The sequence below is a fragment of the Pseudonocardia zijingensis genome, assembly GCF_042657305.1.
GTDB lineage: Bacteria > Actinomycetota > Actinomycetes > Mycobacteriales > Pseudonocardiaceae > Pseudonocardia > Pseudonocardia zijingensis.
Genome location: NZ_JBHSKO010000014.1, coordinates 109,752 through 165,976, shown reverse-complemented (window position 1 = coordinate 165,976; position 56,225 = coordinate 109,752). Strand labels below are relative to the sequence as shown.

Sequence of the window (56,225 nt, the reverse complement as noted above, 5' to 3'; positions counted from 1 at the left end):
GCCCCCGCGAGCACCTCGCCGACCGTCACCGCCGTGGTCAGCGCGCCCGCCGTGAGCGAGGCGGATCCGCCGCTGAGGGCGCCCGCCAGCTCGTCCTGCAACGCGCGCAGCTGCTCGGCCGACAGCCCGAGCGGGCCGGTGGTCAACCAGCTCACGATCGCGTCGACGGTGGCCGCGAGCTGCGTGGTCAGTTCCGGGAGGCCTGCGACGATCGCCTGGACGGCGAACGTCAGGATCCCCCCGACGAGCGCGAGGCCGCCCAGGATCGCCACCGCGATCGCCGCGGTGCGCGGCACGCGCGCGGCCGTCAGCGTCCGCACCAGCGGCGCCAGCAGCGCAGACAGCAGCAGCGCCACCGCGACCGGCACCACGACGGGCCCGAGGTAGCTCAGGACGGCCAGCACCACGGCGACGGCACCGGCCACCACCAGGGCCCGCCAGCCGACCGCCGCGGCGACCTGCAGCCAGAACGGCACCACGTCCCGCGGGTCCCGCGCGTCGCGTCGCACCATGTCCCACCCCTGCCCACCGATCTCGCCACGGCCGGTATGCCCGCCGGACGGCGGGGTACCCGCATCACCATGAACGGAGTCCTGAAGGCCGCCTACAAGCCGCTCGGAATCGTGGTCGGGGTCCTCGGCGGGGTGGCCGCGAACCTCGTCTTCGGCCAGATCTGGAAGCGGATCTCCAACGAGCCGACCCCGCCCAACGCCACCGACGAGGACTACGGAACGCGCGAGGTGCTGCTCGCCGCGGTTCTGCAGGGCGCCGTGTTCGGGCTCGTCAAAACTGCAGTGGACCGCGCCGGAATGCGCGGTTTCCAACGACTCATCGGGGATCGCCGAGGGCGTTGAGAGAATTCTCGGGAACGACCGCCGGCCGGGCCGGGACGGGCACCTTGCTCCCCGTCCCGACCCGGCCGCTCGCTACCGGACTTCTAGAACCAGACTTTTCGACCGCCGACCGGTCGCCCGACGTTACCCAGGATGAAGAAGACGACTCCGACGATGAGCACGATAGCTCCCACCGTGTAGAGCAGGCTGATCCCGGTCAGCCAGCCTGCCAGCAGGAGGAGTACTCCAAGAATGATCACAGCGCGGTTCTCCCTTCGACGCAGCTTCACGTGCCGCTGATGGCGGCGGGAACCGGACCACCGATCGCGGTGATCCAGTCCCCGGCGCCACTGAGTTCCCGACCCCGCCGAGATCGAAACCCTTTCTCCGCCTGCTCCGGCGAACTTTTATGAAGCGCCCGCGGGCGCGTCGACCCGGTCACGCAAACCTGCGCCCTCTCCCTCCGAGTTCGCGCAGTGGGCACAACAGAAGAACCGGCCTGCGGCCTGCACACCGTGCCCCACGATCCGGCACCCGCAGTGTTCGCACACGGGTGCCATGGCGTGGATCGCGCACTCGAAGCTGTCGAAGACGTGCACAGCGCCCTGTGCCCGCACCTCGAACGCCATGTCGTACTCGTTCCCGCACACCTCACATGCAGCCATGCCACCCGGGTACCCACCGCGTGCCACCCGTCACATCCGCGGCCCGCGCTCCCGATCGGGTGCTCCTGCCACCAAGCGGACCAGGGTGTTTGCGCGCGACCCCGCCGCGCCGAAACCTGGACGCATGTCCTTGATCCGTCCCACCACGGCCGCCAGGGCCGCGGCCGTGGCCCTCGCCGCGGTGGCCGCGCTCGCGGGATGCCAGTCGGCACCCACCGCACCGGCCGCGCAGCCGCCCGCCGCGGCCCTGACGGCACCCGCGCCCGCGGACGACCCCGCGCAGGCGCCGCGCTGCACGCTCGACCAGCTGACCCCGTCCCTGGGACGCACCACCGGCGAGGCCGGGCAGCGCCACACCACGGTCGTGTGGACCAACACCTCGACGACCGCCTGCCTGATGCACGGCTTCGGCGGCGTCGACCTCGAGGGCCCCGACGACCCGATGGGCCCCACCTACTCCCTGCGCCGCACGTCCGCCTCGCCGGAGTCGTTCTCCGTCGAGCCCGGGCAGGCGGCCCACTTCGTGATCACCTGGCTGCCGCCGCAGGACGGCCCGGGGTGGACGCCCACCGGCATGCTCGTGACCCCGCCCGACGAGACCCGCTCGGCCCACCTCGACTGGCCCGGCGGCGCGGTCCTGCGCCAGGACGGGGCGACCCACCCGGGCACCTACTTCGGCCCCGTCGCCCCGGGGGCCGAGGGCTGACGGCCTCCCGGGTTCCGCGGATCCCACGGGCGCGCGCGCCGCGGCCATGATCGCCGGTCTGGCGCATTTCCCGCCCGGTCACGTCGGGTTTTGCGCCGGAGCAACGATCATGCCCTCGTTCCTGGGCCTCCTGGCGGCACCGCGCATCGTGCGGGGAGGCCCCTACGGCAGGCTTCGCGGGCAGGCCAGGGGCCTGCCTGACCTGGCGCGCGGCGCCACCAGGAGGCGGTCTCCCTAGGAGGGGCGAAGCCGAAGGTTTCACCGCGATCAAGGCAAATGGTCGCTCCCAGAGATCATCTAGCGACCATTTCCCCTTGATCGACGACCTCGGAGCGCAAATTCGGCCCATGATCCGAGAGTTGGCGCATTCCCGTGTCGATTTCGCCCGGGAACGCGCCAAACCCCTGATCATGCCCGCGGGACCGGCCGGAGGTGGCACCGCGCGCCAAGAGGGCAGGCCCCGGCCTGCCCAAGTGATGCCCCGCACGATGCGCGGCGCCCACCGGAGGCCCCTTGACACGCAGGTATCGGTTGCCCATTGCTGCCGCTGCAGCAACAGACAACCGATACCCGGGGGGCGGGGCCGGTCTAGAGGACGATGACGACCTTCCCCGTGGCATGCCCGTCCTCGACCAACGCGAGGGCGGCCGCGGCCTCGGAGAGCGGGCGGACCTCCGTGACGTGCGGGTCGAGCTCGCCCGCCTGCACCAGCCGCGCGAGCTCGGTGAGCACGGCGGTGCTGCGGTCGCGCTCGAGCGAGAAGCCCCCCAGCTCGGCGGCGGTGGACCGGTCGGCGATCGACGTCAGCTTCGACCGGTCGGGAAGGAGCTCCGCGACGGTGCGCAGGGCGTCGCCGCCGACCATGTCGAGGATGGCGTGCACGCCGTCCGGGGCGGCCGCCCGCACCCGGTCCAGGACGCCGTCGCCGTAGGCGACCGGCACCCCGCCGAACCCGGACACCAGGTCGTGCTTGGCGGGGCTCGCCACGCCGATCACCCGCAGCCCGCGGGCGACGCCCAGCTGCACGGCGGGCACCCCCACTCCCCCGCCTGCGCCGTTGACCAGCACCGTTGCCCCGGCGGGCAGGTCGAACGCGTTGAGGGCGTCGAAGGCGGTACCGGCCGCGACGGGCAGTGCCGCGGCGTCCTCGGGGCTCACGCCGTCGGGCCGGTGGGCCGCGAACGATGCGGTGACGATCGCCTGCTCGGCCCACCCGCCGACCATGCCCGGGCAGCCGCCGAAGACCTCGTCGCCGACGGCGAACCCGGACACCCCGGGGCCGAGCGCGACGACCGTGCCCGCCACCTCCCGGCCCAACACCGCCGGTCCGCTGGTGCCGTAGGAGCCGTCGCGCACCCGCCAGTCGCCCGGGTTCACCCCGGAGGCCCGCACCCGCACGAGCAGCTCGTCGGGACCCGGCTCCGGAACCGGGACGTCGAGGAACGCCTGCTTCTCCGGACCGCCTACCTCGGTGAACCCGTACGCGCGCATCCCTCTGCCTACCACGCCGGGGCCGGGGTGATCACCCGAGGGCGAGCAGCACGCCAGCCGTGCCGAGCCGGGGCAGGTCGACCACGGCCGTGTCGCCGTCCACGGTCAGCTCGCCGGTGCGGTCGCCCAGGTACGTCGCCGCCCATGCCGCCGCCACCGGCACACCGATGCGCACCCGAGCCGCCACCGGCTCCTCGGCGTAGGACTGCAGCCGCAGCAGCACCCCGTCCGGCGCGCCGGTCACGGCGACGAGCCGCACGCGGTCGTCGGAGAGCTCGATCAGCGAACGCTCCGGCGCGGGCTCGACCGAGGAAGGACCCGCCGCGAGCACCCCGTGCACCGGAAGCGTCAGGTCGGCGGCCGTGCGGACGCCGAGCCCGGACGGCGACAGCCGCTCCCCGGCCCGCCGCACGCCCACCGCGTAGTGCACGGACGCGGTGAAGCCCTGCTGGGACGGGAAGTTGGTGTCCCAGATGTTGTTGTGCACCCACGAGTAGACGGTGGCGGGCTCGCGCGGGGTGGTGGAGTCCGGGAACGGGGCGTACGGCAGCGCGATCGTCTCCGGGTGCACGAGCGGCGCCTCGTCGGTGGCCCACGCCACCGCGTGGTCCCCGTCGGCGATGCTCACCCAGTTCCGCACGGCGCGCATGTGCTGCGGGGCGCCGGGCACGTGGTCGAGGCCGTCGCCGGTGAGCGCGCCGGTGATCTCGTAGCGGACGGTCGGGTCGTCGGCCGCGAACGGGAACGCGAAGAACGCGCTCTCCTTCGTCATCGTCAGCGGCTTCGACAGGCGGTTCTCGATGTCGAGGCGGGCCTGGTCGCGGCCCAGGCGCAGCGTGGTGCGGGCCCAGCGCACGCCGTCGGCGGCGTACTCGTAGACGAGCCGCTGCTCCACGCCGGTGTCGACGCGCTCGATGAACGCGGCCGGCCGGGCGAGGGTGCGGCTGCCGAGCAGCTCCAGCTCCGGCGACACGGCGGTCTTGTTCGACTGGTGGTTGTAGCCGCCTGCCGTGGTGTAGGTGTCGTAGACGTAGGCGTTGAAGCCGACCACGGCGTCGGCGTTCACCAGCTCGCGGCCGGTGGCGAGCTCCACGATCGACGCGATGCACGCCCGGGACAGGTCGACGCGCACCCGCAGGTGCTCGTTCTGGATGACGAGCGGGTCGGGGTGCTCGGCCGCCACCGGGGCGGACGCCTCCGCCTCCCCTTCCGGCGTGACCACATCGAGCCGCACGTGGCCCAGCGGCGGCACGTCCGGCACGTGCACGGTGACGATCCGGCCGGCGTCGCGGTGCTTCGGGTTCTGCTGCCCGGCCACGGTGATCGGCAGCGGTTTGCCGGTGCGCCCGTCGCGCACCTCGATCGTGCGGTCCAGCGGCACCCGGCTCTCGCGCACGAACAGCCGCACGGTGGCGGTGCGCGCCAGGGCGGTGGTGTTGGTGGCGTAGTAGGTGACCACGGCGTCGGTGCTCTGCGGGAGCACCTCGCCGAGCCGGGCCGCGGCGTGGTCGGTGAACGTGGCGGCGTCGTCCTGGGCGTGCACGCCGTGGGCGTACTTCCAGTGCCACTGCTGTTCCCCGGAGTGCATGCCCTCGTCGCCGTCGGTCCAGGGGTTGGACGCACCCCAGGTGTGCTCGTTGAACAGCGAGATCGAGCGGTAGACGCGGTCGGAGTGCTCGGCCTCGTCGGCCAGCGACGACCCGCCGAGCAGGGCGGACATGCCGCTCATCGTCTGCGCCCCGGTGACGGCGGCCTGCGCCTTGCGGGTCATCGCGAGCGGGCGGGCGCCGGAGCCGACGCCCTCGACCCACCAGTCGCCCCAGTCGCCCTCGAACTCCTGGATCTGACCGTCGAGGCGCTCCTCGGCGTCGCGGAAGAAGTCCTCGTTGCGCGACAGGCGCAGCCGCGGGTACAGCCACGTCTCGTTCCAGCGGGCCACCGTGTCGGCCATGATCAGCCGCGGCGGCGCGTTGTCGCCGAACATGCCCTGCACGCGCAGGTGCAGCACGTCCCACGGGTAGGGCTCGCGGTCGTGCACGGCGTCGCCGTGCCAGCCGAACATCCCCGGCGGGAACGGGTAGGGCCTCGTGGCCAGCGCGGTGAGGTAGGCCGGCAGCAGGCCGTCCACCTCCTCGTAGGAGGTGTCGAAGCCGAGCACCGAGCCTTCCATGTAGGCGAGGCCGTGGGGGCTGTCGGTCATCCAGGTCAGCACCGAGTTGCCGGCGGGCGAGCGCCAGCGGAACAGCCGCGGCAGGTGCTGCCCCCCGTTGAGATGGGGCACCGAGCGGCCGGCCCAGTTGTGGGCCACCGACAGGTAGCGCACGCCGATCTGGGCGAGCGCATCCGGCAGGCCCGCGACGGTGCCGGGCACGTCGGTCTGCATGGCGGAGGTGAACTCCACGCCGTAGCGCCCGCGCACGATGCGCGCGAGGCGCAGCAGTTCGTGCAGCTCGTCGGTGGAGCAGGTGTCGGTGTGCAGGTTGTAGGGCAGCGCGGTGAGCTCGATCTGGCCCGCGCGGACGTAGTCGACGAACTCCCGCACGCGTTCCGGGGAGCGCGCGGCCGCCCACTGCTCGAACGACCACAGCGACTCGACCGCCCACCGGAACTTCGCGTCGTCGGGCCGGTCGGCGGTGGCCCGGACGAGGTCGAGGCAGGAGTCGAGGAACGCGACGTGCTCGGCGAGCACGGTGCCCTGCGGGTCGGTGTAGCCGATGTCGAGGTGGCTGTGGTGGACGAGGTGGATCGTCCACTCCCGCACGGGCGCGAGCGCCACGTCCACCGCGGCGGCGGCGTCGGCGTCGAGCGACGGGATCGCGAGCCGCAGCGCCGTGGGCGCGTCGACCGCGGGCACCAGCAGGCGCAGCGACCCGGGCGGGCCGTCGACGCCCTCGACCGGCACGGCGGAGCCGCCCCCGGTGCGCAGCTGGACGTCGTCCGCCCGCAGGTCGGCGAGCCCGTCGACCTCCACCCGGATCGCCTGGCGCCGGGGCCCGCCGCGCAGCAGCTGCTCGGTGACGACGCGGACGGTGCGGCCGCCGAGCGAGCCGCGGCCCGCGGTGGCGAAATCGACCATCCCCGCCTTCGCCTTGTCGGCGGACCAGGGGGTGGCGGCGATGAGTGCCTTGGTCGTCATGGGTCCTTCCGGGATCAGGAGGTGAGCTTCAGGCTTCGCGTGAAGAAGCGCTGGAAGGCGAAGAACAGGATCACCGTGGGCAGCGAGGCCACGAGCGCCCCGGCGAGCACCACGGGCGGCCCGACGTTGGAGTAGTTGCTGGTGAGGTCGGCGAGCGAGGCCATGGCGGGCCGCACGTTAGGGCTGGTCGAGAGCGTGATCCCGAACAGCAGGTCGTTCCAGATCCAGGTGAACTGGAACAGGAACGCCGCCAGCATCGCGCTGCGCACCAGCGGCAGATGGATCGAGACGAACATGCGCAGCCAGCTCGCGCCGTCGAGCGCGGCCGCCTCGCGCATCTCGCGCGGCACGGTGGTCATGTAGTTGCGCACCACGAAGAACGCGAACGGCACGGCCAGCGCGGCGTAGATCAGCAGCATCCCGTACTGCGTGTCGTACAGCGCGGTGGTGGCGTACCCGCCGAACAGGGGCGCCAGGAACATCTGCAGCGGCAGGATCGTGCCGACGTAGATCACCCAGAACCACAGCGCCGGCCGCTTGACCGGCATCACCACCACCGCGAACGACGCGAGCGCGGCCACCACCACCGCGATGAGAGCCCCGAGCACGGCGTAGACGAGGCTGTTGAGCATCCCGTAGCCGACGTTGGCCTTGGCGAACGCCACCCCGACGTTGTCGAGGAACCCCCACGACTGGGGCCACCACGCCGGTGTGCCGGTGTAGTCGGCGGCCGCGGTGAACGAGTTGACCACCAGCAACCAGGTCGGCACCAGCCACAGCAGCGCGGTGGCCACCAGCACGACGGCCTTGATCGCACGTCCCATCCCGGTCTCCTCAGTTCGCCTGCAGCTGGCGGCGCAGGTACAGCCAGGACACCGCGACGACCACCACCGTCAGCACCACCGCGACGGCGGCGCCCGCGCCGTAGCGGGCGAGGGTGAACGTCTCGCGGTACATGGTCAGGGCGAGCGTCTCGGATGCGGTGCCCGGGCCGCCCTTGCTGAGCAGCCACACGATGTCGAAGGTCTTGAGGCTGTTCACCACGGAGATGCCGACGACCACCACCGTGATCGGCCGCAGCTGCGGCAGCGTGATGTGCCAGAACAGCCGGAACCCGCTCGCGCCGTCGAGCTTCGCGGCCTCGATCGTGGAGGGCGGGATCGCCTGCAGCCCGATCAGGAACAGGATCACGGCCACCCCGGTGCCCTGCCACGTGCTCGCCACGATCATCACGACGGTGTTGAGCGGCCACTCCAGGAGCCAGCCCTGCTCCAGGTGGGCGAGACCGAGCGCGGCGAGGGCGGCGTTGAGCGCGCCGTCGTCGCGCAGCACGAACGTCCACACGACGGCGGTGGCCGCACCGGACAGGGCGTAGGGCAGCACCAGGCTGAACCGGGCGAGCGCGCCCCAGCGCAGCTCGTGGGTGCCGACCGCGATCAACAGCCCGATCAGCACCGGCAGGGCGAGCGTGCCGACCACCCACATCAGCGTGTTCACCAGCGTCTGCCCGAAGCCGGAGCTGGTGAGGAGCGTGACGTAGTTGTCGAGGCCGACGAAGGTGCGGCTCAGGCCGTTGTCGTTGAAGAAGCTGCGGTAGGCCGTGTCCAGGAACGGGACGATCATCAGCACGCCGACGAGCGCCACCGCGGGCGCCAGGAACAGCGCGACCGCCAGCACGGAACGCGGGCCGCGCCGGGCCGGGCCGGCCGCGGGCGTGCTCGCCGGGCGCTCGACCTCGGCGGCGGGGGTCAGGACCGTCATGCCCTCCAGGCCTTCCACTCGGCGTCGGCGCGGTCCTGCATGTTCCGCAGCACGGCGATCCCGTTGTCGACGGTGGGGGTGACCATGAACGCGCTCAGGTCCTGCACGTTGCCCTCCACCAGCACCGGCGGCGAGGCCTCCCAGTAGCGGGTGACCTCCCGCGGCCGCACCCGTTCGACGTCGCGGGCGAGGTCGGTCACGAGGCTCCCGGTCGGTAGGGCGGCCGGGTTGGCCGAGGCGTCGCCGAGCCGGTCCACCCACGCCTGCTGCACGTCGGTGGCGAGCCACGCGTCGGCCACCGCCATGGCCTGGTCGTGCTTGTGCGCGTTGGCCGAGACGCACAGGGCGGCGCTCTCCACCACGACCGCCTGCTCCGCGCCCGGATCGACCGGCGGCAGCAGGAACATCCCGACGTCCGCGGGGCCCAGACCGGCTTCGGTGTAGCTGTTGACGTTGAAGGTGCCCGCGAGCGCCATGCCGAGCGTGCCCTCGGCGAACCGTCCGGGGAAGTCGGAGGCGTCGACGTCGGGTTCGGAGAAGAAGCCGTCGGCGTACATCCGCGACCACAGCTCCATCGCGGCCGTCGCGGTGTCGTCGAGGTAGCTCGCGCGGCCCGCGGTGACGTCCTCGTAGAAGTCCGGGCTGTGGCCGATCAGCAGCTGGGTGAACCAGATGATCGACTCCCAGGTGGTGGCGCCGGGCGCCCCGATGGGCGTGACGCCCGCGTCGCGCAGGGTTGCGGCCACGTCCACGAACTCGGCGAACGTCGTGGGGACGGCCACGCCCGCATCGGCGAACGTGCGGCGGCTGAAGAACACCGGGTAGTAGGTCTTGTAGAGCGGCAGCGCCCAGGCGCGGCCGTCGAAGCTGAAGGACCCCCGCATCGACGGGTTCACCCAGCCCTCGGCCTCGGCCTGGTCCCAGACCGCCGAGAGGTCGGTGACGATGCCACCGCGGGCGATGTCCTGGAGCCGGTAGCCGTTCCACCACTTGAACAGGTCGGTGGTGGCGTCGGTCTGCGCCGACATCCGGACGATCTGCTGGTAGGTGCTCTGGTTGGGCACCGCACGCACGGCGAGCCGGGAGCCGGTACGCCGTTCGAGCACCGCGGACGCGGCGTCGTAGGCCTCGGACCAGGTGGCGACGTCGTTGTTGAGCGTGAGCACGTTGCCGGGCGCGGGGCGGGTGTAGCTCCCGCGCGCGCAGCCGGTGGCCGCGGCCAGCGCGCCGGCGCCGACGAGGCCGAGCAGTGTGCGGCGGGCGAGCCCGCGGGGCGGGCAAGGCGGCCGATCGATCATCGGGCCTCCGGTCGTCGGTGAGCGGGTTGGACGCAAGGTATCGGTAACATCCCAGTTGAGCAAGAGTCCTGCAGCAACCTAAGGTATCCGTATCTCGACCTGCTGTGAGGAGTACGGATGACCGGTCCCGGTTACGAGCCCAGCCCGCGCTACCCCGCCGTCGGCGGCGCGGTGAGCACCGGATGGGACGGGCCGGTCGCCGAGCTCCCGGCGGCGCCGCTCACCCTGGCCGTCGACGGCCCGGCCACGCAGGACTGGGCGCGGCTGGCCGCCGACGTCGCCGCGAGCCTGCGCACCCGGTTCGCCCGCGTCGAGGCGCTCGACACGGCCACGCTCCTCGCCCCCTGGGAGGCCGTGGTGGAGCGCACCACCTCGGCCGAGCTGCCCGACGACCCCGACTTCGCCCGTCTCGCCGAGGGCACGCTCGCCGACCTGTTCGACGTCCGCGACCACGACGGGCCACCCGCCGACGGTGTGCTGCTCGTCCACGGGCCGGGCGCCGCGCTGCTGCCCCACGACGTGCTCTGGTACGCCGACCGCCCCAAGCGGTACGCGGAAGCCGAGATCACCGGCGGCACCGGGCGCAACCTCGGCCAGCGCACCGGCGCAGGCACCACCCGCAGGCTGTTCTACGTGGACTGGCCGCTGCTCGACCGCCACCGCGACGCGCTGCTCGCCGACGTCGACCGCTGGTTCGACGTGCAGGACCCCGCGCGGCCCACGTCCGTCGACGGCGCCACCCTGCGCCGCACCGCCGCCGACCTCGCCGGGCGCCCGTTCCGCACGCGGCCCTGGTTCAACTCCACGTCCTGGGGCGGGCACTGGGCCCAGCAGGAGCTCGGCGTCCACACCGACGCCCCCAGCACCGCGCTGGGCTACGAGCTGATCGCCCCGGAGAGCGGCGTGCTGCTCGGCGACGAACCCGGCGCGCAGGTGGAGATCCCGTTCGCCGCCGTCGTGGCGCTGCACCCGGCCGAGGTGCTCGGCGCCGACGTGCACGCCCGGTTCGGCACATCGTTCCCGGTGCGCTTCGACTACCTCGACACCGTGGGCGGCGGCAGCCTCTCGGTGCACTGCCACCCGCAGCCGGACTACATGGCGAGCGTGTTCGGCTGGCCCTACACCCAGCACGAGACCTACTACGTGATGGAGACGGCGGGCGGCCGCTCGATCTACCTCGGCCTGCACGAGGACGTCGACGTCGAGGCGTTCCACGCGCAGGCGCACGCCGCCGACCACGACGGCGCGCCGTTCGACATCACCGACCACGTGCAGGAGCACCCGGCCACCGCCCACCAGCTCTACCTGGTGCCCGCGGGCACCCCGCACGGCAGCGGCGAGGGCAACGTGGTGCTGGAGATCAGCGCCACGCCCTACCTGTACTCGCTGCGGTTCTACGACTGGCTGCGCCGCGACGCCGCGGGCAGGCAGCGGCCGGTGCACGTCGAGCACGCCTTCCGCAACCTCGACACCGCCCGCCAGGGCAAGGCCGTGCACGAGCAGCTCATCCAGGACGCCCGCGAGCTGCGCGGCGGCGACGCGTGGAGCGAGGAGCTGCTCGGCGCCCTGCCGGAGATGTTCTTCGAGGTGCGCAGGCTCGTCCTCGACGCGGGTGGCACGGCCCCGCTGCGGACGGGCGGGAGCTTCCACGTGTGGACCGTGGTGGAGGGCGCGGGCGCCGTGTTCACCGCGGGAGCCCACACCCACCGGCTCGCCTACGCCGAGACGCTCGTGGTGCCCGCCTCCGTCGGCGACTACGCGGTGGCGGCCGCCGACGGGCGCACCCGCCTGGTGCAGGCTCTCGTGCCATGACCGGCACCCCCGCGCTGGAGATCGGCGGCACCCACGTCTCCGCCGCCGTGATCGGGCCGCCGCCGTGGACCGTGGCGGACGCGCAGGTGCACCGCTCGCCGGTGCGCGCCGACGGCACGGCCACCGAGATCGTCGACGACCTGCTGCGCGGCGCGGCGGCGCTCGGTCCCCGGCCGGGCGCGCGCTGGGGCGTCGCGATCCCCGGACCGTTCGACTACGCGGCCGGGATCGGGCGGTTCACCGGTGTCGGGAAGTTCGACGCGCTGCGCGACGTACCGCTCGGCGAGATCCTCGCGAAGGAGCTCGACGCGGCCGAGGTGGCGTTCCTCAACGACGCCCACGCGTTCGGCATCGGCGAGTGGCGGGCGGGCACGGCGCGCGGGCACGACAGGGTGCTGGTGCTGACGCTCGGCACCGGCGTCGGCAGCTGCTTCCTCGACCGCGGCACCCCGGTCGACACCGGCCCCGACGTGCCGCCCGAGGGCCGGGCCGACCTGCTCGCGATCGACGGCGCGCCGCTCGAGGAGACCGTCTCGCGGCGGGCGCTCCTGGCCCGGGCCGGCGCCGCCCCCGGCGTCGACGTGCGGGATCTCGCCGACCGCGCCCGCGCGGGCGACCCGGCCGCCGCGGCACTGTTCGGCGACACCTTCGGCGCCCTCGGCCGGGCCATGGCGCCGTGGGTGCGGCGGTTCGGCGCATCCCTCGTGGTCATCGGCGGGGCGATCGCGGCATCATGGGACCTGGTGGCCGCCCCGTTGCACGCGGGTCTGGCCGGCGACCGGGCCGAGGTCCCGGTGGTCCCGGCGTCCACTGCGCACGCCGGGCTCGTCGGCGCTGCCTGGTGGGCCCACCGGATCTGAGGGGGGACGGCGTGTCGTCGACGGTGCCCGGACGCACCCCGACCATGCGGGACGTCGCCGCGCACGCCGCGGTGAGCCCGATGACGGTCTCGCGCACGCTGCGCGGCGACCCCCGGGTCTCGCCCGAGATGCGGGAGCGGGTGCTCGCCGCCGTCGAGGCGCTGCGCTACCGCCGCAACGACCTGGCGCGCGGCCTGCGCACCGGCCGCTCCAGCGGCCTGCTGGGTCTCGTGATCACCAACCTGTCCAACCCGTTCTACTCGGAGCTCGCGCTCGGCGTGGAGAGCATCGCCTCCGCCGCCGGGATGCGCGTGGTGATCGGCAACACCGGCGGCGACCTGGAGCGGGAACGCCTGCTCGTCGACGACATGGCCTCCCGGCGCGTCGACGGCATCATCGTGGTGCCCGCCGGGCACGACCACTCCCACCTCGACCCCGACGCCCTGCACGGGCTGCCCGTGGTGCTGGCCACCCGCCCGCCGAGCGGGCTGGACGTCGACTGCGTCGTGGTCGACGACTTCGGCGGCAGCCGCCGGGCCACCGCGGCGCTCGTCGCGCAGGGCCATCGGCGCATCGGCTTCCTCGGCCTCGGCCGGTCCGTGTGGACCGGTGCCGAGCGGCTGCGCGGCCACTGCGCCGCGCTCGAGGAGGCCGGACTCCCCGTCGACGACGCGCTGCTGCGCAGCGTGCCCGCCGACCCGGGCGCCGCCGAGGCCGTCGCGCTGGAGCTGCTCTCCCGCGACGACCCGCCCACCGCCCTGTTCGCCGCGAACAACCGCAACACCGTCGGCGCGTACCGCGCGATCGCCGAGACCGGATCGGCCGCCGCCCTCGCGGGCTTCGACGACGTCCCGCTGGCCGACCTGTTCGCCGCGCCGATCGACGTGGTCACCTACGACACCGGCGAGGTGGGCAGGCGCGCGGCCGAACTGCTGCTCGAGCGCATCGAGGGCGAGGAGCCACCCGCACACCCCCGCCTCGTGACGATCGGCACCACGCTCAAGCGCTACCGGCCGCTGGGCGCGCCGCACCCGTCCGGCGGCTGACCCACCCGTTCGGAGGGATCACCCACGCAGGGCAGGGCGGCAACGGGCCGCGGACCGTACCGTCGGCCCATGTCACCGGCCCGTGACATGAGACGAGGCCCGCCGGCCGGTCACGACCTGCGGATCTCGCTCACCGTCGAGCAGGACCACGATGGCGTGCTCGTCGCACGCCTCGTCGTGGACGAGCCCGACGGCCTGCGGGTCGAGGTCGAGCTCACCGGTGACGAGCTCGCGCTGCTGCTCGCGGGCGAGACCCAGGAGGTACCAGGGCAGGTCAGCGAGCCCGTGCTCGAACCCGAACCGCCGCCCGAACCGCCGCCCGAACCGGAGGACGTCGCGCCCGCGGCACCGTCACCGGCTCCCCCGCTCGCGTCGCACGGCACCGACCTCGACGATCCGCCCCCGGGCACGGAACCGATCGCCCGCAGCACCGACGTCGCGCTGGGTGAAGCCGTGCTCGCCTTCATCCGCGGGCGGTGGCGCGACGCCGTGGTGGTGCGGCGCGACATCGGCAGCCTGCTCGTCACGTACTCGCGCCCGGGTTCGTTCGGGCGGGTGCAGCAACGGCTCGCCACCAGCCGGGTCCGCAGGAGGACGTGACGGTCGTACCCCCTTGACCATGCCGCAACGGCACGGTGTCGACTGGTGCCCGGACGCGAACGGAGGGGGCATTCGTGGCGTGGAGCACCCGGGAGATCGCCGAACTCGCCGACACCACGGTGCGGGCGGTTCGGCACTACCACGACGTGGGGCTGCTCGAGGAACCCGAACGCCGCGCCAACGGCTACAAGCAGTACGGCGTGACGCACCTGATCCGCGTGCTCCGCATCAAGCGCCTCACCGACCTCGGCTTCTCCCTGTCCCAGATCGCGGCCATGGGCGACGCCGACGAGCACCCGGCGGACGCCCTGCGCACCCTCGACGCCGAACTCGCGGCCACCATCGACCGGCTGCAGCGGATCCGCCTGGAGCTCGGCATGATCCTGCGCCAAGCCGCGCCGACCGACCTGCCGCCCGAGTTCGCCCCCGCGGTCAACGCGGCGGAGCTCTCCGACGCCGACCGCTCGTTCCTCGTCGTCATGAGCCGGGTGCTCGGCCCCCGCGGCCTCCAGGCGTTCAGCGAGCTGCTGCGGGACTCACCGACCGACCCGACCGACCGCGAGTTCGACGACCTGCCCGCCGACGCCGACGAAGAGACCCGCCAGGCGCTGGCGGAGCGGCTGGCCGCGCACCTGCGCCGCATCCTCGCCGGCCACCCCGGGATCCGGGACGTCAGCGCGGACGCGCCGGGCGGGTCGCGCTTCGCGGACCGGACGGCCGCCCAGGCGCTGCGGGAGCTCTACAACCCGGCGCAGCTCGACGTGATGGTGCGGGCCGACCGCCTGGTCCGGGAGGCGGAGGACCGCGAACGCGGCTGAGCTCCCTTATAGTGCCGTGCTGTGCGAGCACAGTTGCAGGCAGCAGTTCTGGGGATCGTCGTGCTGGTGCTCGCGGCGTGCGGGTCATCGTCTGCGGCAGGGCCGTCCGTCGAACGCTCGCTGATCCTCGCCACCACCACGAGCACCCAGGACTCCGGCCTGCTCGACGAGCTCCTCCCCGCCTTCACCGAAGCCACCGGATGGACCGTCAAGCCGGTGGCGGTGGGCAGCGGGCAGGCCATCGAGATGGGTCGCCGCGGTGAGGCCGACGTGCTGCTGGTGCACTCGCCCGCCGCCGAGGAGGAGTACGTCGCGGAGGGCACCGCCGGCCGGCGCCTGCTCGTCATGCACAACGACTTCGTACTGCTCGGGCCGGCGGACGACCCGGCAGGCATCCGCGGCGCCTCCGCCGCCGACGCCATGCAGCGGATCGCCGCGGCCGGGGCACTGTTCGTGTCCCGCGGCGACGACTCGGGCACCCACGCCCGGGAACGGTCGCTGTGGGAGAAGGCGGGCGTCGCACCGGGCGCCCCCTGGTACCAGGAAACCGGCCAGGGCATGGGGGCCACGCTGCGGGTGGCCGCGGAGAAGGCCGGCTACACCCTGTCCGACCGCGCGACCTACCTCTCCCAGTCCGGCGGGCTCGCGCTGCTCGTCGAGGGTGATCCGGGGCTGCTCAACGTCTACCACGTCATCGAGGTGACGCAGCGCGCAGGCGAGCGGGTGCAACCGGAGGCCGCCGCCGCATTCGCCGACTGGATCACCGGCCCGGACGCGCAGCAGCGCATCGGCGAGTTCGGCATCGCCGAGTACGGGCAACCGCTGTTCGTGCCGGACGCGGGCAAACCCGACCCCACCGCCACCTGACCCGATGGACGTCCTGCTCGACGGCGTGGTGGGGGCGCTGGCGCTGCTGTTCTCCGGCGACGAGGAGACCTGGGCGATCACCCTGCTCACCCTGCGCGTCTCGCTCGGTGCCACGCTCGTCGCGGCGCTGATCGGGGTGCCGCTCGGCGCGACGATCGCGCTCGGCGCGTTCCCCGGCCGCCGCCTGCTGCTCGCCGCCGCCAACACGGGCATGGGGCTCCCGCCGGTGGTCGTCGGGCTCGTCGTCACCGTGCTGCTGTGGCGCAGCGGCCCGCTCGGCGAGCTGGGCCTGCTCTACACGCCCACCGCGATGGTGGTGGCGCAGGCCGTGATCGCCACGCCGGTGGTCGTCGCGCTGGTGGCGGCCGCGCTGCAGCAGGTCGACCCCGAGTTCCTCGTGCAGATGCAGGGGCTCGGCGCGAGCCGGCTGCGCGCGCTCGCCGCGCTCGGCGCCGAGGCGCGGCTGCCGCTGCTCGCCGCGGGCATGGCCGCCTTCGGGGCCGTGGTCAGCGAGGTCGGGGCCGCGCAGATGGTGGGCGGCAACATCGCGGGCCAGACGCGCGTGCTCACCACGGCGGCGGTGCTCGCCACCAGCCGCGGCCAGTTCGGGCTCGCGATCGCGTTCGGGCTGGTCCTGCTGCTGCTGGCGTTCGCCGTGAACCTCGTCGTCACGCTGGCCGGGCAGCGTGGGCCGTGACCGCCCGGATCGGCTGCCGCGACCTGCGGGTGAGCGCGCGCGGGAACGAACTCCTGCACGTCCCCGCCCTCGACGTCGCCGCGGGAGAGGTGCTCGCCGTGCTCGGGCCGAACGGCGCCGGGAAGTCGACGCTGCTGCGCGCCCTCGGTCACCTCGGCGGCCTGCACCGCACCGGCGACGTGCTCCTCGACGGCCGTCCCGCCGGCTCCCGCGAGCTGCGCGCCGCCGTCGCCGCGGTGCTGCAGCGGCCGATCCTGCGCCGCGGCACGGTGGCGGCCAACGCGGCGGCCGCGCTGCGGTTGCGCGGCGTCGGGCGCGCCGAGGCGCGGCGCCGGTCCGCCCCGTGGCTGGACGCGCTCGGGGTCGGGCACCTCGCCCCGCGCTCGGCACGCACGCTGTCGGGGGGCGAGGCGCAGCGGGTGGCGATCGCCCGCGCGCTCGCCGTCGAGCCGCGCGTGCTGCTGCTCGACGAGCCGTTCAGCGGCCTCGACGCCACCACCCGCGCCGACCTGCTCGCCGACCTGCGGGCCGTGCTCGACGGGCTGGACACCGCCACCGTGCTGGTCACCCACGACCGGGACGAGGCCGTGGCGCTCGCCGGGCGCACCGCCCTGCTCGTCGCAGGGCGGATCCGGCAACTCGGGCCCACCGGGCAGGTGCTCGACCAGCCGGTCGACGTCGACTGCGCCCGCCTCGTCGGGTTCACCAACGTGCTGCCGCCCGCCGTCACCGGCCACCCCGACCTGTACGTCGTGCGCCCCGAACACTGCTCCGCGGTGAACGGACAGCCCGCCGACCTGCGGATCCCCGGCACCGTGCGGCGCGTCGTCCCGCTCGGCGGCGTCACCCGGGTGGACGTGGACACGGCCGCAGGCACCCTGGCCTGCCTCGCCCCCGGCTCCGACGCCCTGCCACCCGGCGGCGCCGCGGTGGTGGCCGTGGCCGAGCAGCACCTGCGCCGCGTGCGCACGCGGGAGGACGCGCCGGAGCCAACGCCCGCGACCCGCACCCCCGCGTCGGGTCAGGTGCGCTGAGTCGCCACACGATCAACAGAACTCCAAGGTCCGTCCACCCGCACTGGCGTACGGCTCACGCCGCCGACAGCCCCCCACCTAGATCACCAGCACACCACGGTCGAGCAACCACGCTGACGTACTGCTCGCGCAGGCCACACCGCCACCACCAAAGGTCACCAGCACGACGAGGCCATCCGACCGCGCTGACGTACTGCTTGCGCCGACCGGCCGGACGTCACAGGGCCTCGAGCAGCACATTGCGGGCAGCTCATGCCTCGCCCGGATCACAGCCCCACTGCGACGATCAACAGCACCTCACGGTCGGACCGACCACCCTGACGTACTGCCCGACGACGAACTCAGCGCCCCCACCAAGATCATCAGCACACCACGGTCCCGCACCCACGCTGACGTACTGCTCGCCCTGACCACACAGCTCTCGCCAGAGATCACCAGCACACCACGGTCGAGCAACCACGCTGGCGTACTGCTCGCGCATGCCACACCGCCACCATCAGAGGTCAACAGCACGTCAGGGTCGCCCGACCGCACTGACGTACTGCTCGCGTTGACCACCTCACCGCAGACCGGGATCAGCCGTACATCAGGGTCGGACCGGCCGCGTTGGTGTACTGCTCGTGTTGATCGCGCCGCCGCCAGGTGTCCGCCGCACATCAGGTCAGACCGGCAGCGCTGGTGTGCTTCTCGCGTGGGGGACAAAGGGCCGCCAGGGTCAACAGCACATCAGGGCCGGGCCCACCGCGCTGGTGTGCTGCTCGCCCCCTTCACAAGTCCGCCGGCCGGGGTCAGCAGAACGTCAGGGTTTGGCGGACAGCGTTGGTGTGCGACTCGACCGCACGGCCGCCGGACTAGCATCGGGACGTGGTCGGGCTCTCGGACGCCGCGGGCGTCGTGCTTGCCGGGGGCCGTTCGTCCCGGATGGGCCGCCCCAAGGCGGCGCTCGAGTGGCACGGCTCCACGCTGCTGCACCGCACCACCGCACTGCTCGCCCGCACCGTGGGCGGGCCGGTGGTGGTCGTCGCCGCGCCCGGCCAGGAGCTGCCGGAGCTCCCCCAGGGGGTCGAGGTGGTGGCCGACCCCGTCGAAGGGTTGGGGCCGATGCGCGGGCTGGCCACGGGGCTGGGTGCGCTGGCCGGGCAGGCACCCGCGGCGTTCGTGTGCTCCACGGACCTGCCGTTCCTGCACCCGGCACTGGTGCGGCGGGTGTTGCGCGGGTTCGACCCGGACGTCGACGTCGTGCTCCCGGTGGCCCGGGGGTATCGGCAGCCGCTGGCCGCCGGGTACCGCACGGCGCTCGCCGGGTTGGTCGAGGAGCTGCTGGCCGAGGGTGACCTGCGACCGGGGATGTTGTTCCGGCACTGCCGGGTCACGCAGCTCGACGACGACGCCCTGCTGGCGGACGCCGAACTGGCGAAGGTCGACCCGGACCTGGACTCGCTGGTCAACGTCAACGAGCCGGCCGACTACGCCGACGCGCTGGCCCGGCCGGCGCCGGAGGTGGTGGTGGAGCGGTTCGGGGCGCTCGCGAGCGGCGGGCAGCGCGGGCCGCGCACGGTGCGCGCCGCGTCGCTGGGTGCGGCGGCCGCGGCGGTCGGGATCGCGCTGGACCGGCACGTCGTCGCGGCCGTCAACGGCGACCAGATGACCCGCGACGCCCGGCTGCCGCTCGTCCCGGGCGACAGCGTGGCCTTCCTGTCGGCGGACGCGGGCGGCTGAGCGGCCTACGCTCGGTGGTGTGACGGCCGGCGGGTATTTCGGGCGGGCCCTGGTGGTGGACATCGGGGACCGCGGGGCGACGAGCGCTGCTCTCGAGCTCGACGACGCCGTGCTGCGCGCCTATCTGGGTGGCGTGGGCCTGGGCACGTGGCTGATGCACCGGCTGGCGCCGCCGCGGGTCGACCCGCTGGCCCCGGAGGCGCCGCTGGCGTTCGTGTTCTCGCCGCTGGTCGGCACGCCCCTCACGACGAGCGCGAAGTTCGCCGTGGTGGCGAAGTCCCCGCTCACGGGCCTGCTCACCGACGCGCTGGCGTCCAGCCGGTTCGCGATCGCGGGCAAGCTCACCGGCCACGACGCGATCGTGGTGCGCGGGCGGGCGGCGCAGCTGTCGGTGCTGCTGGTCGACGGCGACGGCGCGCGGCTCGAGCCCGCACCGGAGCTGGCCGGTGTGTCCGCGGCGCAGGCCGAGTCGGCCGTGCGGGGGCGGTTCGGGCGCGGCTGGCAGACCGCGGCGATCGGGCCGGCCGGGGAGCGGCAGGTCCGCTACGCGACGGTGAGCCACGACGGGCGCCACGCGGGCCGCGGCGGGCTGGGCGCGGTGCTGGGGGCGAAGAACGTCAAGGCCGTGCTGGTGCGCTCGGCCACCCGGGTGGACATCGCCGACCAGGCGGCGGTGCTGGCCGCGGCGAAGGACCTGCGGGCTCGCAGCTTCGGGCCGGCCACGGCGAAGTACCGGGAGCTGGGCACGCTCGCGAACCTGCTCGCGTTCAACGCCGTCTCCACGCTCCCCACCCGCAACTTCACCGCGGCGACGTTCGACGGCGCGCCCCGGCTGGCCGCGGAGGAGCTGCACGAGCTGCGCGGCGTGGCCCGCAACTCGTGCGCGTCGTGCTCGATCGGCTGCGAGCACATCTACTCCCGCAAGGGCGGCGGCACGCAGCGCATGGAGTACGAGAACGTGTTCGCGCTCGGCCCGCTGTGCGGGGTGTCCGACCCGGACGACGTGTTCGCCGCCAGCGCCCGCTGCGACGAGCTGGGGCTGGACACGATCTCGGCGGGCGGCACGATCGCCTGGGCGATGGAGTGCGCCGAGCGCGGACTGATCGACGCCCCGTGGCTGCGGTTCGGCGACGGCGCCGCGCTGCTGCGCGCGCTCGACCTGATCGGCGCCCGGGAGGGCCTGGGCGAGCTGCTGGCGCAGGGGTCGCGCCGGGCGGCCGAGGTGGTCGGCCATGACTCCATCGCGTTCGCGCCGCAGGTCAAGGGCCTCGAGCTGCCGGGGTACGAGCCGCGCACGCTGCAGGCGATGGCCCTGGGGCTCGCCGTCAACGCCCGCGGCGCCGACCACAACCGGTCCGGCGCGTACGAGGCCGACCTGTCCGGCGAGCACGACCGGCTCAACGGCGGGGCCGCCCAGGTGGCGGCCGCGGTGGGCACGGAGGACCGGGCCGCCGTGATGGACTCGATGATCCTCTGCAAGTTCCTGCGCGGTGTCTTCGAGGACCCGTTCACGGAGTGGGCCGCGCTGCTGCGCTCCGTCACCGGCTGGGACGTCGACGCGGCGGAGCTGCGGGCCGTCGCACAGCGGATCGTGCTGGCCAAGCGGGTGTTCAACCAGCGCGAGGGCGCCACCGCCGCCGACGACACGCTGCCGGCCCGGATGCTGGAGACACCGCTGCAACTCGGGTCGGGCCGGGTGGCCGCGCTCACCGCCGACCGGTTGCGTGCGATGGTGGCGGGCTACTACGCCGCCCGTGGTCTGGACGACGAAGGTCGACCTGGTCAAGAGGCGGAAGCCGCATTGCTGCTGGGCGGCTGACGAACGAAAATCGCCGGATCGGCCGCGGAGCGACTATGTTGTATGCGGTATGCACTACCGGTTGGGAGCTGAGATGACAGCCGTGCACGATCCGTCCACCGCCGTGCGGACGGTCACCGCCGAGATCGACGGGCGCTCCGTCACCGTGCCCGAGGGCACCACCATCTACGACGCGGCGAAGCAGGCGGGCATCGACATCCCCGTGCTGTGCCACGACGAGCGTTACGACCCGGTCGGCGTCTGCCGGATGTGCGTGGTCGACACCGGCGGGCGCGTGTTCGCCGCGGCGTGCGTGCGTCCGTGCGAGGACGGCATGCAGGTCAAGACCGCCACCGAGGAACTGGAGCGCAACCGCGCCACCCTGACCGAACTGCTGGTATCCGATCAGCCGCCGCGCGCCGAGGATCCGAAGGACACCAAGACCCGCGACAACCTGCTGCTCGAGCTGGCCGACGACTTCGGGGTGGCCCGCGAGACCACCGAGCTGCCCTGCGGTTCGGGCCGCGGCACGGACTCGTCCAACCCGGTCATCGACGTCAACCACGACGCCTGCATCCTGTGCGACCGCTGCGTGCGGGCCTGCGACGACATCCAGGGCAACGACGTCATCGGCCGCTCCGGCAAGGGCTACTCCACCCGGATCGCGTTCGACCTGAACGACCCGATGGGTGCCAGCTCGTGCGTCACCTGCGGCGAGTGCGTGCAGGCCTGCCCCACGGGTGCGCTCACCAACAAGCCGATCCGCGGCATCCCGATCCGGCCGCGCGAGGAGCTGGACGCCGTCGACAGCGTCTGCCCGTACTGCGGCGTGGGCTGCGCGCTCACCTACTACGTCGACCGCGAGCGCGGCGCGATCTCGTTCGCCGAGGGCCGTGACCAGCCGGGCTCGCAGAGCAGGCTGTGCGTCAAGGGCCGTTACGGCTGGGACTACTCGGCTTCCCCTCAGCGGCTCACCACTCCCCTGATCCGCATCGACTCGGCGTACCCGAAGGGCCCGCTGTCCGCCGACGTCCGCGGCGACAGCGACAACGACCGCGGCCGGGTCAACGGCGGCGAGCGCGGCGGCGGGGGCCGCAAGCCGGGCGACAAGCGCGGCGGCAAGCGCAAGCCCGGCGGGCTGGTCGACTACGACGAGGTGTTGCCGTACTTCCGGGAGGCCACCTGGGAGGAGGCGCTCGACCTCGTCGCCCGTCGCCTGAAGGAGATCCACGCGACGGGCGGGCCGGGCGCGATCGCCGGGTTCGGCTCGGCGAAGTGCTCGAACGAGGAAGCCTACCTCTTCCAGAAGCTCATCCGCACCGGCTTCGGCACCAACAACGTCGACCACTGCACCCGGCTCTGCCACGCCTCCTCGGTGGCCGCGCTGTTCGAGGGCGTCGGGTCGGGCGCGGTGTCCACCACCTACGGCGACGTCGCCAACGCCGACTGCGTGATCATCACCGGCTCCAACCCCACCGCCAACCACCCGGTGGCCAGCTCGTTCTTCAAGCAGGCCCGCCGCCGCGGCACCAAGGTGATCTACGTGGACCCGCGCGCGTCCACGGTGGCCGAGCACGCCGACGTCTTCGTGCAGCTCAAGCCGGGCACCGACGTGGCGTTCTACAACGCGGTGATGCACGAGATCATCCGGCTCGGGCTGATCGACCGCGAGTTCATCGCCAACCGCACGTCGAACTACGACGAGCTGGCCCGCACGGTGGCCGAGTACCCGCCGGAGCGCGCGGCGCAGATCACCGGCGTCGACGCCGACACCATCCGCGAGGTGGCCCGCACCTGGGGCGAGGCCCGGGCCGCGGTCGTCTACTGGGGGATGGGGATCTCCCAGCACACCACCGGCACCGACAACGCGCGCTGCCTGATCGCGCTCTGCTCGATCACCGGCAACGTCGGGCGGCCGGGCACCGGCCTGCACCCGCTGCGCGGGCAGAACAACGTGCAGGGCGCCTCGGACGCCGGGCTGATCCCGATGTTCTACCCCGACTACCAGGGCGTGGACGCCGAGGCCACCCGGCAGCGGTTCGAGCAGGCGTGGGGCACGAGTCTGGACCCGAACCGGGGCCTCACCGTCACCGAGATCATCAAGTCCGTGCTGCAGCCCGACGGGGTGCGCGGCATGTACATGCTCGGCGAGAACCCGTTCCTGTCCGACCCGAACATCAACAAGGTGCGCAAGGCGCTGGCCGCGCTCGACTTCCTCGTGGTGCAGGACATCTTCCTCACCGAGACCGCCGAGTTCGCCGACGTGATCCTCCCGGCCACCTCCTACCTGGAGAAGGACGGCACCTACACCAACACCGACCGGCGGGTGCAGCTCGGCCGCAAGGTGATGGACCCGCCCGGGCAGGCCCGCCCGGACTGGGAGATCGTGCAGGACATCGCGCGCCGGATCGGGCTCGACTGGAACTACGGCTCGCCGAGCGAGGTGTTCGACGAGATGGTCGAGCTGATGCCGTCGTACAAGAACCTCCGCTACGACAACCTCGGGCTCACGGGCAAGCTCTACCCGAACCCCGACCCCGAGCACACCGACGGCACGATCGTCATGTTCGACGAGCGGTTCAACACCGACGACGGGCTCGCCCACCTGGTACCGGCGCAGTGGTTGCCGCCCAAGGAGCTGCCGGATGCGGAGTACCCGCTGGTGCTCAACACCGGCCGCCTCCTCGAGCACTGGCACACCGGTTCGATGACCCGACGCTCCTTCGCGCTGGACGCCATCTCCCCGGTCGCCGAGGTGTACATGCACCCGAAGGACGCCGCCGACCGCGGGCTGTCCCACGGCGAGACCGTCCGGGTGCGGTCGCGGCGCGGTTCCATCGAACTGCTGGTGCGCATCTCGCACCGCGAGCAGCTGGGCAACTGCTTCATCCCGTTCCACTTCCGGGAGGCGGCGGCGAACCTGCTGACCATCGACGAGATCGACCCGTACGGCAAGATCCCGGAATTCAAGTTCTGCGCCGTGCAGGTCGAGCCGCTGGGGGTGCGGGCATGACGGAGGTCACCGACCGGGCTGCCGAGATCCGGGCACGCCGGGTGCCGGGGGTCGAGGCGCGGGCCGGGAAGTTCCCCGGGCCGTCGCTGATCCCGGCGCTCAACGCGATCCAGGCCCGCCTGGGCTGGCTGCCGCGCGAGGAACTCGAGGAGCTCGCCCGCGACACCCGCCGCCCGCTGTACGAGATCGAGGGCCTGATCTCGTTCTACCCGCACTTCCGCACCGAGCCGCCGGCCAAGGTCGCGCTGCACGTCTGCCACGACCTGCCGTGCTTCCTGCGCGACGGCGAGGCCCGGCTGGCCGAGCTGCGCGAACGCTACGGCGAGGACGCCGAGGTGGAGCTGGTCGAGGTCTCGTGCCTGGGCCGTTGCGACACCGCGCCCGCGGTGGCGGTCAACGAGCGGCCCGCGCCGGTCGAGCAGGCCGACGAGCTGGTGGCCGGTGCCCGCGCGGGCGACGTCGGCGCCACGCCGGCGAGCCTGCGCACCGAGCCGTGGCCGAACGACCCGTACCCCGCTGGGTCCGGCGTCGCCGAGCGCTACACCACGCTGCGCGCGCTGCTGGCGGGCGAGCTGGACCCGGACACCGTCGTGCAGACGCTGAAGGACTCCGGGCTGCGCGGGATGGGCGGTGCCGGGTTCCCCACCGGGCAGAAGTGGGGCCTGGTCCGGGGCACCACGGATCCGGTCAAGTACGCGATCTGCAACGCCGACGAGTCCGAGCCGGGCACGTTCAAGGACCGTCAGATCCTGGCCACCCAGCCGCACCTCGTGCTGGAAGGGCTGCTGCTGGGCATGGCTGTGGTCGGCGCCGAGGAAGGCTGGGTGTTCATCCGCCACGAGTACGGTCCCGAGGAACACGTGCTGCGCGAGGAGCTCCAGGCTCTGCGCGCGGCCGGCGTGATCGGGCCGGACGCCTGCGGCAGCGGGCGGCGGCTGGACGTGGAGGTGTTCGTCTCCCCCGGCGGCTACATCCTCGGCGAGGAGACCGCGCTGCTGGAGTGCATGGAGGGCCACCGCGGGGAGCCGCGCAACAAGCCGCCGTTCCCCGGCAACTACGGCCTGCACGGGCGGCCCACCCTCATGAACTCGGTGGAGACGTTCGCCGACGTGCCGGTGATCCTGCAGCGCGGCGCGCAGTGGTGGGCCGACCAGGGCGCGGGCGACTCGGTGGGCTGGAAGTTCTTCGCCGTGTCCGGGCACGTCGAACGGCCGGACGTGTACTGCGTGCCGATGGGCACCACCGTGCGCGAGCTGATCGAGCTGGCGGGCGGCGTGAGCGGGGGCCGGGAGGTCGGCGCCGTGCAGCCGGGCGGCGCGTCGTCCAACTTCATCGGCCCCGACAAGCTGGACATGCCGCTGGACTTCGGCACCGCGGTGGAGCACGGCACGATGCTCGGCTCGGGCGCGATGGTGGTGCTCGCCGAGGGCACCGACCTGCTCGCCGCGTCCACCAACGTGCTGCGGTTCTTCCGCAACGAGTCGTGCGGCAAGTGCGTGCCGTGCCGCGTGGGCTCCACCAAGGCGCACGCGATCCTGCGTGACGTCGTGGAGGAGGGCTCCGAGCTCGACGACGACCGGAAGGCGCACATCCTGCGGCTGGAGGAGGCCATGCGCAAGACCTCCATCTGCGGGCTGGGCCAGGTGGCGCTGGGCCCGGTGGTGAGCGTGCTCGGCCTGCCCAAAGGTGGCGCGGCGGCCCGCCCCCAGCCACGTCCGGGAGGTAGGGAGGGCCAACCGAGCCGGTGAGCCGAGAGTTCTTCACCGCGCGAACGGTGGGTGAGGCGCTGGCCGGGTTCCGCCCGGCCCGGCGCACCGCTGTGGAGGAGGTCGGGCTCGCCGCGGCGCTGCACCGGGTGCCCGCGGCCGACATCCGCGCACCCACGGCGATGCCGGGGTTCGCCCGCTCCACCGTGGACGGTTACGCGGTGCGCGCCGCCGACACCTACGGCGCCTCCGAGGGCCTGCCCTCCTACCTCGACCTGGCCGGTGCCGTGCGGATGGGCGCGGCGCCCACCGTCGCCGTCGCCGTGGGCACGTGCGTGGCGATCCCCACCGGCGCGGTGCTGCCGGACGGTGCCGACGCCGTGGTGATGGTCGAGCACACGGCCGAGACCATGCCCGGCACCATCGAGGTCACCCGGCCGGTCGCGCCCGGGTCCGGGCTGGTGCGGGCCGACGAGGACGCGGCGGCGGGCGACGTGCTGGTGGGCGCGGGCCGTCAGCTGCGGGCCCCGCAGCTGGGCTTCCTCGCCGCGGCCGGCGTCACGTCCGTGGCGGTGCACGCCCGCCCGCGGGTGGCGATCGTGTCCACGGGCGACGAGGTGGTGCCGCCGGAGACCCCGCGGCTCGCGGCCGGCCAGGTCCGCGACGCCACGGCCTCAGCGTTGGCCGGGCTGGTGCGCGACGCGGGCGGCGAGCCGGTCTCGGCCGGGATCGTGCGGGACGACCGCGACGCCCTCGAGTCCACGCTGCGAGCCGCCCTCGGCCACGCCGACCTGGTGGTCGTCTCCGCCGGGTCGTCCGTGGGCGCCCGCGACGAGACCGCCGGGGCCGTGGCCGCGCTGGGCGAGATCTGGTGCCACGGCCTGGCCGTCAAACCGGGCAAGCCGACGCTGCTGGCCGACTGCGGGGGCGTCCCGCTGGTCGGGCTGCCCGGCAACCCGCTGTCGGCGCTCGTGGTGTTCCGGCTCGTCGGGGTGCCGCTGGTGTGGCGGCTCGCGGGAGCGGAGCGGCCGCCGCCGGAACCCACCGTGCGTGCCCGGCTGAGCCGCGACCTGGCCTCGGCCGCGGGGCGCCTGGACGTCGTGCAGGTCGCCCTGTGCGACGGCGTGGCGGAGCCGCTGTTCGGGCCGTCGGCCCTGTTGTCGGTGCTGGCGCGGGCCGACGGGTACCTCGTGGTGCCGGAACCGGCCACCGGGCTCGACGGCGGCACCGAGGTGGAGGTCATCCTGTACCGATGACGAGCCCGTTCGTGTCCGACATCCCCGCCGAGGACGCCCGGCGGGTGTGGCGGGAGGCCTGTGCGGCCGCGGGCTGCCCGCCCCGCGTCGACGCGGTTACGCTGCCGGTCGGGGAGGCGGTGGGCCGGGTCACCGCCGAGTCGGTGTGGGCCCAGCGGTCCTCCCCCGCGTTCGACTCGGCGGCGATGGACGGCATCGCGGTGCGCTCCGCCGACACGGTGGGCGCCGCCGAGACCACCCCGGTGCTGCTCGACGACTTCGAGGTGGTCGACACCGGCGACCCGCTCCCACCCGGATATGACGCCGTGGTCATGCGCGAGCACGTGCACCACACCCCCGACGGGCGCGCCGAGGTGCGCGCGGCCGTGCCGCCCTACCAGCACGTCCGCTCGATCGGCGAGGACATCAGCGCCACCGAGCTGCTGCTGCCCGAGGGCCACCGGCTGCGGCCAGTCGACGTCGCCGCCTGCGCCGCCGCCGGCGTCGTCGAACTGCTGGTGCGCCGCAGGCCGCGCGTGGTGATCATCCCGACCGGCGACGAGATCCGCCCCGTCGGCACCGACCTCGCCCCCGGTGAGATCGCCGACACGAACTCGATGATGCTCGCCGGGCAGGCCACCGAGGTGGGCTGCGCGGCCCGCACCACCGGCATCGTGCCCGACGACCCCGACCTGATCGCGGCCGCCGTCCGGGAGGCCGCCACCGACGCGGACCTGGTGATCCTGATCGCGGGTTCGAGCGCCGGGCGCGACGACTACACCGCCCGGGTGGTCGCGACCGCCGGCGCCCTGGCCGTCCACGGCGTGGCGGTGCGCCCCGGCCATCCGGTGGTCCTCGGCACCGTGGCGGGCGACCCGGCCACCCCGATCCTCGGCGCCCCCGGCTACCCCGTGTCGGCCGCGCTGACCTTCGACATCTTCGCCGCGCCGATGCTCGCCGCGCTCGAGGGCGCCGCGCCGCGGGAACGCCCGTCGACCACCGCCCGGCTCGCCCGCAAGCTGGCCTCGGCGATCGGCTCCGACGACTGGGTGCGCGTCCGGCTCGGCCGCGTCGGCGGCGACGTCGTGGCCACCCCGCTCCCCCGGGCGGCCGGGGTGCTCACCTCGCTGGTGCGCGCCGACGGCCTGCTCGTCGTGCCGGCCGGGGTGGAGGGCCACCACGCGGGCGAGCAGGTCCGCGTGGAACTGCTGCGCGGGCTCGCCGACGTCGAGCGCACGATCGTCGCGATCGGCTCGCACGACCTGGTCCTCGACGTGGCCGCCTCCGCGCTGCGCGCCGCCGACCCGCTGATCACGCTCGCCTCGTCGAACGTCGGGTCGCTCGGCGGGCTGGTCGCCCTGCGCGACGGGCTGTGCCACGTGGCCGGTTCGCACCTGCTCGACCCCGCCACGGGCGAGTACACGCTCCCCTACCTGGACCGGATCTTCGGCCCCGACGCCGACCTCGCCGTCGTCCGGCTCGTGCACCGCGACCAGGGCCTCCTCGTGGCCCCCGGCAACCCGCTGGGGCTGGCCGGCATCGCCGACCTCACCCGCCCCGGCCTGCGCTACGTCAACCGCCAGCGCGGCGCGGGCACCCGGGTGCTGCTCGACCACGAGCTCGGCAAACGCGGCATCGACCCGGCCACGATCAGCGGCTACTCCCGCGAGGAGCACACCCACCTCGGCGTCGCCGCCGCGGTGGCCGCCGGCCGCGCCGACGCCGGCCTGGGCATCCAGGCGGCCGCCCGCGCGTTCGGCCTGGACTTCGTGCCGGTCGCCCGCGAGCCGTACGACCTCGTCCTCCGCGCCGCCGGGCTGGACGACGAGGTCCTCGCCCCCCTCTGGACGCTGCTCGACCACCCCGACTTCCGCAACCAGGTGGAGAAGCTCGGCGGCTACTCCTGTGCCGAGACGGGCCGGCGGGTCCGGTAGCGCGAGCCGCACCCCACGGTCCCACCGACCGCGCTGACGTACTGCTCGCGCAGGAGCGCGCCGGCCTGCGGCCCAATATCAGCGCGAGCCGCACACCAAGGTTTGGCGAGGACCCTGGCGTACTGCTCACGACGATCATCGCGAACCAGAAGCACCAGACGGTCCTGCCAACCACGCTGACGTACTGCTCGCGCGGGCGACCCATGATCAGCGCGAGGCGCACATGAGGGCCCGCCGGCCGCGCTGATGTACTGCTCGACGTGGGATCGCCTCCGCCGGGGCGCCTCCCGGACGCATGATCGGCGGACCGGCGCGTTTCCCGACGCCACGTGTCGGCTTTCGCTCCCAGCCGGTGATCATGGAGCTCCGGGGGGAGGCCTCAGGCGTCCGGGGTCGTGGCTCGCACCCCGGCGAGCACGACGTCGACGATGCGTTCGGCGTCGGCGCGGGTGAAGGGGCGCAGGCCGCGGTTCACGATGAGGTGGACCGGGCCGGAGATCATCTCGCCGAACAGGGCGTAGTCGATGGGCGGGAGTTCGCAGCGGGCCGTCGCCAGGTCCACCCGGCGCCGGAGGGCGGCGGAGCGCTCCTGGAGGATCCGGGTGACCGCGCGCCGGACGGCAGGGCTCTCGTGGATGGCGTGGGTGGCCTGTTCGAGCGCCCGGACGGTCGGTTTGGCCAGGCCCTCGGCGATGACCATGAGGAAGTCGACCAGGTCCCGGCGGAGGTCGCCGGTGTCGGCGACGGTGCCGAGGTCGTCGACGTACTGCAGCAGGGCCTCGACCACGAGCTCCTCGCGGTCGGGCCAGTTGCGGTACACGCTGGTCTTGTGGACGCCCGCGCGGTCGGCGACCTCCTCGTAGCGGAAGCCCGCGATGCCGTCGCGCGCGACGAGCTCGACGGTGGCGGCGAGGATCTGCGCGCGCACGCGGGCGGTGCGGCCACCGGGACGCCGCGCGGTGCCGGTCACCGGTGGCTCACCCGCTCGGCGATACGTTCGATCGTGGCGGTGGCCGCCAGGTCGTACCCGGGCATGGCGGTGATCGTCTCGCGGACGGCGGGCTCGCTGAGCGCGGCCACCAGCGGCCCGGCGGCGCCGAGCGCGGACTCGGGCAGGACGACGTCGTAGCTCTCCCAGGTGAGCGGGACGAAGTCGAGTTCGAGATCGGCGGCGGCCGCGCGCACGCCCAGGCCGACGTCGGCGGCGCCGGCCGCGACGGCCAGCGCGATCTCGAAGTGGGATCCGTAGTCGGCGGACAGCGGGCCGGGGGTGGCGCCGGCCTCGTGCACGAGCTGGTCGAGCAGCACCCGGGTGCCCGAGCCGGGTTCGCGACGGGCGACGCGGCGCCCGTGCAGGTCGGAGGGGGTGGTGATGGCCAGCGGGTTCCCCGGCGGGACGATCAGGCCCTGCTCGCGGCGCCACAGGTGCAACAGGTGCGGATCGCGGCCGCGCAGCAGCGCGCGGGCGAACGGGGTGTTGTAGTCGCCGCAGCGGTGGCGCAGGTGGATCGCCGCGCCGTCGGCCTCACCACGGACCAGGGCGCGCAGGGCGGGGAAGCTCCCCCGGGCGCCGACGACCCGCACCGACGCGTCGAGCCCGTCGAGCACGACCTGCAGCGCCGGGTCGTCGCTGCCGGCCAGGCGGAACACCCGGCCCTCGTCGAGGAGCTGCCGCGCGGCGAGCGGCCCGCCCGCGGCCACCCGGGCGCGGCGGCGGTCGGCCTGGGTGATCACACCGTGGTCGGCGAGGTGCCGGTAGGCCCGCGCGACCGTGGACGGTGTGGTGCCCGCCTCCTCGGCGGCCACCCGCACCGCCGGGAGCTCGGCGCCGGGCCCGAGCTCGCCGTCGCGGACGCGCGCGGCGATCCCGGCGGCGAGGTCGAGGTACTGGGTCACGACCGGAACGATAGAGCTCACCACCAACGGCCGGGATCAGCGGCGACCGGCGTCCGCTCCCGCCACGGTGCCGCGCGAGCCCTCCGGGATGTCCGCGTCGGGTGCGGGCCGGGGGGAAGGGATCGACACCTCCGGCACGGGCTCGGCGGGTGGCTCCTGACGCGCGCCGCCCGCCGCCCGCACCGTGGACCGCAGCAGCAGCGCCCCGAACATCGCGAGCACCGAGATGCTCGCCGTGACCAGGAAGACGTCCTGCAGCGCCACGACGTACACCTGCAGGTCGACCCGCTGGTACCAGGCGTAGAGCCCGAGCAGCGGGGAGACGCCCGGCGGGCCGGCGTCGGGCACGGCGGCGGCGTCGGTGAGGAGCGCGGCCCGGCCGGCCATGGTCTGCGCCTGGTGGCTGGTGAGCATCGCGGTGAGCACGGCGACGCCGAGCGCCGACGCGGTGCGCTGCACGACGTTGTTGAACGCCCCGGCGCGGCTCACCAGGTGCGGCGGCACCGCCGCCAGCCCGCCGGTCATGATCGGCATCATCGCGAGGCCCATCCCCGCACCCTGGAGCACGAGCAGCCACGTGATGTGCTGGCGCGGGGTGTCGACCACGATGCCGGACAGCTGGTAGGCGGCCAGCGCCACCAGGAACAGGCCCACGACGGCGGGCCACCTCGCCCCGAGCCGGTCGTAGAGCCGCCCGGAGATGGGCATCACCACCGCGGTGGCCAGGGCCTGCGGCAGCATCACGAGGCCTGCCTCGAATGCACCGAGGCCCTGCACCTGCTGCAGCAGCAGCGAGACGTAGAACAGCCCCGAGAACAGCGCCACCGACATCAGGCCGATGAGCACCAGCGAGTTGGTGAACTGCCAGTGGCGGAAGATCCGCACGTCCAGCAGGGGTTCCGCGACGGCTAGTTCGATCACCACGAACAACGCGAGGCTCAGCGCGCCGTAGAGGAGCAGGATGACCACGCGGTAGCTCGTCCACCCCCAGGACTCGCCCTCGGACAGCGCGAGCAGCAGCGCGAACAGGCCGCTCGCCACCGCGACGAAGCCCAGGGTGTCGAAGCGGCCCGCCCGGCCCGGCGCGAAGGCGGGCAGCGCCAGCACGGCGGCGATCGCGCCCAGCACGCCGATCGGCACGTTGATGAAGAAGATCAGCCGCCAGTCGACGTACTCGACCAGGTAGCCGCCCAGCGTGGGGCCGACGGCGGGCGCGAACACCACGCCCAGCCCGTACATGCCCATCGCCGTGCCGATCTTCTCCTTCGGCACGATCCGGTAGACCATCGCCAGCGTGATCACCGGGATGATCCCGCCGGGGATCGCCTGCACGATGCGGAACACCACGAGGCTGGTGAGGTCCCACGCGAGGCCGCACAGCGCGGAGCCGAACGCGAACCCGAGCACCGACATGACGTAGACCCGGGTGTAGCCGAACCGGTCGCCCAGCCAGCCGCTGAGCGGCACCACCACGCCGAGCGCCAGCGTGTAGGCGTTGGCGATCCACTGCACGTCCTCGACGGTGGTGCCGAAGTCGTTCTGGATCGTCGGGATGGCGACGTTGACGATCGTCACGTCCAAGATCGACATGAACATGCCCGCAACGAGCACCGCCAGTGGCACTCCCCAGCGCACCTGACGGTCAGCAGCGGTGCTGAGGCCCGCAGGGACCCCCGTCATGGTCAACGAGTGTAGATCGGCGATCTCGCCGGCGCGAGCCCTCGGCCTGCGGTCGCCCGGGGCGCGCTACCGCCGTCAGCTCGTGGCGCGGGCGATCCCCAGCGCCGCCGTGCGCACGGCGGGGGCGAGCCGGTCGACCGCGGCCCGGGAGTGCGCCACGATGCCGAGCGCGGCGCGGACCCGTCCGTCCAGCGTGAGGATCGGGGCGGCCACCGACACGGCGCCCAGCGTCATCTCCTCGTAGGAGTACGCCACGCCGGTCCGGCGCACCTCGGCCAGCGCGGCGGCGAGCCTCCCCGGCTCGGTGATCGTGTGCGGGGTCATCCGGGCGAGGCCGACCTCGACCACGGAGCCGAGCAGCTCCTTGCCCGAGAACGCGAGGATGGCCTTCCCGACCCCGGTGGCGTGCAGCGGCAGCCGGCCGCCGACGTGGGTCAGGGTGGGCACGGCCCTGGCGCTGGAGATCTTCTCGATGCAGAGCGCATCGACGCCGTCGGGCACCGTGAGCTGGATGTTCTCCTGGGTGGCCTGGAACAGGTCGTGCATGGCGGGGACGGCCGCTTCGCGCAGGCCCCGCTGCTGCGGCGCGAGCGCGCCGATCGTCCAGAGCCGGATCCCGATGCGGTAGCGGCCGTCGGAGAGGCGTTCGAGCCCGCCCCAGGCCCGGAGCTCGTTGATGAGCCTGCGCGCGGTGGAGACGGGCAGCCCGCTGCGGCGGGCCACCTCGGTGAGCGTCAGGGCCGGGTGCGCCACGTCGAAGCAGTCGAGCACCGCGAGCAACCGCCGGGAGACGGTCTGCCCCGGTGTGCCGATCCGCCCGGCCATGACCCACCTCCCGATCCCGTCGACGGCCGGCAGCCTAGCGGATCGTTGCCACTGGGTGGCAACGAAATCTGGCCGGGGGTGCGGCCGGACCTCAGGATCGTCGGCGGCGCAGGGAACGCCCCGAGCCGCACCGTCGCAGGAACGAGGAGGTTCTGGTGCTGAGGAACGACGAGGACGATCCACCGCGGGTCGCACCACCGGCCGATCAGGCTGCCACTGGACGGCCGATCTCCGGCCACCTCGCCCGCCACGGGATCGTGCCGAACCTGCGCTGGGGCTTCGTCGCGCTGACCCTCTTCATGATCGGTGACGGGGTCGAGGCCGGGTTCCTTTCGCCGTACCTCGACGCGCAGGGCTTCGGGCCGGGCCAGGTCTCGCTGCTCTGGGGCGTTTACGGGTTCGTGGTCGCCGCCGGGGCCTGGCTGTCGGGCGCGCTCGCCGAGGCCTTCGGCCCGCGCCGCGTGATGCTCGTCGGGTTCGCGATCTGGGTCGTGCTCGAGATCGCATTCCTCACCGCGCTGGCCCAGGGCGACTTCACGTTCATGCTGATCGCCTTCGGCGTGCGCGGTCTGGGCTACCCGCTGTTCGCCTACGGGTTCCTCGTGTGGGTGGCCACCGACACCCCGGAACCGGTGCTGGGCAAGGCCGTGGGCTGGTACTGGTTCTTCTCGATCCTCGGCCTCGGCGTGATCGGCTCCTACTACGCCGGGATCATGATCCCGCTCGTCGGCGAGTTCGCGACGCTCGCGTCGTCGCTCGTGTTCATCGGCCTGGGCGGGGGCCTGCTGCTGTTCCTGGTGCAGGCCCGCCGCCGGGAGCCCACGGACCTCGCCTCCCACGTCGGCGCGCTGGTCGGCGCGGTGACGATCGTGGTCGAACGGCCGCGCGTCGGCATCGGCGGGATCGTCCGGGTGATCAACACCCTGGGCTTCTACGCGTTCGTGGTGTTCCTGACCACCCACATGGTGCGCGACGTCGGGCTGTCCACACCGCAGTGGCAGACGGTGTGGGGCACGATGCTGCTCGCCAACATCCTCGCCAACGTGCTGTTCGGGTACGTGGGCGACCGCATCGGCCGCGTCCGCACCGTGGCCTGGTTCGGCGGCTTCCTCTGCGCCGTGACCGTCCCGGCCTTCTACTACGTGCCGCAGCTGCTCGGCCCGAACTTCTGGGCCATCCTCGTGGTCGCGATCCTCCACGGCGCCGCGCTCTCCGGGTTCGTCCCGCTGTCGGCGATCCTGCCCTCGCTCGCCCCGCACCGCGTCGGCGGCGCGGTCGCGATCCTGAACCTCGGCGCGGGCGTCAGCCAGTTCATGGGGCCGGTCGTGGCCGGGCTCGTCGGGCCGATCGGCGTGGCCGGGACGGTCTGGGTGCTCTCCGGCATCTACGTCGTGGGCATCGGCCTGACGTACTGCCTGCGCACCCCCGAGGACGCCCCCGCCGCAGTGCCCGCCCACTCCTGAGACCCGAGAGGACCGAGAATGAGCACTGACTCCCCGCTCCCGACCGTGGTGCTCGTGCACGGCATGTGGCACGGCGGCTGGGCCTGGGAACGCGTCGCCGCGCTGCTCGAGGCGTCGGGCCACCGGTGCGTGCGCGTCACGCTGCCCGGCGAGGGCCGCGCACCCGGCGACCCCACGTTCCGCGGGCACTGCGATCACCTGCTCGGCGTGCTCGCCGGCGTGGCGGGCGACGTGGTGCTCGTCGGGCACTCCTACTCCGGCGCCCTGCTGGGCGAGGTCGGCGACGCCCCGAACGTGCGCGCGATGGTGTTCGTCAGCGCGTTCTGCCTGGAGCCCGGCGAATCGGTCGGGTCGGTCAACGACGCGGAGGCGGGCTCGCAGGCGGGCCGCGACGACATCCGCCGGGTCGGGGACACGCTGGTCATCGACCCGGACACCGCCCGGCACGCCTTCTACCACGACTGCACGCCCGAGGACGCGTACGCCGCCGCCGAGCGCCTCACCCCCGAGCACGCCGGTGTGCGGGACACGTCCGTCACCAGGGCGGCCTGGCGCGACGTCCCGTCGCACTTCGTGGTCTGCACCCTCGACCGCGCGTGCACGCCCGACGTGCAGCGCATGATGGCGGCCCGGCTGAAGTCGGTGAGCGAGCTGGAGTCGAGCCACTCGCCGATGCTGTCGATGCCGCACGCGGTGGCGGACGCGATCACCGAGTTCGCGGCCCGGACCGGGGCTGCCGCGTGAGCGCGCCGGTCGCGGTCGTCACCGGCGGCGCGGGGGCGATGGGCACCGCCATCGCCACGGTGCTGCTGGGCGAGGGCTACCGGGTCGCGCTGCTCGACCGGCGCGACGCCGAGGAGGCCGCCCACCGGCTCGCCCGCGCGCACGAGGGCCGGGTGCTGGGCGTCGCGGCCGACGTCAGCGACGAGGGTTCCGTGCGGGCGGCGATCGAGCGGGTCGACGCCACCTGGGGCCGGGTGGACGCGCTGGTCAACAACGCGGGCGTCGAACCGCAGCACTCGGTGGAGGCCGGGGAGCTCGAAACCTGGCAGACCACGCTCGACGTCAACCTGACGGGCGCGATGCTGATGATCAAGCACTGCATCCCGCTGTGGCGGCGCCTCGGCGCCGGCCGGGTGGTGTCGGTCGGTTCGCGGGTCTGGCTCGGCGGCGGCTCGACGGCGTCGTACTCCGCGTCGAAGGCCGGCCTGGTCGGCATGACGCGGGCGGCGTGCCGGGAGCTCGGGCCGCTCGGGGTCACCGCGAACGTGGTGGCGCCCAGCTTCGTGCGCACGCCGTTCAACGCCGTGAAGGGCGACGCGGACCACATCGAGGACTACGCGGGCCGGTTCGCGGCGGCCTCGCCGCTGGGCACGCTGGTGGAGCCGGTCGACGTGGCGCACGCCGTGGCGTTCCTGCTCTCCGACCGGGCTCGCGCGATCACCGGCGAGACGCTGCACGTCGCGGCCGGGACGCAGCTGGCGCCGGCCATCACCTGAACCCGAAAGACGACGCACGGAAACAGGAGGTTGTGGGTGCCGATGAGTGACGAGGACCGGGTGGCGCTGCGCGAGCTGGTCGAGAACTGGGCGGTGTGGCGCGACGCCGGGGACTGGGAGCGCTTCGCCGGCGTGTGGGACGCCGACGGCTGGATGACCGCCACCTGGTTCCAGGGCCCGGCCGCGGACTTCATCGCCGCCAGCAAGGCGGGCTTCGAGAACGGGGTGAGCATCCTGCACTTCCTGGGCGGGCACAGCTCCGACGTCGCAGGGGACCGGGCGATCGCCCAGACCAAGATGACGATCAGCCAGCGCGCGAGCGTCGACGGCGTGGAGGTCGACGTGGTCTGCACCGGCCGCTTCTACGACTTCTGCCGGCGCGGCGATGCCGGGTGGGCGATCGTGCGGCGCCAGCCGATCTACGAGAAGGACCGGCTGGACGTGGTGGACCCCGCAGCCACGCTGGAGCTCGACCGCGAGCTGCTCGACCGCTTCCCGGTGGGCTACCGCCACCTCGGGTACGTCCAGACGAAGGCGGGCTTCACGGTCAAGACCGGCCTGCCCGGCCTCACCGGGGAGGCCGTGGAGCGCCTCTACGACGAGGGGGCCAAGTGGCTGGCCGGGTCGAGCACGCCGGGCGACCTGCAGCGGGAGGGGAGCTGACGTGGGTGCTCCCGCACTGACCTGCAGCGCGAACACCCTGCGCTTCGCCGACCTGCCCACGCGGGTGTCCGCGGCCGCGGCCGCCGGGTTCACCGGGATCGGGCTGCGCGTCTCCGACTACCTGGAGGCCGGGCTGCCCGACCCGGACATCCGGGACCTCCTGGACCGCCACGACGTGCGCGTGCTCGAACTGGAGCACACGTGGGACTGGGCGCTGGGCGAGGACCCGGTGGAGGAGGCGATGTTCCGCCTCGCCGACCGGATCGGCGTCCGGCAGCTCAACGCCCCGATGTTCTCCGAGCACCCCATCGCCGACCTCGTGGAGCCGTTCGGGGCGCTGTGCGACCGCGCGGCCGAGCACGGGGTGCTCGTCGGCTTCGAGTTCCTCCCCTACAGCCACGTCCGCACCCTCGGGGAGGCGTGGGAGGTGGTGGCCGCGGCGGACCGGCCCAACGCCGGGATCGTCCTCGACCTCTGGCACTGGTTCCGCTCCGGCGCCACCCCCGCCGACCTCGCCGGCATCCCCGCGGCGGCGATCACGTCGCTGCAGCTGTGCGACGTGCTGCCCACGCCCGGGCCCGACCTCGCCGACGAGGCCCGCCATCGGCGGCTCCTGCCCGCCCACGGTGCCGGGGACACGTTCGGGCTGCTCCACGCCCTGCGCGACCGGGGCGTGCACGCCCCGGCGTCGGTCGAGGTCTTCTCCGACGACCTCGACGCCCGCCCCGCCGAGGTCACGGCCCGGCTCGCGTTCGACGCGGGCGCGGCCGCCCTCGACCGGGCCGGCCTGTCCCCGGCCCCCTTCACCACCAACCTCGAACAACCTGCCTGACGCCCGGCCCCCGCCGGAGCCCGTACCCTCGCCACGCCGCGCGAGGGTGCCCACCCCTGCCGTCCAACGGAGGACAACGGATGAGTGCCTCGCCCACCCTCGACGTGCAGCGCGTCATCGACCGGCACCCGGTCGGGCGCATGCAACGCCGGGTGCTGCTGCTCTGCCTGGGAGTGGTGACCCTCGACGGGATCGACGTCGCGATGGTCAGCTACATCGGGCCGTCCCTCATCGTCGACTGGGGGCTGTCGAAGGCCGAGCTCGGCCCCGTCGTCACCAGCGGGCTGCTCGGCCTCGCGATCGGCTCCCTCGTGGCCGGTCCGCTCGCCGACCGGGTCGGCAGGCGCCGGATCATCATCGCCTCGCTCGTCTTCTTCGGGCTGATGAGCGTGGCGACGGCGCTCACCACGGACGTCCTGTGGTTCTCGATCCTGCGCCTGCTCACCGGCCTCGGCCTCGGTGCGGCCCTGCCCAACGCCACCACGCTGGTGTCCGAGTACGCCCCCTCCCGGCGCCGCAGCGCGATGATGGCCCTCACCTACTGCGGGATGACCCTGGGCGGCGCCGTCGCCGGTTACCTCACCAACCTGGCGATCCAGCTCGCGAGCTGGCACTGGGCCCTGGTCGTCGGTGGCGTGGTCCCCCTCGCCTACGCCGTGGTGGTGGCCCGCGCGCTGCCCGAGTCGCCGAAGTTCCTCGCCCGGCACGAGGAGCGGCGCGCCGAGCTGGTGGAGCTGATGAACCGGGTCGTGCCCGAGCCGATCCCGTCCGACGCCCGCTTCGCGCTCCACGAGCCAACCGTGAGGACCCGGATCCCCGTGGCCGGGCTGGTGGCACCCGGCTTCCGGATCGGGACCGTCACGATCTGGACCGGGTTCGTCGCCGCGTTCTTCATCGTCTACCTGACCAACAGCTGGATGCCCGTCCTGATGACCGACGTCGGCTTCTCCCTCGCCGCGGCCGCCACGATCGGGCTGCTGCTGCAGGCGGGTGGGACGATCGGCAACCTCGTGATCGGCTCGCTGATGGACCGCTTCGGGCTGCACCGCTCGGTGGTCGTAGCGATGGCCTGCGCCGCGGTGATGCTGGTGCTCGTCGCGATCGCGCCGCAGGACGTGATCGTCCTCGGCGTGCTGATCTTCGTGCTGGGAATGTTCACCAACACCGTCGGCACCGGCTTCCCGATCCTGTCGGCGGCGTTCTACCCCACCTCGATCCGCGCCACCGGCACCAGCTGGGCCACCGGGGTGGCGCGCTTCGGGGCCATCGGGGGCGCTGCGGTGGGCACGGTGCTCGTCGCGGCCGGGCTCGGCTACCGGCAGGTGTTCCTCGCCCTGCTCGTGCCGGCCGCCGTCTGCATCGTCGCCGTGACGGTCAAGGGCCTGCGGGCGCGCGCCGCCGATCGGGATCCCGCCGCCGCGCCCGCCACGGCCGAACCGACGCTGTCCGAGGAACCGGCATGACCGCGCACACCGACCCGAGGAGGAACCACACCATGCGACTGGCCGACAAGGTCGCCCTGATCAGCGGCGGCGCGGGCGGGATGGGGCGGGCCACCGCCGAGGCATTCGCCCGCGAGGGCGCGGCGGTCGTCGTCGGGGACATCGAGGCCGCCGACGCGGCCGCGGTGGCGAAGTCGATCACCGAGGCCGGTGGCCGCGCCCACCACCTGCTCCTCGACGTCACGCAGGAGAGCTCGTGGACCGCGGCGGTCGACGAGGTCGTCGAGCGCTTCGGCCGGCTCGACGTCCTGGTGAACAACGCCGGCATCAGCGGCACGTTCGACCCCGACCTCTCCAGCACCGAGTTCTACGACCAGCTCATGCTCGTCAACGCCAAGGGTGTGTTCCTCGGCATCAAGCACGGGGGCGCCGCCATGGCCCGCTCGGGCGGGGGCTCGATCGTGAACCTGTCCTCGATCTCGGCCTCGATCGGCCAGCCCGGCATCCACCTGGGCTACGGCGCGTCCAAGGCCGCCGTGCGGGCGATGACCCGCACCGCCGCGGTGCACCTCGCGGACGACGGCATCCGCGTCAACGCCGTCGCACCCGGCATGCTGCCCCCGATGCGCACGTCCCGCGGCTCCGCCGACCCCGTCTGGCGGACCAAGCAGATCGACGGCGTGCCGATGAAGCGGGCGGGCGAGGTGCAGGAGGTCGCCGACGTCGTCCTGTTCCTCGCGAGCGACGAGTCCTCCTACGTCACCGGCACCGAGATCATGGTCGACGGCGGACTCACGGCCGTCTGACCGGGGGCGGGGGCGCCTCGAACGGGTGACGGCGCTCCCCCGGAGGATCTGCCCCGTGCCGACCTCCGACCACCCGGCGCCGCCCCGCGCTCGTCACCGCCGCGCCGACCCGGCCGTCCCCCTCCCGCACGGGCACGGTCACGGCCACGGGCCGCTCGCCCCCACCGAGCGCCGGGTGCGCCTGCTCATCGCCGCCCTCCTGGTGCCCTGTGCGCTCGCCACCGTGGTCGGCCTGGTCCTGCTCGCCCCGGGCGCGGGCCCGGCCACCGACGAGGACTCGACGGTGCCGCGGGTCGACGGGCACGTCACGGCAGCCGTGGAAGCCCCGTGCACCGACGACCCGGCTGCCGACGGCTGCCTCACCCTCACGGTGGAGCTGTCGGAGGGCCCGCTCGCCGGGAACCGCATCGAGACGCCGGTCTCGATCGTGCGCGGGTCGGCGCCGTTCGGGGCGGGGGACGACGTCGTCCTCGCCGTCACCGGCCCCGACCCGGCGAACCCCGGCGACTACGAGGTCGTGGACTTCCAGCGGGGGTCGCCGCTGCTCGTCATCGCGGTGGTGTTCGCCGCGGCCGTGCTCGCACTGGGTGCCCGGCGCGGCGCGGCGGCCCTGCTCGCACTCGGCCTCACCGCCGCCACGCTCGTGCTGTTCGTCCTGCCCGCGATCCTCGCGGGCCAGGACCCGCTCGCCGTGGCCGTGGTGGGCTGTTCGACGATCATGTTCGGGGCGCTGTACCTCACCCACGGCTTCTCCGCCCGCACGTCCACGGCCGTGCTCGGCACGCTCGTGAGCCTCCTGCTCATCGGGGTGCTCGGCGCCGTGTTCAGCCGGCTGGCCCGGCTCACCGGTGCCGGTGAGGACACCGCCAACCTCGAGGCCGTGTTGGGCGCCGACGTCGACGGCCGCGGCCTGGTGCTTGCCGGACTGCTGATCGGGGCACTCGGGGCGCTCGACGACGTCACCGTCACCCAGACCACCGCCGTCTGGGAGCTGCGCGCCGCCGATCCCGGGCTGCGCGGCGCCGCGCTGTTCCGCTCCGCCATGCGGATCGGGCGCGACCACGTCGCGTCCGCGGTGAACACCCTCGTGCTCGCCTACGCGGGCACCACCCTTCCGCTGCTGCTGCTCTTCTCCGCGGCCCAGCGCGGGCTGGGCGACGTCCTCACCACGCAGGTGGTGGCCACCGAGGTGGTGCGCACGCTGGTGGGCAGCGTCGGGCTGGTGGCAGCGGTGCCGGTCACCACGGCCGTGGCGGTGGCCGTGATCGGCGGGCGGCGGGCCGCGCGCACGCCGGCCGCTACCGTCGCGGCGGGCGCCTGAGGGCGGATCCTCGAGTTGACCTCGTGGAGATCGCCGTTGATCACCCCGGTCCCGGGTGATGTCGTACCCGCTCTGCTCAGCCGGGCGCGTAGGCGCTCCACTCCGGCATGGGTGCGCCGTGGAGGGAAGCCCCGAGGCGGTCGAGGTACCAGTTCCACCCCGCCGCGACGTCGGCCGGGTCGAGCCCCGGCACCAGGTGCTGGACGAAGGTCAGGTCGGTGCCCTCGCCCGCGCTCGCCAGCGTGACCTCCACGAGCCAGGAGGACCCGGCGGACTCGTCGGGGATCTCGACGACGAGCCGGTGCGGGGCCGCGCACTCGTGGACGGTGACCGTGACCGGGTCGGCCACGGCGCCTCCGGCGTCGACCTCGCCGGTGACCGTGAGCTCCACGGTGCCGCCGGGGCGGCCGGTGCCGTGGTAGGAGCCGAACCAGCGCGCCAGCCGGTCGGAGTCGGTGAACGCGGCCCACACGTCGTCGACGGGGTCGGGGTAGGTGCGGTGCAGCGTGAGCGTGCGGGTGTCGGGATCAGGCGCTGCCACGGTGTGCTCCCGGGGTCTCGGTGTCGGTGTCGAGGGCCGCGGCGCGCCGGTTCCGGCGGCCGCGGTGGAGTTCGGTGTCGAGGGCGTCGAGCCGCGAGGCCGGCCCGGCCGGCGCGGCCTCGGTGCCGGTGCCGGTGCCGGTGCCGGTGCCGGTGCCGGTGCCGATGTCGGCGAGCGGGCGGAACCGGTCGAGCCAGCGGTCCAGCTCGGCGAGCCCCGCGCGGCGGAGCGTGTAGACGCGGTGCTGGCCCCGCACCGCGGAGTCGACGAGCCCGGCCTCGCGCAGGACGCGCAGGTGCCGGCTCACCGCGGGCCGCGTGACGGGGAACCGCGCGGCGATGTCGCCCGCCGTGACCGGCCCCTCGGCGAGCAGCTCGACGACCTCCCGGCGCACCGGGTCGGCCAGCACGGCGAACGCGTCCACGCCCATATGTAAGCTTAGTTTTATTTAAACCGCAAGTGCACACGTCGGCCGGACCCTGCGGAGAACCGCAGTGAGCGCGACGGAACACCTCGTGTTCCGGCCGGGCCGCCGTTCCTAGCGTCGCCCGCATGACACCGAAGCGCCTCCTCGCCGGGCTGGCGGCCGCCACCACCGTCGCGATCACCTCCGCGTGCGCGCCGCTCGAGCCCGCCGACCCGTTCCCGCGCGCCGCGCTGCAGGCGGGACTCGACGAGCTGGTGGAGACGCAGGCGGCGTCGGCCGCGTTCCTGCGCGTCGAGGAGGGGGAGCACGAGTGGTCGGCCGCCGCCGGCACGGTGGAGCGCGGCTCGACGGTGCCGGTGAGCGCGTCGAGCCGGTTCCGGATCGGCAGCGTCACGAAGACGTTCGTGGCCACTGTCGTGCTGCAGCTGGTGGACCAGGGCAGGCTCGCGCTCGACGACCCGATCGAGCGCCACCTGCCCGGCGTGGTGCCCGGTGGGGAGTCGATCACGGTCCGGCAGGTCCTCGGCCACACCAGCGGCATCTACGACTACGCGCACGAACCCGACCGGTCCACCAACCGATGGCGCGGAGAGGCCCGGTTCCGCACCTACCGCCCGCAGGAGCTGCTCGACGTGGCGTTCGCGACGACGCCGTACTTCCCACCCGGGCAGGGCTGGCACTACTCGAACACGAACTACGTCCTGGCCGGGCTGCTCGTGGAGCGGCTCACCGGGAAGCCGTACGGCGCGGCGATCGCCGAGCGGATCCTGCAGCCGCTGCACCTGAACCAGACGACGGTGCCGGGCACCGACCCGGCCGTCCCGGAGCCGCACGCGCACGGCTACGCCGAGGTCGGCGGCGAGTTCGTCGACGCGACGGAGATGAACCCGTCGCTCGACTGGGCGGCCGGCGAGATGATCTCGACGGCGGCCGACCTGAACCGCTTCGCGTCGGCCCTCCTGGGCGGCGAGCTCACCAGCGAGGCCTCGCTCGCCGCCATGCGCGAGCCCGTCGGGACCCCGCCCGGCGGACTGTTCCGCTACGGCCTCGGCCTGCAGCGATTCGACCTGTCGTGCGGCGTCACGGTCTTCGGGCACGGCGGCGAGCTGCTGGGTTACCTCACCTACACGATGGCCACCGCGGACGGGGGCAGGCAGCTCACCCTCTCCTACAACCCGCTGCGCGGCGTCGAGGGCACCGACGCGACGGTCATCGGGATCGTCTCGGGGAGCTTCTGCCCCGCCGGTGACGTCAGGCCTGCTCCGTGACGGTGCGGTGCTCGGCCGACCAGAACACGATCTTCCGGTTGCACAGCACCACGATCGCGTGCAGCGCCAGGCCGATGGCGGAGAGGATCACGAGCACAGCGAAGGTGCGGGACACGTCGAGGGTGAAGTTCGTGGCCTGGATGACGTAGCCGAGCCCGGCGGTGGCTCCGACGAACTCCGCGACGATGGCGCCGGTGACCGACAGCACCACCGCGACGTCGAGGCCGGCGAAGATGTGCGGCAGCGCGGAGGGGATCTGCAGGCGGCGCAGCACGTCCATGCGCGTGGCGCCGAACGAGCGCAGCATGTCGATCTGGTCGGGGTCGGCGGACCGCAGCCCCAGGATGGCGTTGATCAGCAGCGGGAAGAACGCGATGAGCGCGGTGGTCAGCACCTTGGACGTCAGCTCGGTGCCGAACCAGACCACCAGCAGCGGCGCCATCGCCACCTTCGGGATCGTCTGCGTCATCACGATCAGGGGGAACAGGGCCTTGTCGAGCAGGCGCGACTGCGTCACGAGGAACGCGCACAGCAGCGCGGCCACCACGGCGAGGCCGAACCCGACGAGGATCTCCTGGAGCGTGACCCAGGTGTGCTCGATCAGGCTGCCGTCGCTCAGGCCGGCCACGAGCGACGCGACGACCTCGGTCGGGGCCGGGACGAGCACCTCGGGCACGTCGAACACGCGCACGATGAACTGCCAGGCCACGAGCACGAGCAGCAGCACTCCGCCGCTGAGCACCGCGCCGGGCACCTGCCTGCGCGCGCGCTCGGGCGGCGGCGGCTGCTGCGGCACCTGCTCGGCCACGGCGACGGCGGGTTCGTTGCCGGTCATACGTCCTCCCACTAGTGCGCGCTGTGCTCGGAGTTGAGGAGCACCCGGATGCGCCGGACGATCGCGCCGAACTCGGGTGTGTTGATGTTCTCCAGGCCGCGCGGGCGCGGCAGGTCGACGTCGACGATGTCGGCGATCCGCCCCGGCCGCGGCGTCATGACGACCACGCGGTCGGACAGCAGCACGGACTCCGGGATGCTGTGGGTGACGAACAGGACGGTCTTGCGGTCCCGCTCCCAGATGTCGAGCAGGTCCATGCCCATCTGGTCGCGGGTCATCGCGTCCAGCGCGCCGAAGGGCTCGTCCATGAGGAGGATCTCCGGGTCGTGCATGAGCGCGCGCCCGATGCCGACGCGCTGCTGCATCCCGCCGGACAGCTCGCCGGGGTAGCGGTCGGCGAACTCGGCCAGCCCGAGCATCCGCAGCATCCCGGCCGCCCGTTCCTGCGCCTCGTGCTCGGGCAGCGTGCGGTTGATGTCCTGCGGGATCAGCAGGTTCTTGGTGACGGTGCGCCACGGCAGCAGCAGCGGCTGCTGGAACACCATGCCCATGCGGCCGGCCTCGCCACCGAAGTCGACCTCGCCCGCGGTGCGGGGCGTGAGCCCGGACAGGACCTTCAGCAGGGTGCTCTTGCCGCACCCGCTCGGCCCGACGATCGAGACGAACTCGCCCCGCGCCACCGAGAGGCTGACGTCGTGCAGGGCGTCGACCACCTGGGGAGCGGCGCGCCGCGACCGCCGGGTCGTGTACCGCTTGTGGACGTGCCGCAGTTCGACGGCGCATCCCGCCGGTGCCACGGCCGTGGGGGCAGCGTCAACCATGGTGTCCCTCCGTTGCGAAGTGGGTGGTCTCGCCACCCATCTCGGCGGTGACCCGCGCCGCGGCCTCGCCCAGCATCGCCATCTCCCGCGCGCTCGCGTCGACGGGCAGCAGGTGGGCGGTGCCGACGAAGGCGAGCGTGGCGCAGATCGACGACTTGTCGAAGACCGGGGCGGCGATCACGCTGATGCCCCGGGCGTTGAGGACGGGCCCGCCCAGACCGCGCTCGCGGATCGCGGCGATCTGTTCGCGCACGTGCATCCGCTGGTCGGCCGGGAGCGTCCCGAGCAGCCGGTCGGCCGTGAGCTGATCGGGCAGGAACGCCAGGAACACCAGCGCCTGCGCGGCGGTGAGGGGCAGCTGGACGCCGACCCGGACCGTGACGATGGTGCCGTGCGACTCGTCGTCCTCCACGTGGGAGACGACGGGCCCCGACGGTCCCCACAGGCTCAGCACCACCGTGAGCCCGGTGGCCCGGGTGAGCGCGCGCATGTGCGGGGTGGCCAGCTGGATGACCTTCCTGCGTCCGATCGCGAACGCACCGAGCTGGAGCAGGATCCGTCCCGGGGCGAACACCGAGCCGCGCTCGGTGCGCTCCAGCAGCCCGGCGCCCTCCAGCGAGGCGAAGTACCGGTGCAGCGTGGTGCGGTTGAGACCGAGCCGCTCGGCGGCCTCGGCCACGGTGATCTCGGGGGTCTCCGGGCCGAACAGGGTAAGGATCTGCGCGGTACGCGAGACCGCCTGGATCTCGCCGTTCGACGCGGCGCCCGCCTCGGGCCCACCTGACGTCATCGTCACCACCTTCACGTGCGTCGTGTTCGCTTGACGAACACGGTGTGCGGAAACATAGGGCACTTCGCCTGGGACAGCAACGCCGGGTTCTCGAATCGACCCCTTGACGTTCCTCATGGTGAACATGGAGTGTGTATCGCGAACATCGACGAAAGGCGACTCCCCCCATGGCTCCACCCGACGCCCTGGTTCGCGTGCTCCGCGGCTCGGTCGACCTGCACTGCCACTCCGGACCGAGCCCGTTCCCGCGCGAACTGACCCACGTGGAGGCCGCGGCCGACGGTGAGCGGATCGAGATGCGGGCGATCCTGGTGAAGTCCCACCACCACATCACCGTGATGGACCTGCTCGCGATGCAGGACCGGCTGGCCGGGATCAGCACCGCCGCCTACGGCGGGATCGCCCTGAACAGCCAGGTCGGTGGCATCAACCCCTACGCGGTGGCGATGGCCCTGCGGATGGGTGGGCGAGCGGTCTGGTTCCCGACCTTCTCCTCGGGCCGCCACATCGAGTGCCACCCCGAGGGAGACGGCTTCCCCACCGCAGCGGTGCCCGTGCCGTCCTCGCAGGTGGACTTCACCGACGACGCGGGCGAGCTCATCCCCGAGGTCTTCCAGGTGCTCGACCACGTGGTCGAGGCCGACGCGCTGCTGTCCGGCGGCCACAACACCCCGGAGCTGATCACCCAGCTGTTCACCGCCGCCAAGGAGCACGGCGTGCGCCGGATGGTGATCAACCACCCGAACTTCGTGATCGGCGCCGAGCCGGAGCAGTGCCTCGAGCTGGTGGGCCTCGGCGCCTACGTCGAGCACGAGTGGGGCATGTACGACCCCGAGGGCTACCGCAAGTGGGACCCGAAGCAGCTCATGAGCTGGATCGAGCGGATCGGTCCCGAGCACACCGTGCTCGCCTCCGACCTCGGGCAGGCGGGCCGGCCCCGGCCGGTCGACGCGCTGCTGCGGGTGGCGTCCGCGCTGCTCGACCTCGGCCTGCCCGAACGCGACCTGCAGCGGATGACCCGCGACAACCCCGCGTTCCTGCTCGGCCTCGACGACTAGGGAGAAGAAGGACCCGTGTACGACAAGAGCGACGCCCGCTCAGCGCTCGCCACCGCGACCGCACCCGGCCCCGCTCCCCAGGGCCGGGTGGCCGCGCCCGAGCTGGCGGACCACGACCGGCAGGACCCCCAGGAGACCACCGCGGCGGGCAGCCGCACGTGGCTCACGCGGGGGCAGAACTTCGTGCTGGCCTACACCTCAGCCCGTGGCGGCGACGCCTTCGCCCGCCAGGGCCAGCCCGACGAGTACGTCGTCGTGCTCCCCCACGACGGGTCGAGCGTCGAGATCACCGCGGGCGGCGACACCGTCACCGCGTCCGGGCGCGCGGTCGTCGTGGTGCCGCCCGGCGACAGCACGGTCACCGCCACCGCCGACTGCGACCTGGTCCGCCTGTTCACGGTCCGGTCCGCGGACCTCGCGGAGCGCTGCGGCAACGCCGCGTCCTACGCGGAGGACCACCCGCACGTCGCCCCGTTCGCGGCGTGGCCCGACCCGCCCGGCGGCTTCCGCATCCGGGTGTACCCGGTGGCCGACATCCCGAAGGACCCGCAGCGGTTCGGACGGATCTTCCGGTGCAGCACGTTCATGGTCAACTTCCTGTTCCCGCACGAGGGTCCGCGGGACACCACCAAGCTCTCACCCCACCACCACGACGACTTCGAGCAGTGCTCGCTCGCGGTGCGGGGCGAGTTCGTGCACCACATCCGCACGCCGTGGACCACCCGCCTCGACGACTGGCGCGAAGACGTGCACCACGCCTGCGGCAGCCCGTCGGTCGCGGTGATCCCGCCCCCGACCGTCCACACGACGCAGGCCACCGGCCCCGGCACCAACCAGCTCATCGACATCTTCTGCCCGCCCCGCGCCGACTTCTCCGCCAAGCCGGGCTGGGTGCTCAACGCCGACGAGTACCCAGCGCCCTGAGCTCGTGGGTGTTCAAGGAGGAACACATGCTCAAGTCCTCGTCCCGGCTCCTCGCCGGGCTGCTCGCCACGTTGCTCGCCGCCACGGTGACCGCCTGTGGAGGCGGCGCCGCCGACGACGGTGGCCCGGCCACGCTGAAGGTGGCCGTCACCACCCCCACCTGGAACGCCGGGTTCGCGTCGTTCCTGCTCGCGCAGGCCGAGGGCTACTTCGAGGAGGAGGGCGTCGACGTCGAGTTCACGCTCCCGCCCTCGGGCACCCAGGCGGCGCAGCAGGTGATCGCGGGCGGAGCCGACATCGCCCTCGTCACCCCGGAACCGGTGATCATCGGCGCCACCAAGGGCACCGACCTCACCTACTTCGCCTCGTACTACGGCGACTGGATCTACAGCCTCGCGTCGGTGGACGGGTCCGGCATCAACGGTGTCGCCGACCTGGCCGGTAAGCGCATCGGCGTGACCAACGTCGGCAGCTCCGGCGCGCTCTTCGCCCAGGTGGCCCTGGAGATGGCGGGCCTGGGCAAGGACGCGGCCACCCTCGTGCCGATCGGGGTCGGCGCCCAGCAGATCAGCGCCATCCAGGAGGGCCGCGTCGACGCGCTCGCCCTGTGGGACACGCAGTACCAGATCGTGCGCAACGCCGGGATCGCCATCACCGACCTGCCCGTCGCGGAGATGACCGGGATGTTCGGCGGCGGCTTCGTCGCGCGCAAGAGCAACCTCGAGGACGACCCCGACGCGTTCGTCCGGTTCGGCCGCGCGTTCGCCAAGGGCGTCGTGCACACCCAGGCCGACCCCGAGGCCGCCATCAAGGCGATGTGGACCGCCCAGCCCGACACGCGTCCCGCCGCGGGTGCCCCGGAGGCCGAGGCGCTCGCCGAGCAGGTGAAGGTGCTCCAGGTCCGGCTCGACGGCCTGGGCGTCCCGGAGGGCCAGACCGACTGGGGCACGATCGACCCCGAGCGCGTGCAGCGCTCGATCGACTTCGCCCAGAAGGCGGGTCTCATCACCGAGCCCGTGGAGGTCGGGCAGATCCTCGACACCGGCCTGCTCCCCCAGATCAACGACTTCTCGCGGGAGGAGGTCCTGAAGCGGGCCTCGGCGCAGAAGTGAGGCTGGGGCTCGCGCTCGACCTCGGGTCGGCGGCACCGGTCGCCGGCCAGGTCAGCACCGCGCTGCCGCTGCTGCGGACCGCGGAGGCGGGCGGCATCGGCACCGTCTGGGTCGGCGAGGGGTACCACCGCACGCCGGAGCCGTTCCACCTGCCCGCCGCGCTGGTGGTGCTGTCGCACCTCGCGGCGCGCACCACGCTGCGGCTCGGCACGGGCGTCCTGCTGCTGCGGGCCTACGACCCGGTGCGCCTCGGGTACGAGACCGCGCTGGTGGACCAGCTCAGCGGCGGGCGGCTGACGGTCGGGGTCGGGCTCGGCCCCGCCGAGCTGGGCACCCGGTTCGGCGGTGGTGCCGCCCGGGCGGACAGCACGCTGGAGCAGCTGCGGGCCGCCTGGTCGCGCGACGCGGTGCCGCAGCCGGTCTCCCCCGGCGGGCCGCGGCTGCTCGTCGGCGGCGCGACCGCCGCGTCGGCACGCCGGGCCGCCGAACTCGCCGACGGCTGGTGCGCGGCCACGAACTACTCCGACCGCCTGCTGGCCCGGCAGGCCACCGCGTACCGCGACCGGGGCGGCACCGGCGACGTGGTGGCCAACCGGCTGTGCCTCGTGCACCCGGACGGGGACACGGCCCGCGCGCTCGCCGACCGGTATTTCGCGCCGGTGGTCGAGTACTACTCCCGCCGCGGGCTGTGGCGCTCCACCCCGGACGACCCGGCGCCCGGCCCCGCCGCGCTCGTCGGGACGCCCGCCGAGGTGGCGGCGGACCTGCGCCGCTACGCCGACCTCGGCGTCACAGAGCTCAACCTGCGGGTCGCGCCGTTCGGCACACCGCCGGAGGTCGCCCGCCGCACCCTCGAACTGGCTTCTTCGACCGCTGGGATGTGAGAGAACCGATGCGCTCCTTCGTCTACTCCGCCGTCCGCACGCCGTTCGGCCGCTACGGCGGCGCGCTCGCCGGGGTGCGCACCGACGACCTCGCCGCCGGGATCCTGTCCGAGCTGCTCGCCACCGCGCCGGACCTGGACCCGGGCCGGATCGACGACGTCGTGTACGGCAACGCCAACGGCGCGGGCGAGGACAACCGCAACGTGGGCCGGATGGCGGTGCTGCTCGCCGGGCTCCCGGTCACCGTGCCGGCCACCACCGTGAACCGCCTGTGCGGCTCCAGCCTCGACGCGGTGATGGTCGCGTCCCGCGCGGTGGAGGCGGGCGACGCCGACGTCGTCGTGGCCGGCGGGGTCGAGTCGATGAGCCGCTCCCCGTGGGTGGTGCCCAAGCCCACCCGGGCGTTCCCCGCCGGCGACGCCACCCTGGTGTCGACCGCGCTGGGCTGGCGGCTGGTGAACCCGCGCATGAACCCCGAGTGGACCGTGTCGAACGGCGAGGCCAACGAGCAGCTGGCCGAGAGGTTCGGGGTGACCCGGGAGAAGCAGGACGCGTTCGCGGCCCGCTCGCACCGGCTCGCGAACCAGGCCTGGGAGGACGGCTTCTACGACGACCTCGTCGTGCCCGTGCCCGGCGCGGACCTCAAGCGCGACGAGGGCATCCGGGCCGACAGCACGGTCGAGAAGCTCGCCGGACTCAAGCCGGCGTTCCGCCCGGACGGGCGGATCACCGCGGGCAACGCCTCCCCGCTGTCCGACGGCGCGTCCGCGGTGCTGATCGGGTCGGAGGGCGCCGCCACGGCGATCGGGAAGGACCCGATCGCCCGGATCGCCGGGCGCGGCGCCGTCGGCTCGGAACCCCAGTCGTTCGGCTATGCACCGGTTGCGGCGGCGCAGCGCGCGCTCGACGCGGCCGGCATCAGCTGGGACGAGGTGGGCGCGGTCGAGCTGAACGAGGCGTTCGCGGCGCAGTCCGTGGCCTGCGTCGAGGCGTGGCCGATCGACCCGGAGATCGTCAACACGCGCGGCGGCGCGATCGCGCTCGGGCACCCCCTCGGCGCGTCCGGTGGCCGGATCCTCGGCACGCTCGCGAAGGTGCTGCGCGAGCGCGGGGAACGCTGGGGCGTCGCGGCCATCTGCATCGGCGTGGGACAGGGCCTCGCGGTCGTCATCGAGAACATCGGCTGACGATGGTCGAGATCGCACCCGACCCCGACGCGGCGGTACGCGGGATCGCCGACGGCTCCACCGTGCTGATCGGCGGCTTCGGCCCGGCCGGGCAGCCCTACGCCCTCATCGACGCGTTGCGCCGCTCGGGCGCCGGGGACCTCACGGTCGTCAACAACAACGCGGGCAACGGCACCACCGGGCTCGCGGCGCTGCTCGCCACCGGCCGGGTCCGCAAGATCATCTGCTCGTTCCCGCGACAGACGGACTCGTTCGTCTTCGAGGAGCTCTACGCAGCGGGACGCATCGAGCTGGAGGTGGCGCCGCAGGGCAACCTGGCGGAGCGCATCCGTGCGGCCGGCGCCGGGATCGGCGGGTTCTACACCCCGACAGGAGCGGGCACGATGCTCGCCGAGGGCAAGGAGACCCGCACCATCGACGGCCGCGTCCACGTGCTGGAGCACCCGATCCGCGCCGACGTGGCCCTGATCCGCGCCCACACCGCCGACGGGGCGGGCAACCTCGTGTACCGCAAGACGGGCCGCAACTTCGGCCCGATCATGGCGACGGCCGCGCGCCTCACGATCGCCGAGGTCACACGCACCGTCCCGGTCGGCGGCCTGGACCCGGAAGCGGTGGTCACGCCCGGCATCTTCGTCGACCGCGTGGTGGTGACCGGATGACCGCCGAGCACCCCGACCGCGGCCCGCTCGACCGCACCGAGCTCGCCCGGCTCGTGGCCAGGGACATCCCGCCGCGCTCCTACGTGAACCTCGGCATCGGGCAGCCGACGGCCGTGGCCGACCACCTGGACCCCGCGCGCGGCATCGTGCTGCACACCGAGAACGGCATGCTCGGCATGGGACCGCAGGCCCACGGCGACGAGGTCGACCCCGACCTCCTCAACGCGGGCAAGATCCCGGTCACGGAGCTGCCGGGCGCCGCCTACTTCGACCACGCCCAGTCGTTCGCGATGATGCGCGGCGGCCACCTCGACGTGTGCGTGCTCGGCGCGTTCCAGGTGGCCGCCGACGGCACGCTCGCCAACTGGCACACCGGAGCACCCGATGCGATCCCGGCGGTCGGCGGCGCCATGGACCTCGCGGTCGGCGCCAAGGACGTCTTCGTGATGATGACCCTGTTCGACAAGGCGGGCGCGCCGAAGCTCGTCCGCGGGTGCACCTACCCCGTCACCGGGCTGCAGTGCGTGAGCCGGATCTACACCGACCTCGCCGTCTTCCACCTCACGGCGGGCCGGGTGCGCGTGGCCGAGACCTACGGCACCACCCTGGCCGATCTGCGCACCCGCCTCGACGTGGAGCTGGAGCCCATCGGGTGAGCCGTCAGCGGGACAGGTGCGCGGTCACCCGGATCTCCGCCACACCGGCGAGTGCCCGCGAGATCGCGCAGGTCGCCTCTGCCACCTCGGCGTGCTTCTGCAGGGCGTCGGCGTCGACGCCGTCCACGTCGACCGTGGTGTCGAGCTCCACGAGGTCGACGGTCGGCACCCCGTCCACGGGCCGCAGGCGCACCCGGGCGCTCGTGGCGACGCTGCGCGGCACGCTGCCGGCCTCGGTGAGCACGTAGGTCAGGCCCATCGAGAAGCAGCCCGCGTGGGCGGCGGCGAGGAGCTCCTCGGGGTTCGTGCTCCCGGTGGCGTCATCGGTGAAGCGGGAGCGGAAGCTGTAGTCGGCGTCCCACCGCCCGGGGCCGACGACGAGGCGCCCGCTCCCGTCCTGCAGGTCGCCGTTCCAGGTGGCACTTCCGGTGCGTGCGGCCATCGTTCAGTTCCTCCCGTTGTTCGCTGCGGTCGTGATCACGACTTTCCCGGGTGCGGTTCCGCCGAGGTAGTGGGCGAACGCCTCCGGTGCGTCGTCGAAGGAGAAGACCCGGCCGACGACCGGCCGGATCCGGTGGGTGCGCACCGCGTCGACGAACGCGGCGAGCTGGGCGCGGCTGCCGATCGCGACCGGGCGGAGTGTCGCCCCCGTGGTGAAGACGGCGTACGGATCGATCCCGGCGGCCGGGCCGCCGAGGAAGCCGACCACGGCGATCTCGCCGCCGAGCGCGACGGCCGCCATCGACGACTCGAGCGTGCCCGCCACCTCGACCACGAGGTCGGCCCCGCGCCCGCCGGTCTCCTCCCGGACCGCACGCGGCCAGTCCGGGTCGGCGCGGTGGTTCAGCACGACGTCCGCCCCGAGGTCGCGCAGCAGGCCAGCGCGCGCATCGTTCCCCGTGGTGGCGACCACCCGCGCCCCCATCGCGGTGGCCAACTGGACGGCGAACAGCGACACCCCGCCCGTCCCGAGGGTCAGCACGGTGTCGCCCGGGCGCGTCCCGCGCCCACCGGTGAGCGCGTTCCAGGCGGTGAGACCCGCGACGGGCAGGGTGGCCGCCTCGGTGTCGGTGAGCCCGGCCGGGACCTCGACGAGCGCGCCGGCGGGCAGCACGACGTGCTCGGCGAGCATCCCGTCGAGCGAGCCGCCGATCTGGTCGACGACGTCGAGGGAGAACGGCCCGTCCTGCCAGCGCGGGAACGGTGCGGCGACGACCCGTGTCCCCACCCGCGGGTCGGTGACGCCCGGTCCGGTCGCCGCGACGACGCCGACGCCTTCGGCGAGCGGGATCCCACCTTCCCGCACCGGGAGCACGTACCGGCCCTCGAGGATCATCACCTCGCGGTAGCCCAGGGACGCCGCGCGCACCTCGACGAGGACCTCATCGGGTCCGGGAACGGGGAGTTCGGAGACCTCGAGGCGGAGGCCGTCGAGGCCCGCTCCCGCATCGAGCCGGTAGCTGCGCATGCTGCGACCTTCGCCCGGGGCGGGTACTCCTGCCCATTACCTCCTGGGTGCAGTCCGGCCTGCGCTCTACGCTGACGAGGTGGACGCCGGCGCGGGTGGGGTGCTGCGGTTCTGGAGGCAGCGCCGTGGCATGAGCCAACTGGAGCTCGCCACCGCCACCGGGGTGTCCACCAAGCACCTCAGCTTCGTGGAGAACGGGCGGGCCCGGCCGAGCAGGCAGCTGCTCGTGCACCTCGCCGACGCGCTGGAGATGCCCCTGCCGGAGCGCGACCGCCTGCTGCTCGCGGGCGGCTACGCACCCCCGCAGGGCGGGCCCGGCCGTCCCGACCGGGCCATGCGTCCGGTCCGGGAGGCGCTCGACCGGCTGCTCGCCGCGCACGACCCGCACCCGGCGATCGTGGTCGACGCCCGATGGGACCTCGTGGCCGCCAACGCCGCCGCCGACCTGCTGTGGGACGGCGTCGATCCAGCACTGCTCACGCCACCGGTCAACATGCTGCGGCTGTCCACCCACCCCGAGGGCCTGCCCAGGATCTCCACGGCCACGCCGGCGTGCAGCCGGTCGCTGATCGCGCGGCTGCGCAGGCTCGCCGACGAGGACGCCGACGACGCGCTCCTCGACCTCGTCGTCGAGGCCGAGGGGTACCTCACCGCCGCACCCGGCGAGCCGCCGCGGTGGACCGGCGACGGCGTGATGGCGGGCTTCGAGCTCAAGACCCGGCTCGGCGTGGTCGGGCTGCAGACGGTGATCGCCACGCTCGGCGCCCCGCTGGACGTCGGTGCGTCCGACCTCGCGCTGGAGACCTTCCTCCCGGTCGACGAGGACAGCGCGGCGTTGCTGCGTGCGCTGGCGGCCACCCGGCCCGTGCCGGCTCAGCGGTAGGCGCGCAGGAACGCGTCCACCCCGTCGGTGATGATCTCCTGGACCTCCGGGTCGGCCGGGTCTCGGCTGATCGCGTCGAGGACGAGCCGCATCGTCAGGGCGGTGAAGTGCTGCACGGCGCGGCGCGGGTCGCGCACCTCGAGCTCACCGGCCGCCGCGAGCTGCGCGAACCGTTCCTCCAGGATCCGCTCGGGCTCCTCGTCGGGCCGGTCCGGCAGCCGCGGCGCCGAGGCCGCGTGGGCGTACAGGCGGCGGTAGGTCGCGTAGGTCGACGTCGGCACGACGTCGGTGGTGAGCCTGCGCACGAACGCGATGAGCGCGTCGCGCAGGTCGCGGCCGTCGGTGAGCTCCTCCTCGACCGCCTTGCGCGTGGACACGTGCAACGCGTCGGCGACGCGGGCGACGACGCTCGCGAAGAGGGTGGGCTTGTCGCCGAAGTGGTCGTAGACGGTGCGCTTGGAGACCCCGGCCCGCGCCGCGATCGCGTCGACGCTGGTGAGCTCGTACCCGGAGGGGACGAACAGCTCCTCCGCCGCGTCGAGGATGGCCGCCCGCTTCGCCTCGGCCTGCCGCCGCCGGCCCGGTGTCTGCCAGGCCGGTCTCGGAGTCGCCACGGCCCTCATCGTATTCTCAAGTTTTCCACACTGCACGGTGTAGTTTTGCTTTCGACACCGCCGCGGTGAGGAGCCCGTCTTGCAGGAGAACAGAACCGCCCCCACCGGGCGGCTCGCCGGCCTGGTCGTCGTACTGGCCCTGGTGAACTTCATGGTCGACTCGGCGATCACCGCCCCGCTGCTGGTGCTCCCCGAGATGCTCGACCACTTCGAGACCGACCAGGCGGCCTGGCTCAACGCCAGCGCGATGCTCGCGGGGGTGCTGTGGGCCCCGCTGCTGGGCAAGAGCGCCGACGTCCACGGCAAGCGCCGCGTGCTCGTGCTGACGCTGCTCGTCAGCGGCGCGGGCGCGGTGCTGTGCGCCGTCGCTCCCGACCTGTGGGTCTTCGTGCCCGGCCGGCTGCTGCAGGGCGCCGCCGTGGCCGCGATGTTCCTCGCCGTCGCGATCGTGCGCGAGGTGTTCCCACCCCGCCCGGCGATGATCGTCGTGGGCGTCGTGACGTCCGGATCGGCGGTGCTCAACATCGCGTCCCGGTTCCTCGTCGAACGCCTCGCCGACCGGTTCGGCTTCCAGATCCTGTTCGTGGGCGCGGCCCTCGTCGCCGCCGCGATGGCGATCTGCGTGATCCTCGTCGTCCC

The 56,225-nt window shown here is 73.5% G+C and carries 54 protein-coding genes (2 of these 54 cut by a window edge); 34 read left to right on the top strand and 20 right to left on the bottom strand.

Translation table 11 applies throughout. The features are described 5' to 3' along the window. On the bottom strand, nucleotides 1–512 hold the start of the coding sequence (locus ACFPL3_RS25400; RefSeq protein ID WP_343939164.1) for an AI-2E family transporter. The gene continues 667 nt to the left of window position 1, outside the view; 512 of the gene's 1,179 nt are visible here — the first part of the coding sequence; the start codon lies at nucleotides 510–512; the stop codon falls past the left edge of the window. A 69-nt stretch (nucleotides 513–581) separates the two neighbouring features. On the opposite strand from ACFPL3_RS25400, the gene ACFPL3_RS25395 reads away from it, so the two are divergent. Next, entirely contained in the window at nucleotides 582–854 is a 273-nt protein-coding gene (locus tag ACFPL3_RS25395) for a DUF4235 domain-containing protein (RefSeq protein WP_343939166.1), read from the top strand. Nucleotides 855–937: 83 nt separating this feature from the next. Here ACFPL3_RS25395 and ACFPL3_RS25390 read toward each other — a convergent pair whose 3' ends face one another. Both ACFPL3_RS25390 and ACFPL3_RS25385 read right to left on the bottom strand, forming a co-directional pair. Then, nucleotides 938–1,123, bottom strand: a complete 186-nt coding sequence (locus ACFPL3_RS25390; RefSeq protein ID WP_343939203.1) for a hypothetical protein — start codon at nucleotides 1,121–1,123, stop codon at nucleotides 938–940. Between the two features lie 117 nt (nucleotides 1,124–1,240). Continuing rightward, entirely contained in the window at nucleotides 1,241–1,498 is a 258-nt protein-coding gene (locus ACFPL3_RS25385; RefSeq protein ID WP_343939168.1) for a hypothetical protein, read from the bottom strand. Between the two features lie 124 nt (nucleotides 1,499–1,622). Here ACFPL3_RS25385 and ACFPL3_RS25380 point away from each other — a divergent pair, with 124 nt between their 5' ends. Continuing rightward, complete coding sequence (locus ACFPL3_RS25380; protein ID WP_343939170.1) at nucleotides 1,623–2,204, top strand: DUF4232 domain-containing protein; 582 nt, start codon at nucleotides 1,623–1,625, stop codon at nucleotides 2,202–2,204. A 588-nt stretch (nucleotides 2,205–2,792) separates the two neighbouring features. On the opposite strand, the gene ACFPL3_RS25375 is transcribed toward ACFPL3_RS25380, so the two are convergent. From ACFPL3_RS25375 to ACFPL3_RS25355, 5 genes are read right to left on the bottom strand one after another with little or no spacing between them, the layout of a single operon-like run. Then, the gene (locus tag ACFPL3_RS25375) at nucleotides 2,793–3,695 is read right to left on the bottom strand and encodes an NADP-dependent oxidoreductase (RefSeq protein ID WP_343939172.1); all 903 of its coding nucleotides are present in this window, start codon (nucleotides 3,693–3,695) and stop codon (nucleotides 2,793–2,795) included. Between the two features lie 31 nt (nucleotides 3,696–3,726). Continuing rightward, on the bottom strand, nucleotides 3,727–6,831 hold the full coding sequence (locus ACFPL3_RS25370) for a glycoside hydrolase family 38 N-terminal domain-containing protein (RefSeq protein WP_343939174.1): 3,105 nt from the start codon (nucleotides 6,829–6,831) through the stop codon (nucleotides 3,727–3,729). Between the two features lie 14 nt (nucleotides 6,832–6,845). Further along, on the bottom strand, nucleotides 6,846–7,655 hold the full coding sequence (locus tag ACFPL3_RS25365; protein WP_343939176.1) for a carbohydrate ABC transporter permease: 810 nt from the start codon (nucleotides 7,653–7,655) through the stop codon (nucleotides 6,846–6,848). A 10-nt stretch (nucleotides 7,656–7,665) separates the two neighbouring features. After that, complete coding sequence (locus ACFPL3_RS25360; protein ID WP_343939178.1) at nucleotides 7,666–8,592, bottom strand: carbohydrate ABC transporter permease; 927 nt, start codon at nucleotides 8,590–8,592, stop codon at nucleotides 7,666–7,668. After that, nucleotides 8,589–9,890 carry an ABC transporter substrate-binding protein gene (locus ACFPL3_RS25355; RefSeq protein WP_343939181.1) on the bottom strand — a complete coding sequence of 434 codons (1,302 nt, stop codon included), beginning with the start codon at nucleotides 9,888–9,890 and terminating at the stop codon, nucleotides 8,589–8,591. Before ACFPL3_RS25355 ends, ACFPL3_RS25360 begins: the two co-directional genes overlap by 4 nt. A 117-nt stretch (nucleotides 9,891–10,007) precedes the next feature. Between ACFPL3_RS25355 and ACFPL3_RS25350 the strand changes: the two genes are divergently transcribed. The 14 genes from ACFPL3_RS25350 (at nucleotide 10,008) to ACFPL3_RS25285 (ending at nucleotide 29,029) form a co-directional block, all read left to right on the top strand. After that, a complete protein-coding gene (locus ACFPL3_RS25350) occupies nucleotides 10,008–11,702 on the top strand; it encodes a class I mannose-6-phosphate isomerase (protein ID WP_343939183.1) in 1,695 nt (564 codons plus the stop codon). Continuing rightward, nucleotides 11,699–12,562 carry an ROK family protein gene (locus ACFPL3_RS25345; protein ID WP_343939185.1) on the top strand — a complete coding sequence of 288 codons (864 nt, stop codon included), beginning with the start codon at nucleotides 11,699–11,701 and terminating at the stop codon, nucleotides 12,560–12,562. The genes ACFPL3_RS25350 and ACFPL3_RS25345 overlap by 4 nt, the downstream gene beginning before the upstream one ends. 11 nt (nucleotides 12,563–12,573) lie before the next feature. Further along, nucleotides 12,574–13,608, top strand: coding sequence for a LacI family DNA-binding transcriptional regulator (locus ACFPL3_RS25340; protein WP_343939187.1), 1,035 nt, complete (start codon nucleotides 12,574–12,576; stop codon nucleotides 13,606–13,608). A gap of 69 nt (nucleotides 13,609–13,677) precedes the next feature. Beyond that, nucleotides 13,678–14,208, top strand: a complete 531-nt coding sequence (locus ACFPL3_RS25335) for a hypothetical protein (protein ID WP_343939189.1) — start codon at nucleotides 13,678–13,680, stop codon at nucleotides 14,206–14,208. 74 nt (nucleotides 14,209–14,282) lie between these two features. Continuing rightward, nucleotides 14,283–15,026 carry a MerR family transcriptional regulator gene (locus ACFPL3_RS25330; protein ID WP_343939191.1) on the top strand — a complete coding sequence of 248 codons (744 nt, stop codon included), beginning with the start codon at nucleotides 14,283–14,285 and terminating at the stop codon, nucleotides 15,024–15,026. 21 nt (nucleotides 15,027–15,047) lie between these two features. Beyond that, a complete protein-coding gene (locus ACFPL3_RS25325) occupies nucleotides 15,048–15,893 on the top strand; it encodes an ABC transporter substrate-binding protein (protein ID WP_343939193.1) in 846 nt (281 codons plus the stop codon). Between the two features lie 4 nt (nucleotides 15,894–15,897). Next, nucleotides 15,898–16,590 (top strand): ABC transporter permease, encoded by a 693-nt coding sequence (locus ACFPL3_RS25320; protein WP_343939195.1) that lies wholly within the window; start codon nucleotides 15,898–15,900, stop codon nucleotides 16,588–16,590. After that, on the top strand, nucleotides 16,587–17,624 hold the full coding sequence (locus ACFPL3_RS25315) for an ABC transporter ATP-binding protein (protein ID WP_379589677.1): 1,038 nt from the start codon (nucleotides 16,587–16,589) through the stop codon (nucleotides 17,622–17,624). Before ACFPL3_RS25320 ends, ACFPL3_RS25315 begins: the two co-directional genes overlap by 4 nt. An 864-nt stretch (nucleotides 17,625–18,488) precedes the next feature. Then, the gene (mobA, locus tag ACFPL3_RS25310; protein ID WP_379589676.1) at nucleotides 18,489–19,343 is read left to right on the top strand and encodes a molybdenum cofactor guanylyltransferase; all 855 of its coding nucleotides are present in this window, start codon (nucleotides 18,489–18,491) and stop codon (nucleotides 19,341–19,343) included. A gap of 19 nt (nucleotides 19,344–19,362) precedes the next feature. Then, nucleotides 19,363–21,162: an aldehyde ferredoxin oxidoreductase family protein gene (locus tag ACFPL3_RS25305; RefSeq protein WP_343944308.1), complete on the top strand. Its 1,800-nt coding sequence runs from the start codon at nucleotides 19,363–19,365 to the stop codon at nucleotides 21,160–21,162. A 73-nt stretch (nucleotides 21,163–21,235) separates the two neighbouring features. Beyond that, nucleotides 21,236–24,154, top strand: a complete 2,919-nt coding sequence (gene fdhF / locus ACFPL3_RS25300; RefSeq protein WP_343944307.1) for a formate dehydrogenase subunit alpha — start codon at nucleotides 21,236–21,238, stop codon at nucleotides 24,152–24,154. Then, a complete protein-coding gene (locus tag ACFPL3_RS25295; RefSeq protein WP_343944306.1) occupies nucleotides 24,151–25,902 on the top strand; it encodes an NAD(P)H-dependent oxidoreductase subunit E in 1,752 nt (583 codons plus the stop codon). The genes fdhF and ACFPL3_RS25295 overlap by 4 nt, the downstream gene beginning before the upstream one ends. Further along, entirely contained in the window at nucleotides 25,899–27,116 is a 1,218-nt protein-coding gene (locus ACFPL3_RS25290) for a molybdopterin molybdotransferase MoeA (RefSeq protein WP_343944305.1), read from the top strand. Before ACFPL3_RS25295 ends, ACFPL3_RS25290 begins: the two co-directional genes overlap by 4 nt. Continuing rightward, entirely contained in the window at nucleotides 27,113–29,029 is a 1,917-nt protein-coding gene (locus ACFPL3_RS25285; RefSeq protein ID WP_343944304.1) for a molybdopterin biosynthesis protein, read from the top strand. The genes ACFPL3_RS25290 and ACFPL3_RS25285 overlap by 4 nt, the downstream gene beginning before the upstream one ends. A 379-nt stretch (nucleotides 29,030–29,408) precedes the next feature. Here ACFPL3_RS25285 and ACFPL3_RS25280 read toward each other — a convergent pair whose 3' ends face one another. The 4 genes from ACFPL3_RS25280 to ACFPL3_RS25265 form a co-directional block, all read right to left on the bottom strand. Further along, nucleotides 29,409–29,999 carry a TetR/AcrR family transcriptional regulator gene (locus ACFPL3_RS25280; protein ID WP_343944303.1) on the bottom strand — a complete coding sequence of 197 codons (591 nt, stop codon included), beginning with the start codon at nucleotides 29,997–29,999 and terminating at the stop codon, nucleotides 29,409–29,411. Continuing rightward, nucleotides 29,996–30,925, bottom strand: coding sequence for a substrate-binding domain-containing protein (locus ACFPL3_RS25275; protein ID WP_343944302.1), 930 nt, complete (start codon nucleotides 30,923–30,925; stop codon nucleotides 29,996–29,998). Before ACFPL3_RS25275 ends, ACFPL3_RS25280 begins: the two co-directional genes overlap by 4 nt. 36 nt (nucleotides 30,926–30,961) lie before the next feature. Continuing rightward, a complete protein-coding gene (locus tag ACFPL3_RS25270) occupies nucleotides 30,962–32,605 on the bottom strand; it encodes a DHA2 family efflux MFS transporter permease subunit (protein WP_343944301.1) in 1,644 nt (547 codons plus the stop codon). 75 nt (nucleotides 32,606–32,680) lie between these two features. Further along, nucleotides 32,681–33,430, bottom strand: a complete 750-nt coding sequence (locus ACFPL3_RS25265) for an IclR family transcriptional regulator (protein WP_343944300.1) — start codon at nucleotides 33,428–33,430, stop codon at nucleotides 32,681–32,683. A gap of 155 nt (nucleotides 33,431–33,585) precedes the next feature. On the opposite strand from ACFPL3_RS25265, the gene ACFPL3_RS25260 reads away from it, so the two are divergent. From ACFPL3_RS25260 to ACFPL3_RS25225, 8 genes are all read left to right on the top strand, one after another. Further along, nucleotides 33,586–34,893 (top strand): MFS transporter, encoded by a 1,308-nt coding sequence (locus ACFPL3_RS25260; RefSeq protein ID WP_343944299.1) that lies wholly within the window; start codon nucleotides 33,586–33,588, stop codon nucleotides 34,891–34,893. An 18-nt stretch (nucleotides 34,894–34,911) separates the two neighbouring features. Further along, the gene (locus ACFPL3_RS25255; RefSeq protein ID WP_343944298.1) at nucleotides 34,912–35,637 is read left to right on the top strand and encodes an alpha/beta fold hydrolase; all 726 of its coding nucleotides are present in this window, start codon (nucleotides 34,912–34,914) and stop codon (nucleotides 35,635–35,637) included. Continuing rightward, a complete protein-coding gene (locus ACFPL3_RS25250) occupies nucleotides 35,634–36,392 on the top strand; it encodes an SDR family NAD(P)-dependent oxidoreductase (RefSeq protein ID WP_343944297.1) in 759 nt (252 codons plus the stop codon). The genes ACFPL3_RS25255 and ACFPL3_RS25250 overlap by 4 nt, the downstream gene beginning before the upstream one ends. Before the next feature lie 42 nt (nucleotides 36,393–36,434). Beyond that, nucleotides 36,435–37,055, top strand: coding sequence for a nuclear transport factor 2 family protein (locus ACFPL3_RS25245; RefSeq protein ID WP_343944296.1), 621 nt, complete (start codon nucleotides 36,435–36,437; stop codon nucleotides 37,053–37,055). Between the two features lies 1 nt (nucleotide 37,056). Then, nucleotides 37,057–37,887 (top strand): sugar phosphate isomerase/epimerase family protein, encoded by an 831-nt coding sequence (locus ACFPL3_RS25240; RefSeq protein ID WP_343944295.1) that lies wholly within the window; start codon nucleotides 37,057–37,059, stop codon nucleotides 37,885–37,887. A gap of 80 nt (nucleotides 37,888–37,967) precedes the next feature. After that, on the top strand, nucleotides 37,968–39,350 hold the full coding sequence (locus ACFPL3_RS25235; protein ID WP_343944294.1) for an MFS transporter: 1,383 nt from the start codon (nucleotides 37,968–37,970) through the stop codon (nucleotides 39,348–39,350). Beyond that, nucleotides 39,347–40,135, top strand: a complete 789-nt coding sequence (locus ACFPL3_RS25230; RefSeq protein WP_343944293.1) for an SDR family NAD(P)-dependent oxidoreductase — start codon at nucleotides 39,347–39,349, stop codon at nucleotides 40,133–40,135. Before ACFPL3_RS25235 ends, ACFPL3_RS25230 begins: the two co-directional genes overlap by 4 nt. Nucleotides 40,136–40,190: 55 nt before the next feature. Then, entirely contained in the window at nucleotides 40,191–41,456 is a 1,266-nt protein-coding gene (locus ACFPL3_RS25225) for a YibE/F family protein (protein ID WP_343944292.1), read from the top strand. A gap of 76 nt (nucleotides 41,457–41,532) precedes the next feature. On the opposite strand, the gene ACFPL3_RS25220 is transcribed toward ACFPL3_RS25225, so the two are convergent. Next, nucleotides 41,533–41,997, bottom strand: a complete 465-nt coding sequence (locus ACFPL3_RS25220; protein WP_343944291.1) for an SRPBCC family protein — start codon at nucleotides 41,995–41,997, stop codon at nucleotides 41,533–41,535. Then, nucleotides 41,984–42,427, bottom strand: coding sequence for an ArsR/SmtB family transcription factor (locus ACFPL3_RS25215; RefSeq protein ID WP_343944290.1), 444 nt, complete (start codon nucleotides 42,425–42,427; stop codon nucleotides 41,984–41,986). The genes ACFPL3_RS25220 and ACFPL3_RS25215 overlap by 14 nt, the downstream gene beginning before the upstream one ends. A 122-nt stretch (nucleotides 42,428–42,549) precedes the next feature. On the opposite strand from ACFPL3_RS25215, the gene ACFPL3_RS25210 reads away from it, so the two are divergent. Beyond that, the gene (locus ACFPL3_RS25210; protein WP_343944289.1) at nucleotides 42,550–43,692 is read left to right on the top strand and encodes a serine hydrolase domain-containing protein; all 1,143 of its coding nucleotides are present in this window, start codon (nucleotides 42,550–42,552) and stop codon (nucleotides 43,690–43,692) included. Here the strand turns inward: ACFPL3_RS25210 and ACFPL3_RS25205 are convergent. Genes ACFPL3_RS25205 through ACFPL3_RS25195 form a run of 3 tightly spaced genes read right to left on the bottom strand, consistent with a single transcriptional unit; the run spans nucleotide 43,676 to nucleotide 46,138 of the window. Next, nucleotides 43,676–44,527, bottom strand: a complete 852-nt coding sequence (locus ACFPL3_RS25205) for an ABC transporter permease (protein WP_343944288.1) — start codon at nucleotides 44,525–44,527, stop codon at nucleotides 43,676–43,678. The two genes, ACFPL3_RS25210 and ACFPL3_RS25205, sit on opposite strands and share 17 nt — an antisense overlap. An 11-nt stretch (nucleotides 44,528–44,538) precedes the next feature. Then, nucleotides 44,539–45,348: an ABC transporter ATP-binding protein gene (locus ACFPL3_RS25200; protein WP_343944287.1), complete on the bottom strand. Its 810-nt coding sequence runs from the start codon at nucleotides 45,346–45,348 to the stop codon at nucleotides 44,539–44,541. Continuing rightward, nucleotides 45,341–46,138, bottom strand: a complete 798-nt coding sequence (locus ACFPL3_RS25195; protein WP_343944286.1) for an IclR family transcriptional regulator — start codon at nucleotides 46,136–46,138, stop codon at nucleotides 45,341–45,343. Before ACFPL3_RS25195 ends, ACFPL3_RS25200 begins: the two co-directional genes overlap by 8 nt. Nucleotides 46,139–46,305: 167 nt before the next feature. On the opposite strand from ACFPL3_RS25195, the gene ACFPL3_RS25190 reads away from it, so the two are divergent. Genes ACFPL3_RS25190 through ACFPL3_RS25160 form a run of 7 tightly spaced genes read left to right on the top strand, consistent with a single transcriptional unit; the run spans nucleotide 46,306 to nucleotide 52,621 of the window. Then, complete coding sequence (locus ACFPL3_RS25190; protein ID WP_343944285.1) at nucleotides 46,306–47,196, top strand: DUF6282 family protein; 891 nt, start codon at nucleotides 46,306–46,308, stop codon at nucleotides 47,194–47,196. Nucleotides 47,197–47,211: 15 nt separating this feature from the next. Continuing rightward, nucleotides 47,212–48,120: a cupin domain-containing protein gene (locus ACFPL3_RS25185; protein WP_343944284.1), complete on the top strand. Its 909-nt coding sequence runs from the start codon at nucleotides 47,212–47,214 to the stop codon at nucleotides 48,118–48,120. A 26-nt stretch (nucleotides 48,121–48,146) separates the two neighbouring features. Further along, the gene (locus tag ACFPL3_RS25180; RefSeq protein WP_343944283.1) at nucleotides 48,147–49,232 is read left to right on the top strand and encodes an ABC transporter substrate-binding protein; all 1,086 of its coding nucleotides are present in this window, start codon (nucleotides 48,147–48,149) and stop codon (nucleotides 49,230–49,232) included. Next, a complete protein-coding gene (locus tag ACFPL3_RS25175; RefSeq protein ID WP_379589675.1) occupies nucleotides 49,229–50,116 on the top strand; it encodes an LLM class flavin-dependent oxidoreductase in 888 nt (295 codons plus the stop codon). Before ACFPL3_RS25180 ends, ACFPL3_RS25175 begins: the two co-directional genes overlap by 4 nt. 8 nt (nucleotides 50,117–50,124) lie before the next feature. Beyond that, nucleotides 50,125–51,303, top strand: a complete 1,179-nt coding sequence (locus tag ACFPL3_RS25170; protein WP_343944280.1) for a thiolase family protein — start codon at nucleotides 50,125–50,127, stop codon at nucleotides 51,301–51,303. A gap of 2 nt (nucleotides 51,304–51,305) precedes the next feature. Beyond that, nucleotides 51,306–51,965: a 3-oxoacid CoA-transferase subunit A gene (locus ACFPL3_RS25165; RefSeq protein ID WP_343944279.1), complete on the top strand. Its 660-nt coding sequence runs from the start codon at nucleotides 51,306–51,308 to the stop codon at nucleotides 51,963–51,965. Beyond that, the gene (locus ACFPL3_RS25160) at nucleotides 51,962–52,621 is read left to right on the top strand and encodes a 3-oxoacid CoA-transferase subunit B (protein WP_343944278.1); all 660 of its coding nucleotides are present in this window, start codon (nucleotides 51,962–51,964) and stop codon (nucleotides 52,619–52,621) included. Before ACFPL3_RS25165 ends, ACFPL3_RS25160 begins: the two co-directional genes overlap by 4 nt. A gap of 4 nt (nucleotides 52,622–52,625) precedes the next feature. Here the strand turns inward: ACFPL3_RS25160 and ACFPL3_RS25155 are convergent, their stop codons facing one another. Beyond that, nucleotides 52,626–53,063 (bottom strand): OsmC family peroxiredoxin, encoded by a 438-nt coding sequence (locus ACFPL3_RS25155; protein WP_343944277.1) that lies wholly within the window; start codon nucleotides 53,061–53,063, stop codon nucleotides 52,626–52,628. A 3-nt stretch (nucleotides 53,064–53,066) separates the two neighbouring features. After that, complete coding sequence (locus ACFPL3_RS25150) at nucleotides 53,067–54,089, bottom strand: zinc-dependent alcohol dehydrogenase family protein (protein ID WP_343944276.1); 1,023 nt, start codon at nucleotides 54,087–54,089, stop codon at nucleotides 53,067–53,069. 79 nt (nucleotides 54,090–54,168) lie between these two features. On the opposite strand from ACFPL3_RS25150, the gene ACFPL3_RS25145 reads away from it, so the two are divergent. Beyond that, nucleotides 54,169–54,972 carry a helix-turn-helix domain-containing protein gene (locus tag ACFPL3_RS25145; protein WP_343944275.1) on the top strand — a complete coding sequence of 268 codons (804 nt, stop codon included), beginning with the start codon at nucleotides 54,169–54,171 and terminating at the stop codon, nucleotides 54,970–54,972. On the opposite strand, the gene ACFPL3_RS25140 is transcribed toward ACFPL3_RS25145, so the two are convergent. Then, the gene (locus ACFPL3_RS25140; RefSeq protein ID WP_343944274.1) at nucleotides 54,963–55,595 is read right to left on the bottom strand and encodes a TetR/AcrR family transcriptional regulator; all 633 of its coding nucleotides are present in this window, start codon (nucleotides 55,593–55,595) and stop codon (nucleotides 54,963–54,965) included. The genes ACFPL3_RS25145 and ACFPL3_RS25140 overlap by 10 nt on opposite strands. Before the next feature lie 70 nt (nucleotides 55,596–55,665). On the opposite strand from ACFPL3_RS25140, the gene ACFPL3_RS25135 reads away from it, so the two are divergent. Next, nucleotides 55,666–56,225, top strand: the beginning of a protein-coding gene (locus ACFPL3_RS25135) for an MFS transporter (RefSeq protein WP_343944273.1). 853 nt of this gene lie beyond the right edge of the window; only the first 560 of its 1,413 coding nucleotides appear in the window; the start codon lies at nucleotides 55,666–55,668; the stop codon falls past the right edge of the window.

Coding starts and splice junctions, on each gene's coding strand:
- ACFPL3_RS25395 (WP_343939166.1), top strand. CDS start 582: ATGAACGGAGTCCTGAAGGCCGCCTACAAGCCGCTCGGAATCGTGGTC.
- ACFPL3_RS25385 (WP_343939168.1), bottom strand. CDS start 1,498: ATGGCTGCATGTGAGGTGTGCGGGAACGAGTACGACATGGCGTTCGAG.
- ACFPL3_RS25380 (WP_343939170.1), top strand. CDS start 1,623: ATGTCCTTGATCCGTCCCACCACGGCCGCCAGGGCCGCGGCCGTGGCC.
- ACFPL3_RS25375 (WP_343939172.1), bottom strand. CDS start 3,695: ATGCGCGCGTACGGGTTCACCGAGGTAGGCGGTCCGGAGAAGCAGGCG.
- ACFPL3_RS25370 (WP_343939174.1), bottom strand. CDS start 6,831: ATGACGACCAAGGCACTCATCGCCGCCACCCCCTGGTCCGCCGACAAG.
- ACFPL3_RS25365 (WP_343939176.1), bottom strand. CDS start 7,655: ATGGGACGTGCGATCAAGGCCGTCGTGCTGGTGGCCACCGCGCTGCTG.
- ACFPL3_RS25360 (WP_343939178.1), bottom strand. CDS start 8,592: ATGACGGTCCTGACCCCCGCCGCCGAGGTCGAGCGCCCGGCGAGCACG.
- ACFPL3_RS25355 (WP_343939181.1), bottom strand. CDS start 9,890: ATGATCGATCGGCCGCCTTGCCCGCCCCGCGGGCTCGCCCGCCGCACA.
- ACFPL3_RS25350 (WP_343939183.1), top strand. CDS start 10,008: ATGACCGGTCCCGGTTACGAGCCCAGCCCGCGCTACCCCGCCGTCGGC.
- ACFPL3_RS25345 (WP_343939185.1), top strand. CDS start 11,699: ATGACCGGCACCCCCGCGCTGGAGATCGGCGGCACCCACGTCTCCGCC.
- ACFPL3_RS25335 (WP_343939189.1), top strand. CDS start 13,678: ATGTCACCGGCCCGTGACATGAGACGAGGCCCGCCGGCCGGTCACGAC.
- ACFPL3_RS25320 (WP_343939195.1), top strand. CDS start 15,898: ATGGACGTCCTGCTCGACGGCGTGGTGGGGGCGCTGGCGCTGCTGTTC.
- fdhF (WP_343944307.1), top strand. CDS start 21,236: ATGACAGCCGTGCACGATCCGTCCACCGCCGTGCGGACGGTCACCGCC.
- ACFPL3_RS25295 (WP_343944306.1), top strand. CDS start 24,151: ATGACGGAGGTCACCGACCGGGCTGCCGAGATCCGGGCACGCCGGGTG.
- ACFPL3_RS25285 (WP_343944304.1), top strand. CDS start 27,113: ATGACGAGCCCGTTCGTGTCCGACATCCCCGCCGAGGACGCCCGGCGG.
- ACFPL3_RS25270 (WP_343944301.1), bottom strand. CDS start 32,605: ATGACGGGGGTCCCTGCGGGCCTCAGCACCGCTGCTGACCGTCAGGTG.
- ACFPL3_RS25265 (WP_343944300.1), bottom strand. CDS start 33,430: ATGGCCGGGCGGATCGGCACACCGGGGCAGACCGTCTCCCGGCGGTTG.
- ACFPL3_RS25255 (WP_343944298.1), top strand. CDS start 34,912: ATGAGCACTGACTCCCCGCTCCCGACCGTGGTGCTCGTGCACGGCATG.
- ACFPL3_RS25245 (WP_343944296.1), top strand. CDS start 36,435: ATGAGTGACGAGGACCGGGTGGCGCTGCGCGAGCTGGTCGAGAACTGG.
- ACFPL3_RS25235 (WP_343944294.1), top strand. CDS start 37,968: ATGAGTGCCTCGCCCACCCTCGACGTGCAGCGCGTCATCGACCGGCAC.
- ACFPL3_RS25230 (WP_343944293.1), top strand. CDS start 39,347: ATGACCGCGCACACCGACCCGAGGAGGAACCACACCATGCGACTGGCC.
- ACFPL3_RS25215 (WP_343944290.1), bottom strand. CDS start 42,427: ATGGGCGTGGACGCGTTCGCCGTGCTGGCCGACCCGGTGCGCCGGGAG.
- ACFPL3_RS25210 (WP_343944289.1), top strand. CDS start 42,550: ATGACACCGAAGCGCCTCCTCGCCGGGCTGGCGGCCGCCACCACCGTC.
- ACFPL3_RS25205 (WP_343944288.1), bottom strand. CDS start 44,527: ATGACCGGCAACGAACCCGCCGTCGCCGTGGCCGAGCAGGTGCCGCAG.
- ACFPL3_RS25200 (WP_343944287.1), bottom strand. CDS start 45,348: ATGGTTGACGCTGCCCCCACGGCCGTGGCACCGGCGGGATGCGCCGTC.
- ACFPL3_RS25195 (WP_343944286.1), bottom strand. CDS start 46,138: ATGACGTCAGGTGGGCCCGAGGCGGGCGCCGCGTCGAACGGCGAGATC.
- ACFPL3_RS25190 (WP_343944285.1), top strand. CDS start 46,306: ATGGCTCCACCCGACGCCCTGGTTCGCGTGCTCCGCGGCTCGGTCGAC.
- ACFPL3_RS25180 (WP_343944283.1), top strand. CDS start 48,147: ATGCTCAAGTCCTCGTCCCGGCTCCTCGCCGGGCTGCTCGCCACGTTG.
- ACFPL3_RS25170 (WP_343944280.1), top strand. CDS start 50,125: ATGCGCTCCTTCGTCTACTCCGCCGTCCGCACGCCGTTCGGCCGCTAC.
- ACFPL3_RS25165 (WP_343944279.1), top strand. CDS start 51,306: ATGGTCGAGATCGCACCCGACCCCGACGCGGCGGTACGCGGGATCGCC.
- ACFPL3_RS25160 (WP_343944278.1), top strand. CDS start 51,962: ATGACCGCCGAGCACCCCGACCGCGGCCCGCTCGACCGCACCGAGCTC.
- ACFPL3_RS25155 (WP_343944277.1), bottom strand. CDS start 53,063: ATGGCCGCACGCACCGGAAGTGCCACCTGGAACGGCGACCTGCAGGAC.
- ACFPL3_RS25150 (WP_343944276.1), bottom strand. CDS start 54,089: ATGCGCAGCTACCGGCTCGATGCGGGAGCGGGCCTCGACGGCCTCCGC.
- ACFPL3_RS25140 (WP_343944274.1), bottom strand. CDS start 55,595: ATGAGGGCCGTGGCGACTCCGAGACCGGCCTGGCAGACACCGGGCCGG.